The sequence below is a fragment of the Streptomyces sp. NPDC059906 genome, assembly GCF_042730645.1.
GTDB lineage: Bacteria > Actinomycetota > Actinomycetes > Streptomycetales > Streptomycetaceae > Streptomyces > Streptomyces rubrogriseus.
The window spans coordinates 1-54,174 of record NZ_JBHWKU010000039.1; the positions used below are offsets into that span (position 1 = coordinate 1).

56 protein-coding genes and 2 pseudogenes (1 of these 58 only partly in view) are annotated in these 54,174 nt (G+C 73.6%); 24 read left to right on the forward strand and 34 right to left on the reverse strand.

The genetic code is table 11. From position 1 onward, the window contains the following. The coding region (locus ACFV9J_RS35560) for a transposase family protein (RefSeq protein WP_385361574.1) at positions 1 to 364 on the reverse strand (364 nt) is incomplete at its 3' end. Between the two features lie 241 nt (positions 365 to 605). After that, entirely contained in the window at positions 606 to 1,400 is a 795-nt protein-coding gene (locus tag ACFV9J_RS35565) for a hypothetical protein (RefSeq protein WP_385361575.1), read from the reverse strand. A 519-nt stretch (positions 1,401 to 1,919) separates the two neighbouring features. Here ACFV9J_RS35565 and ACFV9J_RS35570 point away from each other — a divergent pair. Next, positions 1,920 to 2,291, forward strand: coding sequence for a hypothetical protein (locus tag ACFV9J_RS35570; protein WP_385361577.1), 372 nt, complete (start codon positions 1,920 to 1,922; stop codon positions 2,289 to 2,291). Positions 2,292 to 2,376: 85 nt separating this feature from the next. On the opposite strand, the gene ACFV9J_RS35575 is transcribed toward ACFV9J_RS35570, so the two are convergent. Continuing rightward, positions 2,377 to 3,003, reverse strand: a complete 627-nt coding sequence (locus ACFV9J_RS35575) for a YigZ family protein (protein WP_385361579.1) — start codon at positions 3,001 to 3,003, stop codon at positions 2,377 to 2,379. A 71-nt stretch (positions 3,004 to 3,074) separates the two neighbouring features. Continuing rightward, the gene (locus ACFV9J_RS35580) at positions 3,075 to 3,812 is read right to left on the reverse strand and encodes a hypothetical protein (protein ID WP_385361581.1); all 738 of its coding nucleotides are present in this window, start codon (positions 3,810 to 3,812) and stop codon (positions 3,075 to 3,077) included. A gap of 150 nt (positions 3,813 to 3,962) precedes the next feature. Between ACFV9J_RS35580 and ACFV9J_RS35585 the strand changes: the two genes are divergently transcribed. After that, on the forward strand, positions 3,963 to 4,370 hold the full coding sequence (locus ACFV9J_RS35585) for a CoA-binding protein (protein ID WP_385361583.1): 408 nt from the start codon (positions 3,963 to 3,965) through the stop codon (positions 4,368 to 4,370). A 12-nt stretch (positions 4,371 to 4,382) separates the two neighbouring features. Here the strand turns inward: ACFV9J_RS35585 and ACFV9J_RS35590 are convergent, their stop codons facing one another. The 3 genes from ACFV9J_RS35590 to ACFV9J_RS35600 all read right to left on the reverse strand — a co-directional run bounded on the left by ACFV9J_RS35590 (position 4,383) and on the right by ACFV9J_RS35600 (position 8,522). Beyond that, on the reverse strand, positions 4,383 to 5,669 hold the full coding sequence (locus ACFV9J_RS35590) for a VWA-like domain-containing protein (RefSeq protein WP_385361687.1): 1,287 nt from the start codon (positions 5,667 to 5,669) through the stop codon (positions 4,383 to 4,385). Between the two features lie 41 nt (positions 5,670 to 5,710). After that, positions 5,711 to 6,955, reverse strand: a complete 1,245-nt coding sequence (locus tag ACFV9J_RS35595; RefSeq protein ID WP_385361585.1) for an AAA family ATPase — start codon at positions 6,953 to 6,955, stop codon at positions 5,711 to 5,713. Positions 6,956 to 7,109: 154 nt separating this feature from the next. Further along, positions 7,110 to 8,522 carry a hypothetical protein gene (locus tag ACFV9J_RS35600; RefSeq protein WP_385361587.1) on the reverse strand — a complete coding sequence of 471 codons (1,413 nt, stop codon included), beginning with the start codon at positions 8,520 to 8,522 and terminating at the stop codon, positions 7,110 to 7,112. A gap of 158 nt (positions 8,523 to 8,680) precedes the next feature. On the opposite strand from ACFV9J_RS35600, the gene ACFV9J_RS35605 reads away from it, so the two are divergent. Then, positions 8,681 to 9,904: a 4-hydroxybenzoate 3-monooxygenase gene (locus tag ACFV9J_RS35605; protein WP_385361589.1), complete on the forward strand. Its 1,224-nt coding sequence runs from the start codon at positions 8,681 to 8,683 to the stop codon at positions 9,902 to 9,904. Positions 9,905 to 9,959: 55 nt separating this feature from the next. Here the strand turns inward: ACFV9J_RS35605 and ACFV9J_RS35610 are convergent, their stop codons facing one another. Then, the gene (locus ACFV9J_RS35610) at positions 9,960 to 10,319 is read right to left on the reverse strand and encodes an ArsR/SmtB family transcription factor (RefSeq protein ID WP_385361590.1); all 360 of its coding nucleotides are present in this window, start codon (positions 10,317 to 10,319) and stop codon (positions 9,960 to 9,962) included. Between the two features lie 105 nt (positions 10,320 to 10,424). Between ACFV9J_RS35610 and ACFV9J_RS35615 the strand changes: the two genes are divergently transcribed. Then, entirely contained in the window at positions 10,425 to 11,507 is a 1,083-nt protein-coding gene (locus ACFV9J_RS35615) for a cation diffusion facilitator family transporter (RefSeq protein WP_385361592.1), read from the forward strand. 4 nt (positions 11,508 to 11,511) lie between these two features. Here the strand turns inward: ACFV9J_RS35615 and ACFV9J_RS35620 are convergent, their stop codons facing one another. Both ACFV9J_RS35620 and ACFV9J_RS35625 read right to left on the reverse strand, forming a co-directional pair. After that, on the reverse strand, positions 11,512 to 12,069 hold the full coding sequence (locus tag ACFV9J_RS35620; RefSeq protein ID WP_385361594.1) for a YbaK/EbsC family protein: 558 nt from the start codon (positions 12,067 to 12,069) through the stop codon (positions 11,512 to 11,514). A 43-nt stretch (positions 12,070 to 12,112) separates the two neighbouring features. Beyond that, the gene (locus ACFV9J_RS35625; protein ID WP_385361596.1) at positions 12,113 to 12,685 is read right to left on the reverse strand and encodes a helix-turn-helix domain-containing protein; all 573 of its coding nucleotides are present in this window, start codon (positions 12,683 to 12,685) and stop codon (positions 12,113 to 12,115) included. 131 nt (positions 12,686 to 12,816) lie between these two features. Here ACFV9J_RS35625 and ACFV9J_RS35630 point away from each other — a divergent pair. Both ACFV9J_RS35630 and ACFV9J_RS35635 read left to right on the forward strand, forming a co-directional pair. Then, positions 12,817 to 13,131 (forward strand): annotated as a pseudogene (locus ACFV9J_RS35630) (hypothetical protein); the annotation flags it as partial. 223 nt (positions 13,132 to 13,354) lie between these two features. After that, positions 13,355 to 13,897: pseudogene (locus ACFV9J_RS35635) on the forward strand (EamA family transporter); the annotation flags it as partial. Between the two features lie 30 nt (positions 13,898 to 13,927). Here the strand turns inward: ACFV9J_RS35635 and ACFV9J_RS35640 are convergent. Next, complete coding sequence (locus ACFV9J_RS35640; protein WP_385361598.1) at positions 13,928 to 14,731, reverse strand: acyltransferase; 804 nt, start codon at positions 14,729 to 14,731, stop codon at positions 13,928 to 13,930. Positions 14,732 to 14,838: 107 nt separating this feature from the next. On the opposite strand from ACFV9J_RS35640, the gene ACFV9J_RS35645 reads away from it, so the two are divergent. Further along, entirely contained in the window at positions 14,839 to 15,375 is a 537-nt protein-coding gene (locus ACFV9J_RS35645) for a gamma carbonic anhydrase family protein (protein ID WP_385361600.1), read from the forward strand. A 63-nt stretch (positions 15,376 to 15,438) separates the two neighbouring features. On the opposite strand, the gene ACFV9J_RS35650 is transcribed toward ACFV9J_RS35645, so the two are convergent. Both ACFV9J_RS35650 and ACFV9J_RS35655 read right to left on the reverse strand, forming a co-directional pair. Further along, positions 15,439 to 16,074, reverse strand: a complete 636-nt coding sequence (locus ACFV9J_RS35650) for a DedA family protein (protein WP_385361602.1) — start codon at positions 16,072 to 16,074, stop codon at positions 15,439 to 15,441. 88 nt (positions 16,075 to 16,162) lie between these two features. Then, on the reverse strand, positions 16,163 to 16,600 hold the full coding sequence (locus ACFV9J_RS35655; RefSeq protein WP_385361689.1) for a DUF4442 domain-containing protein: 438 nt from the start codon (positions 16,598 to 16,600) through the stop codon (positions 16,163 to 16,165). A gap of 84 nt (positions 16,601 to 16,684) precedes the next feature. Here ACFV9J_RS35655 and ACFV9J_RS35660 point away from each other — a divergent pair, with 84 nt between their 5' ends. Beyond that, complete coding sequence (locus tag ACFV9J_RS35660) at positions 16,685 to 17,596, forward strand: hypothetical protein (protein WP_385361603.1); 912 nt, start codon at positions 16,685 to 16,687, stop codon at positions 17,594 to 17,596. Between the two features lie 76 nt (positions 17,597 to 17,672). Further along, positions 17,673 to 18,704, forward strand: a complete 1,032-nt coding sequence (locus tag ACFV9J_RS35665; RefSeq protein WP_385361605.1) for a hypothetical protein — start codon at positions 17,673 to 17,675, stop codon at positions 18,702 to 18,704. 21 nt (positions 18,705 to 18,725) lie between these two features. Here ACFV9J_RS35665 and ACFV9J_RS35670 read toward each other — a convergent pair whose 3' ends face one another. From ACFV9J_RS35670 to ACFV9J_RS35680, 3 genes are all read right to left on the reverse strand, one after another. Then, positions 18,726 to 19,571 (reverse strand): spermidine synthase, encoded by an 846-nt coding sequence (locus ACFV9J_RS35670; protein WP_385361607.1) that lies wholly within the window; start codon positions 19,569 to 19,571, stop codon positions 18,726 to 18,728. Positions 19,572 to 19,672: 101 nt separating this feature from the next. Next, the gene (gene tuf, locus ACFV9J_RS35675; RefSeq protein ID WP_385361609.1) at positions 19,673 to 20,851 is read right to left on the reverse strand and encodes an elongation factor Tu; all 1,179 of its coding nucleotides are present in this window, start codon (positions 20,849 to 20,851) and stop codon (positions 19,673 to 19,675) included. Positions 20,852 to 21,138: 287 nt separating this feature from the next. Continuing rightward, entirely contained in the window at positions 21,139 to 21,861 is a 723-nt protein-coding gene (locus ACFV9J_RS35680; RefSeq protein ID WP_385361611.1) for a DNA alkylation repair protein, read from the reverse strand. A gap of 49 nt (positions 21,862 to 21,910) precedes the next feature. Between ACFV9J_RS35680 and ACFV9J_RS35685 the strand changes: the two genes are divergently transcribed. From ACFV9J_RS35685 to ACFV9J_RS35695, 3 genes are all read left to right on the forward strand, one after another. Next, positions 21,911 to 22,684, forward strand: a complete 774-nt coding sequence (locus ACFV9J_RS35685) for a TVP38/TMEM64 family protein (protein WP_385361613.1) — start codon at positions 21,911 to 21,913, stop codon at positions 22,682 to 22,684. A 313-nt stretch (positions 22,685 to 22,997) separates the two neighbouring features. Beyond that, positions 22,998 to 23,873 (forward strand): undecaprenyl-diphosphate phosphatase, encoded by an 876-nt coding sequence (locus ACFV9J_RS35690; RefSeq protein ID WP_385361615.1) that lies wholly within the window; start codon positions 22,998 to 23,000, stop codon positions 23,871 to 23,873. A gap of 63 nt (positions 23,874 to 23,936) precedes the next feature. Then, entirely contained in the window at positions 23,937 to 24,116 is a 180-nt protein-coding gene (locus ACFV9J_RS35695; RefSeq protein ID WP_385361617.1) for a hypothetical protein, read from the forward strand. 68 nt (positions 24,117 to 24,184) lie between these two features. Here the strand turns inward: ACFV9J_RS35695 and ACFV9J_RS35700 are convergent, their stop codons facing one another. Continuing rightward, entirely contained in the window at positions 24,185 to 24,925 is a 741-nt protein-coding gene (locus ACFV9J_RS35700) for an SDR family NAD(P)-dependent oxidoreductase (protein WP_385361619.1), read from the reverse strand. Between the two features lie 163 nt (positions 24,926 to 25,088). Between ACFV9J_RS35700 and lnt the strand changes: the two genes are divergently transcribed. Beyond that, positions 25,089 to 26,663, forward strand: coding sequence for an apolipoprotein N-acyltransferase (lnt, locus tag ACFV9J_RS35705; protein WP_385361621.1), 1,575 nt, complete (start codon positions 25,089 to 25,091; stop codon positions 26,661 to 26,663). Here the strand turns inward: lnt and ACFV9J_RS35710 are convergent. After that, positions 26,587 to 27,492, reverse strand: a complete 906-nt coding sequence (locus ACFV9J_RS35710) for a Gfo/Idh/MocA family protein (RefSeq protein ID WP_385361623.1) — start codon at positions 27,490 to 27,492, stop codon at positions 26,587 to 26,589. The two genes, lnt and ACFV9J_RS35710, sit on opposite strands and share 77 nt — an antisense overlap. A 260-nt stretch (positions 27,493 to 27,752) precedes the next feature. Between ACFV9J_RS35710 and ACFV9J_RS35715 the strand changes: the two genes are divergently transcribed. Further along, positions 27,753 to 28,265 carry a DinB family protein gene (locus tag ACFV9J_RS35715; RefSeq protein ID WP_385361625.1) on the forward strand — a complete coding sequence of 171 codons (513 nt, stop codon included), beginning with the start codon at positions 27,753 to 27,755 and terminating at the stop codon, positions 28,263 to 28,265. Positions 28,266 to 28,368: 103 nt separating this feature from the next. Further along, on the forward strand, positions 28,369 to 28,872 hold the full coding sequence (locus ACFV9J_RS35720) for a hypothetical protein (RefSeq protein ID WP_385361627.1): 504 nt from the start codon (positions 28,369 to 28,371) through the stop codon (positions 28,870 to 28,872). 58 nt (positions 28,873 to 28,930) lie between these two features. Here the strand turns inward: ACFV9J_RS35720 and ACFV9J_RS35725 are convergent, their stop codons facing one another. The 5 genes from ACFV9J_RS35725 to fabG form a co-directional block, all read right to left on the reverse strand. Next, the gene (locus ACFV9J_RS35725; protein WP_385361629.1) at positions 28,931 to 29,485 is read right to left on the reverse strand and encodes a hypothetical protein; all 555 of its coding nucleotides are present in this window, start codon (positions 29,483 to 29,485) and stop codon (positions 28,931 to 28,933) included. A gap of 143 nt (positions 29,486 to 29,628) precedes the next feature. Further along, positions 29,629 to 30,312 carry a uracil-DNA glycosylase gene (gene ung, locus ACFV9J_RS35730; protein WP_385361630.1) on the reverse strand — a complete coding sequence of 228 codons (684 nt, stop codon included), beginning with the start codon at positions 30,310 to 30,312 and terminating at the stop codon, positions 29,629 to 29,631. 73 nt (positions 30,313 to 30,385) lie between these two features. Further along, a complete protein-coding gene (locus ACFV9J_RS35735) occupies positions 30,386 to 31,972 on the reverse strand; it encodes an ABC transporter substrate-binding protein (protein ID WP_385361632.1) in 1,587 nt (528 codons plus the stop codon). Positions 31,973 to 32,180: 208 nt separating this feature from the next. Beyond that, positions 32,181 to 32,942 (reverse strand): SDR family oxidoreductase, encoded by a 762-nt coding sequence (locus ACFV9J_RS35740; protein WP_385361633.1) that lies wholly within the window; start codon positions 32,940 to 32,942, stop codon positions 32,181 to 32,183. 43 nt (positions 32,943 to 32,985) lie between these two features. After that, a complete protein-coding gene (gene fabG / locus ACFV9J_RS35745; protein ID WP_385361635.1) occupies positions 32,986 to 33,747 on the reverse strand; it encodes a 3-oxoacyl-ACP reductase FabG in 762 nt (253 codons plus the stop codon). A 266-nt stretch (positions 33,748 to 34,013) separates the two neighbouring features. On the opposite strand from fabG, the gene ACFV9J_RS35750 reads away from it, so the two are divergent. Next, complete coding sequence (locus ACFV9J_RS35750; protein WP_385361637.1) at positions 34,014 to 34,811, forward strand: hypothetical protein; 798 nt, start codon at positions 34,014 to 34,016, stop codon at positions 34,809 to 34,811. Positions 34,812 to 34,871: 60 nt separating this feature from the next. Here ACFV9J_RS35750 and ACFV9J_RS35755 read toward each other — a convergent pair whose 3' ends face one another. Both ACFV9J_RS35755 and ACFV9J_RS35760 read right to left on the reverse strand, forming a co-directional pair. Then, a complete protein-coding gene (locus tag ACFV9J_RS35755; RefSeq protein ID WP_385361639.1) occupies positions 34,872 to 35,255 on the reverse strand; it encodes a DUF3037 domain-containing protein in 384 nt (127 codons plus the stop codon). Then, positions 35,252 to 36,007: a HipA family kinase gene (locus ACFV9J_RS35760; RefSeq protein ID WP_385361641.1), complete on the reverse strand. Its 756-nt coding sequence runs from the start codon at positions 36,005 to 36,007 to the stop codon at positions 35,252 to 35,254. The genes ACFV9J_RS35755 and ACFV9J_RS35760 overlap by 4 nt, the downstream gene beginning before the upstream one ends. Positions 36,008 to 36,266: 259 nt before the next feature. On the opposite strand from ACFV9J_RS35760, the gene ACFV9J_RS35765 reads away from it, so the two are divergent. Both ACFV9J_RS35765 and ACFV9J_RS35770 read left to right on the forward strand, forming a co-directional pair. After that, the gene (locus tag ACFV9J_RS35765) at positions 36,267 to 36,848 is read left to right on the forward strand and encodes an ATP-binding protein (RefSeq protein ID WP_385361643.1); all 582 of its coding nucleotides are present in this window, start codon (positions 36,267 to 36,269) and stop codon (positions 36,846 to 36,848) included. A gap of 36 nt (positions 36,849 to 36,884) precedes the next feature. Continuing rightward, positions 36,885 to 39,614 (forward strand): LuxR C-terminal-related transcriptional regulator, encoded by a 2,730-nt coding sequence (locus tag ACFV9J_RS35770; protein ID WP_385361645.1) that lies wholly within the window; start codon positions 36,885 to 36,887, stop codon positions 39,612 to 39,614. A 68-nt stretch (positions 39,615 to 39,682) separates the two neighbouring features. Here ACFV9J_RS35770 and ACFV9J_RS35775 read toward each other — a convergent pair whose 3' ends face one another. Further along, positions 39,683 to 41,095 carry an aminopeptidase P family protein gene (locus ACFV9J_RS35775; RefSeq protein ID WP_385361647.1) on the reverse strand — a complete coding sequence of 471 codons (1,413 nt, stop codon included), beginning with the start codon at positions 41,093 to 41,095 and terminating at the stop codon, positions 39,683 to 39,685. Positions 41,096 to 41,219: 124 nt separating this feature from the next. On the opposite strand from ACFV9J_RS35775, the gene ACFV9J_RS35780 reads away from it, so the two are divergent. After that, positions 41,220 to 42,203: a LuxR family transcriptional regulator gene (locus tag ACFV9J_RS35780; protein ID WP_385361649.1), complete on the forward strand. Its 984-nt coding sequence runs from the start codon at positions 41,220 to 41,222 to the stop codon at positions 42,201 to 42,203. Between the two features lie 85 nt (positions 42,204 to 42,288). Here ACFV9J_RS35780 and ACFV9J_RS35785 read toward each other — a convergent pair whose 3' ends face one another. Both ACFV9J_RS35785 and ACFV9J_RS35790 read right to left on the reverse strand, forming a co-directional pair. Further along, positions 42,289 to 42,852, reverse strand: a complete 564-nt coding sequence (locus tag ACFV9J_RS35785) for a hypothetical protein (RefSeq protein WP_385361651.1) — start codon at positions 42,850 to 42,852, stop codon at positions 42,289 to 42,291. Between the two features lie 100 nt (positions 42,853 to 42,952). Beyond that, positions 42,953 to 44,566: a serine protease gene (locus ACFV9J_RS35790; protein ID WP_385361653.1), complete on the reverse strand. Its 1,614-nt coding sequence runs from the start codon at positions 44,564 to 44,566 to the stop codon at positions 42,953 to 42,955. A gap of 318 nt (positions 44,567 to 44,884) precedes the next feature. Between ACFV9J_RS35790 and ACFV9J_RS35795 the strand changes: the two genes are divergently transcribed. Together ACFV9J_RS35795 and ACFV9J_RS35800 are read left to right on the forward strand one after the other, a co-directional pair. Then, entirely contained in the window at positions 44,885 to 45,382 is a 498-nt protein-coding gene (locus ACFV9J_RS35795) for a Rieske (2Fe-2S) protein (RefSeq protein ID WP_385361655.1), read from the forward strand. Next, positions 45,379 to 45,846 carry a pyridoxamine 5'-phosphate oxidase family protein gene (locus tag ACFV9J_RS35800; RefSeq protein ID WP_385361656.1) on the forward strand — a complete coding sequence of 156 codons (468 nt, stop codon included), beginning with the start codon at positions 45,379 to 45,381 and terminating at the stop codon, positions 45,844 to 45,846. The genes ACFV9J_RS35795 and ACFV9J_RS35800 overlap by 4 nt, the downstream gene beginning before the upstream one ends. A gap of 262 nt (positions 45,847 to 46,108) precedes the next feature. Here the strand turns inward: ACFV9J_RS35800 and ACFV9J_RS35805 are convergent, their stop codons facing one another. After that, on the reverse strand, positions 46,109 to 47,020 hold the full coding sequence (locus ACFV9J_RS35805) for a LysR family transcriptional regulator (RefSeq protein WP_385361658.1): 912 nt from the start codon (positions 47,018 to 47,020) through the stop codon (positions 46,109 to 46,111). Between the two features lie 74 nt (positions 47,021 to 47,094). On the opposite strand from ACFV9J_RS35805, the gene ACFV9J_RS35810 reads away from it, so the two are divergent. Further along, complete coding sequence (locus ACFV9J_RS35810; protein ID WP_385361660.1) at positions 47,095 to 48,099, forward strand: DMT family transporter; 1,005 nt, start codon at positions 47,095 to 47,097, stop codon at positions 48,097 to 48,099. Positions 48,100 to 48,520: 421 nt separating this feature from the next. Here ACFV9J_RS35810 and ACFV9J_RS35815 read toward each other — a convergent pair whose 3' ends face one another. Next, the gene (locus ACFV9J_RS35815) at positions 48,521 to 49,858 is read right to left on the reverse strand and encodes an aminotransferase class I/II-fold pyridoxal phosphate-dependent enzyme (RefSeq protein WP_385361662.1); all 1,338 of its coding nucleotides are present in this window, start codon (positions 49,856 to 49,858) and stop codon (positions 48,521 to 48,523) included. A gap of 35 nt (positions 49,859 to 49,893) precedes the next feature. Between ACFV9J_RS35815 and ACFV9J_RS35820 the strand changes: the two genes are divergently transcribed. Then, positions 49,894 to 50,580: a pyridoxamine 5'-phosphate oxidase family protein gene (locus ACFV9J_RS35820; RefSeq protein ID WP_385361663.1), complete on the forward strand. Its 687-nt coding sequence runs from the start codon at positions 49,894 to 49,896 to the stop codon at positions 50,578 to 50,580. A 46-nt stretch (positions 50,581 to 50,626) separates the two neighbouring features. Here the strand turns inward: ACFV9J_RS35820 and ACFV9J_RS35825 are convergent, their stop codons facing one another. From ACFV9J_RS35825 to ACFV9J_RS35835, 3 genes are all read right to left on the reverse strand, one after another. Then, positions 50,627 to 51,586: a DMT family transporter gene (locus ACFV9J_RS35825; protein ID WP_385361665.1), complete on the reverse strand. Its 960-nt coding sequence runs from the start codon at positions 51,584 to 51,586 to the stop codon at positions 50,627 to 50,629. Between the two features lie 361 nt (positions 51,587 to 51,947). Beyond that, positions 51,948 to 52,952 (reverse strand): DMT family transporter, encoded by a 1,005-nt coding sequence (locus tag ACFV9J_RS35830; RefSeq protein ID WP_385361667.1) that lies wholly within the window; start codon positions 52,950 to 52,952, stop codon positions 51,948 to 51,950. A gap of 108 nt (positions 52,953 to 53,060) precedes the next feature. Further along, positions 53,061 to 53,600, reverse strand: a complete 540-nt coding sequence (locus ACFV9J_RS35835) for a Clp protease N-terminal domain-containing protein (RefSeq protein ID WP_385361669.1) — start codon at positions 53,598 to 53,600, stop codon at positions 53,061 to 53,063. A 207-nt stretch (positions 53,601 to 53,807) separates the two neighbouring features. On the opposite strand from ACFV9J_RS35835, the gene ACFV9J_RS35840 reads away from it, so the two are divergent. Then, positions 53,808 to 53,996 carry a hypothetical protein gene (locus ACFV9J_RS35840; protein ID WP_162467732.1) on the forward strand — a complete coding sequence of 63 codons (189 nt, stop codon included), beginning with the start codon at positions 53,808 to 53,810 and terminating at the stop codon, positions 53,994 to 53,996. A 129-nt stretch (positions 53,997 to 54,125) separates the two neighbouring features. Here ACFV9J_RS35840 and ACFV9J_RS35845 read toward each other — a convergent pair whose 3' ends face one another. Then, on the reverse strand, positions 54,126 to 54,174 hold the 3' portion of the coding sequence (locus ACFV9J_RS35845; protein ID WP_385361671.1) for a PadR family transcriptional regulator. The gene runs 605 nt beyond the window's last position; the window shows 49 of its 654 coding nt (coding positions 606–654); its start codon lies beyond the right edge, outside the window — the gene reads right to left on this strand; it ends in the stop codon at positions 54,126 to 54,128.

A 54,174-nucleotide genomic window follows, 5' to 3' on the forward strand; every position in this document is an offset into this window, starting at 1 on the left:
GCCGTTTGTGCTTGTGGGAGTAGTCGGCCTGACTGTCGCCGACCCGGTCACACTCCGCGAGGGTGCCGTCCAGCAGGACATAGTCGGGGTCAGCTTCGCGCAGGGCACGCAGCAGGCCGGGGGCGCGGCCGGCGAGCAGCTTGATGACGGCGGCGGTGTAGGAGTGGGCGGTGCCCACGGAGATGCCGAAGCCTGCCGCGAGTTGGGCGAGGGTGTCATGGCGGCGCAGGTACACCAGGCCGACCAGCGCACGCTGGTGCGGCGGGAGTTTGCACCGTCGGTCACCCTCGCGAGTGACGATGAGCATGGTTACCCACTCGACCAGAGCGTGCGGCAGGTCGAGTGCGGCAGAATACGGAACCAACGCGGCTCCTGTGCCTGTGGGTTGAGACTTCGAACACCTCCCCCAACGGCACGGGAGCCTCGTGCGTTGCGCATCCTGTCGGCGTCACCCGATCAGTGGCCCTGCTGAAAACGCTCAGTGACTCCCACGGCGATCGCCGCCTTGTGCTCAGAGGACAGCAATGCTCGCATTCCACGTGACAGGTCATCGGGTCCATGTCGACCCCCTCTAAGAGTGTCAATTTCGGTACCCGCGACACCTTTTACCCGCCCACCACGGCATGGCTGAGCGCCCCCGCAGATCCCTCCAGATGATCGCGGACAGCCGTGGTGAACGCGTCACGCTCCTCATAGAACCCAGTGCGCGGCTGCAGCCACCCGTCCTCGGCGATCAGCAACTCCCAGCACACAGGAGAACGGGCGACAGAGAGCAGCCGCTTGAGGTCGGGGTCGTTCAGCGCACCGGCCTCCCTGATCAGATACTCCAGAAAATCGAGTTCGTCAGGACGCTGATCCTCTTCGCGATCCCCCCAGCCTTCGAGCAATTCGTAGGCCACCCACGCAGAGGAATGAGCATCCGACTGACAACATTCCGCATCCCCCGGACACCACCCTTCCTGTAACGCCAACAGTGCTGAACGCACCACAGCCCGCTTGACGGCATACCGCTCCATGCGCGAGCACCGCTCACGCATCGCCTCGGCATACCGAACGACACGGTCCGGTCCCAACATCCTCAGCCCCGAGCACGCTTGCGCCAGCGCCTCACTTTTCGCACGAAGCACTTCCACACGAAACTCAGGGGCGATATCCCCCAACCTCCACACCCCGTCAACGAACGCATCTGCGGTGCGCAAAAACACCGTCCACGCCTCGCCCCTCTGCACCTCCAGCCGCAGCTCCCGCTCCACTGCCGCCTGCGCGTACGTCGCCTCCAAAGCGACCCGACGTGCGAACGTGGTCTGCCATCGCGCCACCATCACCGCAGCAACTGCAGCCACCCCCGACAACACCGCCCCCAACGCCGAGAAGGCAGCACCAATGTTCTGTGCATCCACACGCACAGAATGCCGCCCCATCCACCGGCAACGGGGGCACACGACCAGAACAGCACGAACCCCGTCGCTAAATGTCAATGTGGTGAGGCAGACGACTCTCCGCCCCACCACATTCACCACGTCGGCGACTTGAAATGGCGGCCGCCAGAGTTCACTCCGCCACCCAGGCGAAGCTCACGAGAGCCAGCACACACCCAGCACGGGACAGGTCGCCAGGGATGACGAGGGGTGCCCACAGGTCAGCACCAAACCAGCACCGGCATCACCAACGAGCTTCTCTCGGGCGAACCTGCAACGCTCTGACCTGCACATTTGTCAAACTCTACGTAGTCGTGGTAAGCAGCGCCCCGAAAATGTGTGCAGCAATTTCATGAAGGGGCCCTGACCGACATATTCCTCTTGATAACACCGGAAACCGGCACAAGCCGACCCGGGGGCCCCGGACCGGCCCCCACCACGCTAGCGCCTGCCGGCCCCTGCTTCACCACTGGCCCTTGTGGTCGTCGGCGGTCAGGAGCGGTGGGCCCACGGGATGGAATCGAAACCACCCTGCGCGCGGGCAAGCCCCTCGCCCTGGTCTGCCACGCCCCCGGCACCCTGCGCCACGCCACCAACCCCGACGGCACCCCCCTCGTCCGCGGCCGGAAGGTCACCGGCTTCACCAACGGCGAGGAAGCCGCCGTCGGGCTCACCGACATCGTTCCCTTCCTCGTCGAGGACGAACTCGTGCGACTCGGCGCCGACTACACCAAGACCGATGACTGGCAGCCCTACGTCGTCGTCGACGGCCTCCTCGTCACCGGCCAGAGCCCCGCCTCCTCCGGCCCCGCCGCCGACGCCCTCCTCACCCTTCTCACCCTCGTCGACCAGGTCGACGACGCCCGCGCATAGCGAGCGTGCCCCGCCGAACTCGCCCACCCCCGCGGATCCGCCGACGGACCCCCGAATGACCAGCCGGGCTGCTCGCTCCGTCTCGTCAGGCGTCGCCGTACGCCTCTCCGCCCAGTTCGAACCCGGCCGATCCGGCGGTGGCGTCGGCGAGCCAGGAGCGGAAGGTGTCCACGTCGGCCTCCGGCAGACCGACCTCGATGGTGACGGCCTCGGCGTACCGCACGTCGCGCACCGCGCGGCCCGCGGTGCGCAGGTCGTTCTGGAGCTTGCCGGCCCGCTGGTGGTCGACGGTCACGGTGGCCAGGCGGAACCGGCGCCGGGTGAGGGTGCCGAGGTCGTCCAGGGCTTCGCCGACCGCGCCGCCGTAGGCGCGGATGAGGCCGCCCGCGCCGAGCTTGACGCCGCCGTAGTAGCGGGTGACGACGGCGACGACGTACCGCATGTCGCGGCGCAGCAGCATCTGGAGCATCGGGACGCCCGCGGTGCCGCCCGGCTCGCCGTCGTCGCTCGCCTTCTGGACCCCGGCGTCGGCGCCGATGACGTACGCCCAGCAGTTGTGGCTGGCGTCCGCGTGCTCCTTGCGCACGCCCGCGACGAACGCCTGGGCGTCCTGTTCGGTGGCGGCCGGGGCGAGGGCGCACAGGAAGCGCGAGCGGTTGATCTCGGTTTCGTGCACACCCGCGCGGGCGACCGTGCGGTACTCGTCCTGCATCCGGCCAGCCTATGCGCTCACCGTGCCGCGCTCCCCGGGGGCGTCGGCGGGGCGCGGGGCGGCGCCTCCGGTCAGGGCGGGGACCCGACGTCCCGGGTGAGGTGGAGGCCGAGGAACCGGTCGGCGTACGCGCAGATCTCGAACCGGGCTCCGTCCGGAAGATCCGGGTCGCTCTCCACCCGCCGCAGGACGCGCAGCACGCCGGGGGCGTCCAGGTCGTCCTCCCAGGCCGCCCGCAGTTGGTCGCGCAGCTCTCCCGGGACCGGCCGCGAGGGCTGCCTCGCCCAGTCGGCGACCGCCCGGCGCAGCCCCGCGAGGGTGGCGCGGGCCTCGTCCAGCGCGGTCGCGTCGAGCTCCACGCGCGCGTGGTGGTGCCGTTCCAGCAGGGCGAGGCGCACCGCGTCGGGATCGGCGAGGTCGGGGACGGCCGGGTGCACGCCGGCGACGGCGACCGTGGCCACGCCCTGTGCGTCCCCGCCCTCGCCCTCGCCCGCGTCCTCCCCTTCGCTCACGACGCGGACGCCCTGCCCGGTGCCCGGTCCGGGTCCGGCCGTACCGTCCTCGAAGGGCCGGATGCCGAGGGCGGCGGCGTCCTTGCGCGGTCCGTCCCGCTCGGCCGCGCCGGTCAGCACGGCCCACGCGGGCGTGCTGTCGAGTTCCAGGGCGCGCACCAGGAGGTCCGCGACCAGCAGCACGCGCAGGGCGGTGGCGTCACGCCCCGGCACGTGCGCCTCGACACGGGTCGGCGCCCGTCGGACGGGGGCGGCGGGGGCGGGTTCTCCGGTCCGGGCGTCGATGATGCGCAGCACGAGGCGAGCGTAGGCGCGGTGACGCGGTGGCGCACAGGGGCGCGCTCGCCGCACCCCTGCGGCCGCGGGGGAATCCCGGCACGTCGCCGTCCGTTGTCCCGAACGGGTGGCCCGACCCGCGGGCCGCCCGTGAGCACGAGGAGGCCGCCGGTGTACGGCGACGAGGCAACCGTCCGCAAGATCCTCACCGAGCTGGGCGACACCTGGGCCGTGGTGGGCCTGTCGAACAACCGGCAGCGCGCGGCGTACGGCGTCGCCGAGGTGCTGCAGCGCTTCGGCAAGCGCGTCGTCCCCGTACACCCCAAGGCGGAGTCGGTGCACGGGGAGCAGGGGTACGCGTCGCTCGCGGAGATCCCGTTCGACGTGGACGTCGTCGACGTCTTCGTCAACAGCGACCTGGCCGGATCGGTCGCCGACGAGGCGGTCGCCAAGGGCGCCCGGGCGGTCTGGTTCCAGCTCGGCGTGGTCGACGAGGCGGCGTACGGGCGGACCCGGGACGCGGGCCTGGCCATGGTGATGGACCGGTGCCCGGCGATCGAGATCCCGCGGCTGGGCTGAGCGCGCCGGGGCTCACCGGCCGGCTCCCGGACCCGACTGGATGACCACCACGCGGGCCCAGTCGGGCGGTGCGTCGGGGACGTACTCGGGGTCGTCCTCGTTCCAGGAGCCGCCGGTCCGCTCCCGGGGGAACAGCCCCACCACCGTCCGGCACGCCGGCCGCGTGTCCGGCCAGGGCGTCTGCCCGTCGGTCAGCACCACGACGGCGTCCGGCGCGGGGCGCGCCCCGAGCGCCTTGGCGAAGCCGGTGCGCAGGTCCGTGCCGCCGCCGCCCACCAGCTCGATCCCCTCGTCCCGGCAGAGCGAGTGCGCGAGGCGGGCCGCCGCGTCGCAGGGCACCACGCTGACCAGGTCGCGTCGGCCGCCGACGGCACGGGCGATCGCGGCGACCTCCAGGAGGGCGCTGCCCAGTTCGGCGTCGCTGACCGATCCGGAGGTGTCGATGACCACGGCGACCCGAGGCGGTCTGCGCCGCAGGCTGGGCAGCACCACACCAGGTGTTCCCGCCGAGCGGCGCGACGGCCGGCCGTACGTGTAGTCCTCACCCGCGCCGCCCGAGGAGGTCGCCGAACGGACCGCCGCCCCCAGCAACTCGCGCCAGGGCTGCGGCGGGTGGAACACCTTCTCCGCCCATCGCCGCCAGCCCTTCGGGGCGTTCCCCGGGGCGGCGCTGATGCCGCGGGCCACCCGGAAGCGCACCGCGTCCCGTTCCTGCTCGCTGAGGCCGTCCGCACCGTCCGGGCCGAGGTCCCACTCCCTGTCGAGGCCGTCCGCACCGCTGCCGCAGTCCAGCCAGGCCAGGCTCTCGGTGAGCCGTCCGAGCCGGAACCGGCTCAGGTAGTCCTCCATGAGCTGTCCCTCGGGCAGTTGCAGGAACGCCGGATCGACCGCGCCCTCCGGACGGACCAGTCCGTCGCCGAACACGTCGTCGTTGATCTCGCAGTCCGCGGCGATGTTCATCCGCAGCCGTTCCGACGGGCCGGTCAGCCCGCGCTCGCGGGCCACCCGGTCGCTGCGCCCATGGTGGTCGCGCAGGAGGTGCGAGACCTCGTGCACCCAGACCCCGGCCAGTTCCTCCACCGGCGTGCGGTCCACGAAGACCGGCGAGACGTAGCACCGCCAGTACCGGTCGACGGCCATCGTCGGCACCCTGCGCGACGGGACGACGTGCAGGGCGAACAGTGCCGTCGCCAGATAGGGCCGGGCCCGGGCGGCCTGCAGCCGGGCGGCGAAGAGCCTGTCGAGGTCGACCCGCACCCGGTCGGGCCCGACGGCCACCGGGCTCGGCGTCGGCTTCATCGGCTTCGTCGGGTCTATCGACTTCATCGGCTTCATCCGCTTCACCGGCCCGCCTTCGCGGTACCCGCGAGCCGTGCCGCCGCGCGGTCGGCCGCGCGGTCCGCGCGCCGTGAGAGGGACATGGCTCCGGCGAGCCGGTCGATCGAGGCGGGGATGTCCCAGTCCTGCTGCCGCAGCGTGGCGAGGGTCGTCGCCGGGACGACCACGACGTCCGGGGCGCCGGTCTCCATCGCCCGGGCCAGCAGCGCCCACGCCGAGTCCCACCGGGACTTCTCCGGCCGTTTGCGTACGGCGGCCACCACTGCGTCCAGCACGGCCTGGCGGAGGTCTCCCCGTTCGGGCAGTACGGCACCGGCCGGGTCGGCGAGCAGGGTCTCCGGGTCCGGAAGGTCCATCCGGTCCAGGCTCGCCATCAGTTCAAGGCCGGGGCCGTCCCCCACGGTCCCCCGCACCAGCAGGGAGAGCACTTCCCTGGACGAGCCGGCCGCGGTCGCGAAGGCGATCAGGCACAGGGTCATCTCCCAGCTCCGGGGCGACGGCCAGGCGCCGCCCCGGCGTGTCTCGCCGCTGGGCAGCCGGTGCACGAGTCCGGGGCGGGCGGTGAGGAACTCGCACACCGCGCGGCGCGCGTAACGCACCGCCTCGCCCAGCCCGCCCGGGTCGAGGCTCGGCAGGGCCGCCCGGGGCCAGGTCCCGCCGAGGCCCCGTACGACGACGTCCTGGTCGTGGGTCCACTGGAGATGGACGAACCGGTTGGCCAGGGGCGGGCTCAGCTCCCAGCCGTCGGCCGCCGAGGACCGCGGGTTGGCGGCGGCCACGATCCTGACGCCGGGCGGCAGCCGGAGCGCGCCGATCCGGCGTTCCAGGACGAGCCGGAGCAGGGCCGCCTGTACGGCGGGCGGCGCGGTGGACAACTCGTCGAGGAACAGCAGTCCCCGGCCGGCCCGCACCAGGCGCACCGCCCAGTCCGGCGGGGCCATCGGAACGCCCTGTTCCGCGGGGTCGTCGCCGACGACGGGCAGCCCGGAGAAGTCGGACGGCTCGTGCACGCTGGCGATCACGGTGGTGAGCGGGAGATCCAGGGCGGTGGCGAGCTGGGTGAGGGCCGCGGTCTTGCCGATCCCCGGCTCTCCCCACAGCAGCACGGGGAGGTCGGCGGCCACGGCCAGGGTGAGTGCCTCCAGTTGGATGTCGGGCCTGGGTTCGGTGGTCGTGTCGCGCAGCAGCGTCAGCAGGTCACCGGCGACGTCGAGCTGGGCGGGAACGGCGGGAGCACATGTCATCATTTGTCATCACCTGGGGGTCGGTAGCTGGGGCTGTCGGTCGTGGGAGGGGTTCGGCGCCGAGGGATCGGTGCGAAGAGGTCGGCGCGGAGGGATCGGTGCGGAGGGATCGGCGCGGAGAGGTCGGCGCGGGCGGGACGTCCGCGGTCCCCGGGGGTCAGTCGAACGTCGCGTGGCGCGGGCGGGAACGGCCTTCGCGGGGCCGGTGCGGGTCCGGGGCGACACGTCCCGGAGCGGGCTCGTCGAGGCCCGCGCGGAACAGCCCGTGGGCGACCCGCCGCAGCGCGGCGGCCTCCAGGTCGTCCCGCAGGTCGCCGTCGCGCAGGCGTGCGGCGGGTCCGAGCAGGGCCTCGACGGCGGCGAGGGCACCGGCGGTGTCCCCGTGGTTGAGGCGTTCGCGAATGTCGGGGAGGCACTCCGGGCGGCGGTGTGCCTCGTCGATGACCTGGAAGCAGGGCAGCGGCGTGCCGGTCAGCGCGGCGAGCAGTTCCTCCCGCCGGATCTCGGACGGCTCGTGGTCCAGCGCCGCCAGCACCCCGTCGACGAGGCCGATCCGGTGCCTGGCTCCCCGGCAGTCCACCACCCGCGGCTCCGCGACCGGGTCCGGTGTCCGGTGCCGGGCGCCCGGCACCTGGCCAGGTACCAGTGCGGAGGCGACCAGCGGGTGCAGCCGATCGGCCTCGATCGCACCGGCGCGCACCAGTTCCAGGTCGGGCAGGACCCAGGTGGCCGCGTCGGGGAGCACCGGCAGCGCGGACGCGGCACCGCCGGTGGGCACCGGCACCGCGACGATTCGCGGCGCCGCGGCCGAGAGGGTTTCGTCCGCGTCCAGTTCCAGGGCGAGCCGCCGTCCGGACCCGACCCGTACGACGACCGTCGCGCAGCCGGTGCCCTCGGCCCGGAGCAGGATCCGCGCCTCGGCCTCCCACCGGCCCACGGCACAGCGCCGCCCCGGCGGCACCGCTCCCCACGGGCCCGCGGTGTCGGGCGGGCCGCCGGCGGACGGCGGCAGGTCGGCGCCCGAGCGCACGCGCAGCTCACCGGTGCTGCGCGCGTCCCACAGGTGACGGTGCAGATCGAGCCGGAAGCGCCTGCTCGGCCGGGGATGCGGGTGCCGTGCGGGACCGGCGTCCGTGCCCGAACCGTCCCACAGGGCAAGGCTGATGCGCTGACCGCCGTCCGCCCAGGCGGGTGGGGTGCGGGCGACGAGGTGCACCGGCCGTACGCCGTCGCGGCCCTCGGTGGCATACCGGGCCAGGGTGAGCGTGAGGCCCGGGCGCAGCAGCCCGTCCGGGGCGATTCTCGGCATGTGCCAGCGCAGCAGGTCGGGAGCGAGGTGCCGCAGGTCGGTGCGGAGCCGGGAGGCGAGGGAGCGGCCGTGGGCGCGGGCCACGGAGCGCAGGTCCAGGTCGACGTCGACGGCCGCGGCGGCGCACGCGCCCGCCCAGTCCCCGGCACGGCGGCGCGCGGTCGCGGTCTCGATCATGGAGGGCGGCACGGCGAACTCGCGCACGCGCTGCCAGAAGGAAAGGCGGGAGTCGGTGTCCCCGTTCACGAAGTGAGTGGCCATCAGCACTCACCTTGCGCGGACGGGTCCCCCAATCTGCCAGGAGGAGTAGTCATCGCGGGGAGCATAGCCGCGCCGGTCGGGGCCCGCCAGGTGTTTTCCCGCGGCGAGGGCCGTCGCGACCGTTCCCGTGGCCCGTGCGCCGCCGACATAATGTCCGCGTGACCGCCCCCTCCCGCCATCCCAACTCCGCAGCATCACAAGCCTTTTCAGTCGTCGTGGTGGGCGCGGGTCCGGCCGGGCTGACCGTCGGCAACATCCTGCGCGCCGCGGGTGTCGACTGTCTGGTGCTGGAGACCGGGACCCGCGAAGTCGTCGAACACCGGCCCCGGGCGGGTGTCATCGAGGAGTGGGCCGTGCGCGGGCTGGCACGGCGCGGGCTGGCACGGACCCTGTTGGAGCGGGCGCAGGCCCACACCGAGTGCGAGTTCCGGTTCGCCGGGGAGCGGTACCGCTTCGGGTACACAGGACTGACGGGGCGTCACCACTTCGTCTACCCGCAGCAATTCCTGGTGACGGACCTGGTCCGGGAGTACGCGGACGTGCGCGGCGGGGAGATCCGGTTCGGCGTCCGGGACGTGCGCCTGCACGGCGCCGGGTCCGCCCGGCCGGCCGTGTCGTACGTCTGCCCCGAATCCGGTGAACGCCGGGTCGTGGAGGCGGACTTCGTCGCGGGGTGCGACGGTGCCCGCGGGGTGACGCGCGCGTCGCTGCCCGCCGGGCGGGCCCGCCTCGCCCGTCACGACTACGGCGTCGGCTGGCTGGCGCTGCTGGCCGAGGCACCGCCGTCCGCGGACTGCGTGGTGTTCGGCATGCATCCGCGCGGCTTCGCCGGGCACATGGCGCGCAGCCCCGAGGTGACCCGCTACTACCTTCAGTGTCCGCCGGGCGACGACCCGGAGAACTGGTCGCACGAGCGGGTCTGGGCCGAGCTGCGGGTACGGCTCGGCGCGGCGGGCGCACCGCCGCTCGAAGAGGGGCGGCTGATCGAGAAGCGCGTGCTGGACATGCACAGCTACGTGGTCGAGCCGATGGCCTTCGGGCGGCTCTTCCTGGCCGGGGACGCGGCCCACCTGACCGCGCCCATCGCCGCCAAGGGGCTGAACCTCGCCCTGCACGACGCCTTCCTGCTCGGCGACGGGCTGGTCGCGTCGCTGACGAAGGGCGACGACTCCGCACTGGCCGGCTACTCGGACGCGTGTCTCGCCCGGGTGTGGGACTACCAGGAGTTCTCCTGGTGGCTCGCGGAGATGTACCACGGCACGGCGTCGGGGGATCCGTACCGCGCGGGTGCCGCGCAGGCCCGGCTGCGGCGCCTGTTCTCCTCACCGGCCGCGGCGGCGGAGTTCGCCGAGCGGTACCTCGGCGTGCGGACCACCGGCTGAGCGTCCGGGCAGCCGGGACGGCAGGTCGCTCAGCCGTGTCGCTCAGTCGTGTCGCTCAGTCGTGGAGCGGCCGGTCGCCGAGCCGGTGGTCGGCCACGTTCAGCGCCTCGCCGACCAGGCGGCGCAGATGTCCGTCCCGCAGTGAGTACACGACCCGGCGCCCCTCCTTGCGGGTGCCGACCAGCCCCGCGATGCGCAGCCGGGCCAGGTGCTGGCTGACCGCCGGGCGGGCCGCCCCGCAGGCCTCGGTGAGGGTGGTGACGTCCGCCTCGCCGCCGGTCAGGGCGTGCAGCAGGGTCAGGCGGGTGCGGTCGCCGAGCAGCGCGAGGATCTCGGCGGCGAGGGCGAACTGCTCCTCGCCCGGTGTACGCGGGTGCGCATCGTCCGCAGGTGACAGGTGCATGCGTGCGCTCATACGCACATAATGGCGGGACGGACGGCGCGCGTCCACCCGCCGCACCGAAACACCGGACCCCGGACACCGCAAGGCGCCCGGCACCGAACACCGGAAGGGGCACCCATGAGCGACCCGCACCGGCACGATCACGATCACCACCACCAGGATCACTCCCAGGACGAACACGCTCACCACCACCGCTCCCCCGCCGCCCGGTGGCGCCGGTTCGCGCACGTCCTCGCCCACCGGCTCACACCCCACTCCCACGAGAGCGCCGACAAGCTGGACCCGGCCCTGGAGGCCTCGGCCCGCGGGCTGCGCGCGCTGTGGGTGTCGCTGGCGGTGCTCGGCGCCACGTCGCTGGCACAGGCGGCCGTGGTCGTGGCCTCCGGATCGGTGGCGCTGCTCGGGGACACGGTGCACAACACCGCGGACGCGCTGACCGCCGTCCCCCTGGCCATCGCCTTCGTCCTCGGCCGGCGCGCGGCGACCCGGCGCTTCACCTACGGCTACGGTCGGGCGGAGGACCTGGCGGGCATCGTGATCGTGCTGACGATCGCCGCGTCCGCCGTCTTCGCGGCGTGGACGGCGGTCGACCGGCTGCTCGATCCGCGCCCGGTCGCCCACGTCCCGGCGGTGGCCGTGGCCGCCGTGGTCGGTTTCGCCGGCAACGAGTGGGTGGCCCGCCACCGGATCCGCGTGGGCCGGGAGATCGGCTCCGCCGCGCTGGTGGCCGACGGTCTGCACGCCCGCACGGACGGGTACACGTCCCTGGCCGTACTGCTGGGCGCCGGCGGCGCGGCACTGGGGTGGCGGCTCGCCGACCCGGTCGTGGGGCTGGCGATCACGGCCGCGATCGTGCTCGTCCTGCGGGACGCGGCGCGCGAGGTGTTCCGGCGGCTGATGGACGCCGTCGACCCGGCGCTGGTGGACCGGGCCGAGCGCGTACTGGGCGAGGTGCCCGGCGTGCGCGGGGTGGGCGAGCTGCGGCTGCGCTGGATCGGGCACCGGCTGCGCGCCGAGGTGGCCCTGGTGGTGGACGGCGAGGCGACGGTCCGCGAGGCCCACCGCGTCGCCGTGGCGGCCGAACACGCCCTGCTGCACGCGGTGCCGCGGCTTTCCGCCGCCCTGGTCCACGCCGACCCGGCGCCGTCCCCGGGCGAGGCGGATCCGCATCTGGCGCTCGCCCACCACGCCCCCGCGTGACGGGTCAGGCGACGCCCAGCCCTTCCAGCACCTCGGCGCCGGGCAGCTCCGCGAAGGCCTTGCCCGGCACGAGCAGCTTGCCGCGCCTGCGTCCGCTGCCGACGAGGACGTACGGCAGGTCGACGACGGCCGAGTCCACCAGCACGGGCCAGTCGCCGGGCAGGCCCACCGGCGTGATGCCGCCGTACTCCATGCCGGTCTCGCCGGTCGCGGTGTCCATCGGCGCGAAGGAGGCCTTGCGTGCCCCGAGGTGACGGCGTACGACGCCGTTGACGTCGACCCGGGCGGTGGAGAGGACCACGCAGGCGGCCAGCGTCGTGCCGCCGCCGCGCTTGCCGGTGACCACCACGCAGTTGGCGGACTGTTCGAGCAGCTCACGGCCGTAGTGCTCGACGAAGGTGGCGGTGTCGGCCCACTCCGGTTCGGTGTCGACGTAGAGGATCTGGTCGGCGGGTACGGTGCCGCTCCAGTGGCGTACGGCGTCGGCGACCGGGCGGGTCAGTGCGTCGAGGCGGTCCGGGGCGGGCGTGGCGCTGTCGAAGTTCCCGATGGGTGCGTGCATGGCGGCACGCTAACAACCGCCGGAGCCCCGGTGAGCGGCCGTCTCAGCGGACGGGCGGCACCGAGACCGCCATGATCATCTCCATCGGCGCGTCGCCCTCGTTGCCGTACGTGTGCGGGGTGTCGGACTCGAAGGAGGCGCTCGCACCCGTGGGCACGCGGTGGGTCACCCCGTCGACGGTGAGGGCGAGTTCGCCGGAGGTGACGTGCACCAGCTCGACGGTGCCGGTGGGGTGCGGGTCGGAGAGGCTGCGCTCGCCCGGCATCAGCCGCCATTCCCACATCTCCAGCGGGCCGGGCGCCTCCACCCCGGCGAGCAGCCGGCTGAAGCTGCCGGCGTCGGTGTGCCAGAGGCGGACGGCCTCGTCGGCGGGGACGACGCGGACCGCGGGCCCCTGTTCCCAGTCGAGCAGGGTGGTGATGCTGACGCCGAGGGCGTCGCCGATCTTCACGACGGTACCGAGGCTGGGGTTGGTGCGGGCCTGCTCGATCTGGATGAGCATGCCGCGGCTGACCCCGGCGCGCGCCGCCAGCGCCTCCAAGGTGAAGCCGCGTTCGCCGCGCCAGCGCTTGACGTTCCGCGCCAGGGACTGGGTCAGGAGGTCGAGGTCCGCCACGTTCCGTCCAGGGACTCGTACAGGTGCGTACATGCGTGCGTACATTATTTTGAATGACAGGGTGCAGCGGATTGAACTATGGTCTGCTGCACCCGAAGGTCCACCGAACTGTACTGCGAGGCGACCGGATCATGACAGCGCTGTTCGCCCTGGCCACCAGCGTCCTGTGGGGCCTGGCCGACTTCGGCGGCGGGGTCCTGACCCGGCGCACCCCGGCGCTCACGGTGGTCGTCGTCTCACAGTCGATCGCGGTCGCGGTCCTCGGTGTGATAGTGGCCGCGACCGGCGCCTGGAGCGAGGCGTCGCCGCACCTGTGGTTCGCGGTGGCGGCGGGGCTGGTCGGGCCGGTGGCGATGCTCGCGTTCTACAAGGCATTGGCCATGGGCCCGATGGGTGTCGTCTCGCCGCTCGGTTCGCTCGGCGTGGCCGTCCCGGTGACCGTGGGCCTAGGGTCTGTCCGGCGGATCATGCCGCAGACGCGGGGTCTGGCACGCCCATCTGCTGCGTTGTCGTCACTCGCCGACTCCCCCACGCTCGACTGCGCTCGCGCGGGGGGACCCCCATCGCGTCGACTCCCTCCTCCGCCTTGCAGCTGCACGCACCAGACCCCGCTCACCAGCGCCGACGAGGTACCGCTTCTTTCCTGCGACCTGATCCGCCGGACAGACCCTAGTCCTGGGCGAGCGGCCCGGACTGCCGCAGCTCGCGGGCGTCCTGGTCGCCGTGGCCGGGGTCGTGCTCGCCGGGGGTCCGCAGCTGAGGGGCGCGCCCGTGCAGCGGCGGGCCGTCGTCCTCACGCTCGTCGCCGCGATCGGCTTCGGCGCGGTGATGGCCCTCATCGCCGAGGCGTCGACCACTCTCACCGGTCTCTTCCTGGCCCTGTTCGTGCAGCGCGTCGCCAACGTCGCCGCGGGCGGAATGGCCCTGTGGGTGTCCGTCCGGCGCGGCGCCCCCGCCCTGCCCGGGCAGGGTCTCCCGCTCACCGCGCTGCCCGCCCTGGCCTTCGTCGGCCTCGCCGACGTCGCGGCCAACGGCACGTACTCGATCGCCGCCCAGCACGGCCCGGTCACGGTCGCGGCCGTCCTGGCCTCCCTCCACCCGGTGGTGACCGCGCTGGCCGCGCGGGGCCTCCTGAGCGAACGGCTGCGTGCCGTGCAGGCGGCCGGCGCGGGCCTCGCGCTGGTGGGCACGCTGCTGCTGGCGACGGGCTGAGGCCGGCACCCGCTCGGCACTCGCGCCCGTTCAGCCCTCAGCGGCCGGTTCGGCGAGCCTGCCCGTCGCCCGCTCCGGGTCGTCCAGTTCGGCGAGCCGGGCCACCGCCTCGTCGTCCAGCTTCGACAGCTCCCGCAGCTGCCCCGGCGTGATCCCGTCGGGAATCGGCACCGGAGCCGGAGTCCGCAGCGGCGGCTGCCAGCCCTCGGCCGGTGTCCAGCGCCGTACGACGCGGGCGGGGGCGCCCGCCACCACGGCGTGGTCGGGGACCGTGCCCCGGACCACGGCACCGGCGGCCACGACCACGTTCCGCCCGATCCGCGCGCCGGGCAGGATCACCGCACCGGTGCCGATCCAGCAGCCGGGGCCGATCTCCACCGGGTCCATCCGCGGCCACTGCTTGCCGATGGGCTGCCGCGGGTCGTCGTAGGAGTGGTTGGTGGAGGTGACGTAGACGTACGGGCCGAAGTAGCAGTCGCTGCCGATGGTGACCGTGGTGTCCGCGATGACGTGGCTGCCGCGGCCGAGGACGACCCCGTCGCCGATGCGCAGGATCGGTTCCGGTCCGAGGTCGAGGTCGGGCATGAGCCCGGCGGTCAGCGTGACCTGCTCGCCGATGATGCAGTGCGCGCCGACCTGGATCCAGGGCTCGCCGAAGACCGTGCCGAGCGGGAAGGCGAGCCGCGTGCCCGTGCCCAGCGCGCCGAACCGGAACCGCCCGGGGCGCGCGGCGGTGACGGAACCGGTGCGCTGCACCCAGGCCCAGCCCGCGTGGACGGCCTGCTGCGCGAGGCGGCTCCGCCAGGACGAGAACGTGTTCTTGCGGTGGGGCACCCGCTCACGGTAGACCGCACGCGCCGCGGCCAGGACCGCACCGTGCTGTGATCTTCACCCCAACGGGTGGCGTACGGTGCCCTACGACACCCGAGCAGGAGGCGAAGATGACGCAGAAGGCGCTGATCACGGGCATCGGCGGCAAGGAACCGAAGGTGGACGCGGAGGCCTTCGTGGCGCCGACCGCCTCGGTCGTCGGGGACGTGACGCTGCACGCCGGGGCGAGCGTCTGGTACGGCGCGGTGCTGCGCGGCGACGTCGAGCGGATCTCCGTCGGGGCGAGCAGCAACGTCCAGGACAACTGCACGCTCCACGCCGACCCCGGCTTCCCCGTCACCGTCGGCGAGCGCGTCTCCATCGGGCACAACGCCGTGGTGCACGGCGCCACCGTCGAGGACGACTGTCTGATCGGGATGGGTGCGACGGTGCTCAACGGCGCGGTGATCGGCGCCGGTTCGCTGGTCGCCGCCCAGGCGCTGGTCCCGCAGGGGATGCGGGTGCCGCCGGGGTCGCTGGTCGCGGGGGTGCCGGCGAAGGTGAAGCGGGAGCTGACGGAGGAGGAGCGTCAGGGGGTCACGCTGAACGGCACGATGTACGCGGCGCTGGCTGGAGCGCATCGGGATGCGGTGGGGGAGGATCTGTGATCGGCCGTCCGCGGCTTGGTTGTGGTTGCTCGCGCAGTTCCCCGCGCCCCTATGGGGCGCGCCTCACTCCCCGGCGACGGCCGGCTCGGCCTCCGGCTGGGTCCTGCCCGCCCTGCGCTTGACGATCAGCATCGAGGCGACGCCGATCAGGACGGCCACCACCAGGCCCAGCCAGGAGAAGCGCTTGAGCCAGTCCTCGGCGACGACGCCGACGTAGTAGATGACGGCGGTGGTGCCGCCCGCCCAGACGATGCCGCCGAGGACGTTGGCGATCAGGAACTTCCAGTACGGCATCCGCAGCACACCGGCCAGCGGGCCCGCGAAGATCCGCAGCAGGGCGACGAAGCGGCCGAAGAACACGGCCCACATGCCCCACTTCTGGAAGGACCGCTCGGCGGTGGCGACATGCCCCTCGCTGAAGTGCTTGGGGAACTTCCCGCCCAGCCAGGCCAGCAGGGGCCGGCCGCCCTTGCGGCCGATGGCGTACCCGATGGAGTCGCCGATCACCGCGCCCGCGCTGGCGCACGCGCCGAGGACCAGCGGGTCGATCCCGCCGTGCTGCGACGACAGCAGGGCCGCCGACACCAGGATGATCTCGCCGGGCAACGGAATGCCCAGGCTCTCCAGACCGATGACGAGTCCGACGACGGCGTAGACGGCCGCCGCGGGCACCGTGTCGAGCCATTCCTGGACGTGCAACGCCCCACCCTCCGCTTCGCGAACCTGATCCCTGTTCCCGGTGCGCCTCGATCGAGGCGCACCGGGAAGCGTACCGGGTCGGCGGGGGTCAGCTGTTGGGGCGCAGGGTCCATATGACGGTCATCTCACCGGTGACGGCTCCGTCCTCGCGCTGGATGGCGACGCTCACGGGGAACTCGGGCCGGCTGCCCGCGTCCAGTTCAGCGACGACCTCCGCGGCGGGGCGGCCGAGGGTCGCGGTGGCGGTGACCGGACCGAGGGCTATCTTCTTGAAGGCGATCTCCGCGGTGACCGGCAGCGGCACCGCCCGGGAGAGCTGGTCGCCGAAGGCGGCCAGCACGATCGCGCCGCTGGCCGACTCGCCCAGCGTGAACATGGCTCCGGCGTGCGGTCCGCCGACGTGGTTGCGGTACTCGCTCTGGTCCGGGAGGGCCAGGACAGCCTTCTCCGGAGTGGTCTCCAGGTACTGGAGGTTCAGGGTCCGGACCATCGGCACCGTGGCGGCGAGCAACTCGCCGATCGACATCTGATCTGCGCTCATGGAGGCAGGTTACCCGTGAGTAGCTTCCAGGGCCAGGCACCCGTGAAGATCGCCGTAAGCTGTGCGCCCATGTGGCCAGGAGAACAGTCATCCACCGGCGGACCGGACCCGCGGCAGCCCGCGCCATGGAACGCCCCCACCGTCGCGTCCGGCGCACCGGGCGGCGGGCCGCCCGGCCGGGGGCCCGGCAACGGCCGTACGAAGGTGGTGGCGATCGTCGCCGCCGCGGTCGTGGTGGTCGCCGCCGCGGTGACCGGGACGGTGCTCCTGGGCGGCGGCGAGGACGACGGGGCACGGCCCGGCCCCACCGTCTCCGCTGCGTCCGCCTCCGCACCGTCCGCGTCCCCCGCCGACGACCCGCGCGGCGGGGACGGCACCCCGAAGGCCTCCGTCGAGGGCTGGACCGTCGTGGCCAACCCCGGCCACGGCATCGCCTTCGACGTGCCTGCCTCCTGGGTGCCGCAGTCCCGCGACTGGGTGACCTACGTCGCCGAGGACGACGACCCCGACGAGAAGCCCCTGGTCGCCATGAAGGCCCCCGCCGTCCTGAAGGAGAAGTGGTGCGGGTCGGACGGCGACCGGGACGGCTCGGTCGAGTACACGCCCCTGGCCAGTGCGGGCACCCGCGGCAACAACGGCGCCCGGAGCACCGAGGAGATCGTCAGGACCGACTCCGCGACCTGGGTCTACGGGGCCTTCGCCCAGCCGGACCGGGACAAGGTCTCGACGGGGCCGGTGACTCCCTTCACCACCGACTCCGGCATCGAGGGCAGCCTGGCCACCTCCCGGTCGGCCGGGGTGGCGAAGAAGGGAAAGTGCGACGTGAACGGCAAGGCGACCACCTTCGCCTTCAAGTCCGCCGACGGCGACTTCGTGTCGTGGTCGTTCTTCGGCGCCGCGGACGTCGCCGACGAGGTGACCGACGCCACCGTGCGCAGCATCCTGGCCACCGTCAGGGAGTACACGCCGTCGGACGCCTAGGCTTCCGGGTTTCGGTACGTCCCTGACAAGGGTCGGTGACCGAATCGTTTCCCTGGCGGCATTAGGGTGACTGCTCATGTGGCCAGGACAGCAGCCGCCCGGGGGCGAGCAGAACCCGCAGAATCAGAACAATCCCTACCAGCAGCCGGGGTACCAGCAGCCGAATCCGTATCAGCAGCCGGGCTACCAGCAGCAGCCCGGCGCGTACGGGCAGCAGCAGTGGAGCACGCCGCAGCCGGTCACCGCTCCGCAGCCGGCCACGGGCGGGGGTGGCGGCGGTGGCGGCAACCGGACGAAGCTGGTCGCGATCATCGCGTCCCTCGCCGTGGTCGTGGCCGCGGGCGTCACCGGCTTCCTGGTGCTCGGCGGTGACAAGGACGACCAGGCGGACGACGGCAAGGACAAGAAGACGTCCGCGAGCCCGACCGTGGAGAAGTCCGAGTCCCCCACCGCCGACCCGAGCGCGTCGGGCTCCGACGAGAACCCGCGCGGGGGCGAGGGCGCGAAGGCCACCGTCGACGGCTGGAAGGTCGTCGCCAACCCGCGCTTCGGCACCATGTTCGACGTGCCGGCGGACTGGGAGATCGACAGCACCGACACCAGCGTCGGCTTCGAGTGGGAGGAGGACGGGAAGACCGACCGCACCACGGTCACCGCTCCGGCCTACCTGAAGTCCGAGTGGTGCACGACCGACGAGAACAAGGACGGCCGCAAGGAGACCACCGCCCTCGCCACCACGGGCACCCGCGGCGAGAGCGGCGCCAAGACCACCGACCAGGCGGCCGAGACCCGGGTGCCGTGGTGGATCTACGGCGGTTACACCGAGCCGGACAAGAAGAGCGTGAAGTACGGCAAGCCGAAGCCGTACACCACCGCTTCGGGCATCAAGGGGAGTGTCATCACGGCGCACTCGGAGGGCGCTCCCAAGAAGGGCAAGTGCGACACCGAGGGCAAGGCGATCACCTTCGCGTTCAAGAACGGCGCGGGCGACTTCGTCACCTGGAACCTCTACGGCCCCAAGGGCGTCAAGGAGGAGCTCCCGGAGGCGACGATCCAGAAGATCCTCGCCACCGTGCGCCTCACCGAGGAACCGCCGACCGAGTCCTAGGCCCCGGGCCGGTGGCGCCGCTCAGCCGATGCCGAACGCCCCGGCCGGCGGCTCGGGCGACGGTACGGCGTCCTCGTCCCGCACCGGACGGGCGTCGCCGGCGAAGTCCCGCAGGGCGGGCCCGTGCTCGACCCTGGCCGGGAAGGCGTCGGCGGCGGTGCGCCGGGCCAGCGCGGCGGTGTCCAGCGGCCGGTGCGCGGCGACGAGCACCGCGTTGCCGAAGCGGCGTCCGCGCAGCACCCCCGGTTCGGCGATCAGCGCCAGCTCCTCGAAGAACGCGGCGAATCCGGCCAGTTGGCCGCGCAGGAAGCCGAACGGCGCCCCGTCGGCCAGGTTGGCCACGTAGACGCCGTCGGCGCGCAGGACCCGGGCCGCCTCGCGCACGTAGCCGAGGGACGTCAGGTGCGCGGGCACGCGTGAGCCCCCGAAGACGTCGGCGACCAGTACGTCGGCCGAGTCCGCGGGGGCGGCCGCCAGCCAGGCGCGGGCATCGGCACCGTGGGTGGTGATGCCCGCGTCCGGCGGCAGCGGCAGGTGCTCGGCGACCAGGTCGAGCAGCCCCCGGTCGGCCTCCACGACGTCCTGCCGTGAGCCGGGCCGGGTCGCGGCCACGTACCGGGGCAGGGTGAACGCGCCGCCGCCCAGGTGCAGGACGTCCAGCGCGCGCCCCGGCTCGGCGACCGTGTCCAGGACGTGGCCGAGCCGGCGCGTGTACTCGAACTCCAGGTGCGCCGGCTCGTCCAGGTCGACGTACGACTGCGGCGCCCCGTCCACGGTGAGCAGCCAGGCCCGTGCCCGGTCGACGTCGGGCATGAGCTTGGCGGTGCCGTGGTCGGTGACCCGGCTGACGGGTATGGCTTCGTTCACCCGCCCATTGTGCCGGTGCCCGGCGGGACGCCCGCTCCACCGCACTCACGCCACCGCGCTCACCCCACCGCACTCACGCCACCGGGGTCGCCCCATCGCGGTCACTCCACCGCGGTCACGGTCCCCGCCCCCACGGTGCGGCCGCCCTCGCGGATCGCGAAGCCGAGCCCCGTCTCCAGCGGCACGTCCCGCCCCAGCTCGACCGTCATGGTGACGGTGTCCCCGGGCCGGGCGACGGCCACCTCGCCGAGGTCCACGTCGCCGACCACGTCCGCGGTGCGGATGTAGAACTGCGGCCGGTAGCCGGTGGTGAGCGGCGTGGAGCGGCCGCCCTCGCGCGTCGAGAGCACGTACACCCGGGCCCGGAAACGCCGCGCCGGGACGACGCTGCCGGGCGCGGCGACCACGTGGCCGCGGCGCACCGTGTCGCGGGCGACCCCGCGCAGCAGCAGCGCCACGTTGTCCCCGGCCTGCGCCTCCTCCATCGGCTTGCCGAAGGTCTCCAGGCCTGTGACGACCGACTCGACGGACGCCCCGAGCACCTCGACCCGGTCGCCGACGCGCACGGTGCCGCGCTCGACGGCGCCGGTGACGACGGTGCCGCGGCCGGTGATGGTGAGCACGTTCTCCACCGGCAGCAGGAACGGCGCGTCCAGGTACCGCTCGGGCATGGGCACGTAGGTGTCCACGGCGTCGAGCAGCGCCTCGACGGAGGCCGTCCACCTCGGGTCGCCCTCCAGGGCCTTCAGCCCCGAGACCCGCACGACGGGCACGGCGTCGCCGCCGTAGCCGTGCGCGGTGAGCAGTTCGCGTACCTCCAGCTCGACCAGGTCGGTCAGCTCCTCGTCACCCGCGTCGGCCTTGTTGAGCGCGACCACGATGTGGTCGACGCCCACCTGCCGGGCGAGCAGCACGTGTTCGGCGGTCTGCGGCATGATCCCGTCCAGCGCGGAGACGACGAGGATCGCCCCGTCGAGCTGGGCGGCGCCCGTGACCATGTTCTTGACGTAGTCGGCGTGGCCGGGCATGTCGACGTGGGCGTAGTGCCGGGTGTCGGTCTCGTACTCGACGTGCGCGATGTTGATCGTGATGCCGCGCGCCGCCTCCTCGGGGGCGCGGTCGATGCGGTCGAAGGAGACGTACTGGGTGGTGCCGTCGGACCCGCGCTCGGCGAGGACCTTGGTGATGGCGGCGGTCAGGGTGGTCTTGCCGTGGTCGACATGGCCCATCGTGCCGATGTTCAGATGCGGTTTGGTGCGGACGTACGCCGTCTTGGACATGGCGGTACCTCGAAGCCTCGTGGCGGTGGTGGGGACCCCTGGGGCCGGCCGACCCTCCCCCTGCGGGGTCCGCCGGACGATCCGGGGAGGGTCAGCTTCGGGCGCCGTCGACTGCGGCGGTGAAGTGGGCGACGGCAGCCTTCGGGGCATCCGCGACCGCGGATGCTGCGAGGTGGAAGGCGTACCGGAACATGAGGCAGATCATTGCCGACGCTTCGTCGCACGTCGAATGGTTTTTGATGGAACGGCAGGTCGAGACCGGTCCCGGTCCCGGTCCCGGTCCGGCGCTACGGGCCGATGGTCCGCAGCGCCTCCCGCGCGGACAGCGGCGCGAGGCGCGCGCGGTGCTCGGCGACGAAGGCGCGCACGGCGTCCGGGTCGGTCTTGGCGTACTCGCGCAGGCACCAGCCGACGGCCTTGCGGACGAAGAAGTCGCCGTGGCCGGACTGGCGCAGGCAGTAGCCGAAGAGGCGATCGGTGTCGGTGCGTTCCTTGTACCGCAGCTGGTGGAGGAGGGCCGCGCGGACCAGCCAGCGGTCCTCGTCCCCGATCCAGGCGTCCATGTCGGCCGTGAGGCCGCGGTCGGCGGTGACCAGGCCCCCGACGACGTGTGCGGCGAGCAGGTCGACGGTGTCCCACCAAGGGACCGCGGTGAGCAGGTACCGCACCACGGGCAGGAATCCGGACGAGCAGTGCGTCACATACCGGCGCAGGTAGTCGACGGCGAAGTAGTGGTACTCGCGCTCGGGCAGCCGCCAGCAGCGCAGCGCGACCGCGGTGCAGTCCGACTCGTCCGGGCGGGGCACCCCTGCCAGCACGGTGCGGGACAGGGAGCGGCGAACGGGCGAGGTCATGCCCAGGAACGGCGCCACGTCCTTCATGTACGCCCGGAGCCCGACGGCCCGCTCGGGGTCGGCCGCGGCGGGGTATTCGACGGTGAGCCGCTCCAGTACCGTGTCGGCGAGGACGCTGTGCGGCGCGTCCGGAATCGGCCGGGCTGTGACGCTCATGAGACGCACCATACGGCGATCACACACATTTGTCGGTTAGTGTCACCGGATGCTCGATGCCACCACCCGCTCTGGGGGCACCGCCACGGTCTCTCCCCGGGCCGCCGCCGAACTCGCCGTCGTCGCCGCAGGACCGGTCGCGCCGACCGGCTTCGCCGCGCGTGTGACGAGAGTGCTGCTGTCGCCGTGGTCCCGGCTCTCCCTGCTCGTCGCCCTGCTGGCCTCGGCCGCGACGACGGTGGTGCTGTTCCAGCCGCAGCAGTTGCTGACGAACGGCTGGCCGCCTCAGCTCGGGGGCGCCGCGGCGGCCGTCGCGTACGCGGTGGCGTACGGGCTGTGCACGGTCGCCTTCGTACCGCGTCCGCTGCTCAACCTGGCGGCCGGCGCCCTGTTCGGCTCGCAGCTGGGGCTGGCCTCCGCGCTCGCGGGGACGGTGCTCGGCGCCGGGGTCGCCTTCTGCCTCGGCCGGGTCCTCGGCCAGGAGGCGCTGCGCCCGCTGCTGCGGGGCAAGTGGCTGAAGGGCGCGGACGGGCAGCTGAGCCGGCACGGTTTCCGGACGATGCTGGCGATGCGGCTGTTCCCGGGGGTGCCCTTCGCGGCGTCCAACTACTGCGCGGCCGTGTCCCGCATGGGTCTGCTCCCCTTCCTGCTCGCGACGGGGCTCGGTTCGATCCCCAACACCGCCGCCTACGTCGTCGCGGGCGCCCGTGCCTCGACGCCGACCTCCCCCGCCTTCCTGATCGCCCTGGCCTGCATCGCCCTGCCGGGGCTCGCGGGCGCGGTGGTGGCCTGGCGCAAGCGGCACCGGCTGCGCGGGCGCTGAGCGGGCACTGAGCGCCCGCCAAGCCGATGCTGACGAGGCGTTACACCGCTTCCAGGATCATGGCGTTGGCGAGACCGCCCGCCTCGCACATGGTCTGCAGGCCGTAGCGGGCGCCGCGTTCGTGCGGGGCGTGGACGAGGGTGACGGGCCCGGCGGGGGCGTAGACCCGCTCACCCCCGTCGTCCGGGGTTCATTTCGGGGCGCTACGCTGCCCCACGGCACGCCAGGTCCCGATCACCGCACGCGACGGTTCGGCGTGTCCGCCGACCGTTCCTCGCCGTTCTCCGATCGCCACTTGGACTGACGCAACTCCATGTCTTGGTTTGAATCCCTCGTCCTCGGACTCGTCCAGGGACTGACCGAGTTCCTCCCCGTGTCCTCCAGCGCGCACCTGCGGCTGACCGCGGCGTTCTCCGGCTGGCACGACCCGGGCGCCGCCTTCACGGCGATCACGCAGATCGGCACCGAGGCCGCGGTGCTCATCTACTTCCGCAAGGACATCGGGCGGATCATCGCGGCGTGGACGCGCTCCCTCACCGACAAGTCGATGCGCCACGACCCCGACGCGCGCATGGGCTGGCTGGTGATCGTCGGCTCGATCCCGATCGGCGTGCTCGGCCTGACGCTGAAGGACCAGATCGAGGGCCCCTTCCGTGACCTGCGCATCACCGCGACGATGCTGATCGTCGTCGGCGTGATCATCGGCATCGCCGACCGGATGGCCGCCCGGGACGAGAAGGGCGGCCGGCACCGCACGCCCAAGCAGCGCAAGGAGCTGGAGAACCTGAACGTGCGGGACGGCCTGATCTACGGCCTGTGCCAGGCGGCGGCCCTCGTCCCCGGCGTCTCCCGCTCCGGCGCGACCATCAGCGGCGGCCTCTTCATGGGCTACCGGCGCGAGGCCGCCGCCCGGTACTCGTTCCTGCTCGCGGTCCCGGCGGTGCTCGCGTCCGGCGCGTTCGAGCTGAAGGACGCGATGGAGAGCGACCACGTCTCCTGGGGACCGACGCTCTTCGCGACGGTCATCGCCTTCGCCGTTGGATACGTGGTCATCGCCTGGTTCATGAAGTTCATCTCCACCAAGAGCTTCATGCCGTTCGTCTGGTACCGCATCGCGCTCGGCATCGTCATCATCGCCCTGGTCGCGACGGGTGCCCTCAGCCCGCACGCCGCGGAGTCCGCCGGCTGACCGGAACCGCTTGTGTAGCCGTCCGGTAGCGCAGTGTCAGTGCTTGCCCCTAGGCTTGTCCGCATGTCCCCCGATTACGTGACGCCTGGTTCCGTGCGGTCCGCCGCGGAGCTGAACGATCAGATCCGCGCGCTGTGGCGGCGCGCGGGCGGGACCCTGTCGGCGCAGGAGCGTGTGGAGTACGAGTTGCTGGTGGTCGAGTGGGCAAACGCGATCCGCGGAAAGGTCATCGAGGCGGCCTGAGCCGCGGGGCCGCCCCGGTGCGCGGCCCGGCCCGTCCCCGGACGCCCCCGGACGCCCCCGGACCCCGGTCAGCGTCCGCCCGCCACCCGGAGCACCGTCCCCGTCGTGTACGACGCGTCGGGCGACAGCAGCCAGGAGATCGCCGCGGCGATCTCCTCCGCCCGGCCCGCACGTCCCATCGGCACCGCCGCCCCCATCCGGGCCGCCCGGCCGGCGTCCCCCGCCGCCGCGTGCATCTCGGTGTCGATCACCCCGGGCGCGACGGCGTTGACCCGGATACCGTCCGGGCCGAGTTCCTTGGCCAGGCCCAGGGTCACCGCGTCGACCCCGGCCTTGCTCGCCGCGTAGTGGACGTACTCCCCCGGGCTGCCGAGGGTCGCGGCGCCCGACGACACGTTCACGATCGCACCGCTCCCCCGCGGCGTCATCAGCCGCGCCGCCCGCCGGGCGCACAGCAGCACGCCCAGCAGGTTGACGTCGAGGACCCGGCGCAGGTCCGCGGTGTCACTGTCGGCGAGCCGTCCCAGCGGGCCGGTCACGGCCGCGTTGTTCACCAGCCCCGTCACCGGGCCCAGCCGCGCCTCGGCCACGTCGAAGAGCCGCTCGACGTCGGCCTCGACGGACGTGTCCGCGCGCACCGCGACTCCACGGCCGCCCGCGTCGCGCACCCCTGCCACGACCGCCTCGGCGGCCGTCGAGTCGCGCGCGTAGCCCACGACGACGTCGTGGCCGTCCGCCGCGAGGCGCAGACAGGTCGCCGCTCCGATCCCCCGGCTGCCGCCGGTGACCACCGTGATGGGCCGTGTCATGAGGTACCTCCACGTTTTGATCGATCGTTTTGATCGATCATCGATCATCCTAGGCGAGGCCTCACGCGCCGGACAGGCTTCGGTGTGATCAACTGAATTCGCCCTCGTCGCGAGCGCACACTGTACGGATCACCGGGTAGGGATCAGCTGTAGGGAGGAGTCCATGAAGACGCTCGACCGCTGGCTCGCCTCCCGCTGGCGACGCTCGGGCCTCGCCGTGCTCGCCGGCGCCCTGCCCGTGCTGGCCTTCCCGGGCCCGGCCCTGTGGTGGTGGGCCTGGTTCGCGCTGGTCCCCTGGATCCTGCTGGCCCGTACCGCGCCGGGCGGGAAGCGGGCGGCGTACGACGGGTGGTGCGGCGGGTTCGGGTTCGTGCTGGCCATGCACCACTGGCTGCTGCCGAACCTGCACGTGTTCACGTTCGTCATCGCCGCGCTGCTCGGCGCGCTGTGGGTCCCGTGGGGCTGGCTGGTGCACCGGACCCTGGGCGGGACGCCCTCCTCCGGCCGGGTCGCGGCGGCGCTCGTCGTACTGCCGTCGGGCTGGCTGCTGGCGGAGCTGGTCCGCTCCTGGCAGGGACTGGGCGGCCCCTGGGGGATGCTCGGCGCCAGTCAGTGGCAGGTCGCCCCCGCGCTGCGGCTCGCCTCGGTGGGCGGCGTGTGGCTGCTCAGCTTCCTGGTGGTCGCCGTCAACACGGCCCTCGCCGTCCTCGTCGCCGTGCGCCGGGCGAGGGTACCGGCCCTGGCCGGGCTCGTCGCCACGGCCGCGGCCACCTCGGCGGCCTGGGTCTGGTCACCGCGCCCCGACACCGACGAGCGGGCCGCGATCGCCGTGGTGCAGCCGGGCATCGTCGCCGGGGCGGACAGCGCCGACCGGCGGTTCGACCGCGAGGAGGAGCTGACCCGGCGGCTGGCGGGCCGGAACCTCGACCTGATCGTCTGGGGCGAGAGCAGCGTCGGCTTCGACCTGGACGACCGGCCGGACCTCGCCCGGCGGCTGGCCGCGCTGTCCCGGGAGACCGGCGCGGACATCCTGGTCAACGTGGACGCGCGGCGCTCCGACAAACCCGGCATCTACAAGAGCTCGGTGCTCGTCGGCCCCGAGGGTCCGACCGGCGACCGGTACGACAAGATGCGGCTCGTCCCCTTCGGCGAGTACGTGCCGTTCCGTTCGGTGCTCGGCTGGGCCACCTCCGTGGGCAAGGCGGCCGGCGAGGACCGCAGGCAGGGCACCGAGCAGGTGGTGATGGACGTCGGCGACGGCCTGCGGATCGGGCCGATGGTCTGCTTCGAGAGCGCGTTCCCCGACATGAGCCGCAGTCTCGTCGCCGACGGCGCGGAGGTGCTGGTCGCCCAGTCCTCGACCTCGACCTTCCAGCACACCTGGGCACCCGAGCAGCACGCCTCGCTCGCCGCGCTGCGCGCCGCCGAGACCGGCCGGCCGATGGTGCACGCGACACTGACCGGGGTCTCCGCCGTCTACGACGCGAACGGCGCCCGGATCGGCTCCTGGCTCGGCACCGACGCGAGCGCCTCACGGGTGTACGAGGTCCCCGTCGCCCACGGCACCACGCCGTACGTCCGCTACGGCGACTGGACGGTGTACGGGGCGCTGGCGACCCTCGCGGCCTGGGGCGCCGCCGAGGGCGTACGGACGGTGCGGCTCAGGCGGAACCGTCCAGCACGGCCCGGACCACCCGCTCGCACAGCTCATGGGTCGCCAGCGCGTCCCGGGCACTGAGCACCTCGCCCGAGCGCACCGCGTCCAGGAAGGCGAGCACCGCCTGCTCGATGCCGCGCTGCCGGGCCACGGGGACCCAGTCGCCGCGCCGCCGCACCGTGGGCTGGCCCTTGTGGTCGATCACCTCGGCGAGGTTGACCACCTGACGCTTGGTGTCCTGGCCCGAGACCTCCAGGATCTCCTCGGCCGAGCCGCTGAGCCGGTTCATCACGCCGAGCGCGGTGAAGCCGTCCCCGGCGAGCTGGAGCACGACGTGGTGGAGCAGGCCGTCCTCGGCACGGGCGCGCACGGTCACGTCGTCGACCGGTCCGGGCACCAGGAACCTCAGCGTGTCGACGACGTGGATGAAGTCGTCGAGGATCATCGCGCGCGGGTCCTCGGGCAGTCCGGTGCGGTTCTTCTGCATGAGGATCAGCTCGCGCGGGTGCTCGGCGCACTGCGCGTACCCGGGCGCGTGGCGCCGGTTGAAGCCGACGGCGAGACTGGTGCCGCGCTCCTCGGCGAGGGTCACCAGGCGCTCGGAGTCGGCCAGTTCGTAGGCGAGGGGCTTGTCCACGTAGGTGGGTACGCCCGCCTCCAGCAGCCGGGTCACGATCTCGGGGTGGGCGGCCGTCGGCGCGTGCACGAAGGCGGCGTCCAGGCCCCGGGCGAGGAGCGCGTCGAGGTCGGCGTGGCACTGCGCCGGCGGGATGCGCAGCTTGTCCGCGACCCGGGTGAGGGTGGCGGGGGTGCGGGTCTGCAGGTGCAGTTCGATCCCGGGGAGGGCGGCGAGCACCGGCAGGTAGGCCTTCTGCGCGATGTCGCCGAGTCCGATGCAGCCGACCTTCACGGGATGTGCTCCTCTGACGCTCGTTGTGCTCGCCGACCTGGGTCCGCCGGGAAGCATACGGGGGCTGCGGGGGCCGCATGTCGGCGATGCCGTCGAAGCCGCGCGGGAACAGGGCCGGACCGGCCTTGGACAGGGCGAGGTGCCGGGCCCCAAGGAGGTGCGGCCGGGGCTGCGGGAGCTCCTCGCGGGCATGCTGGGCGGGCGGCCGGACGGCTGAAAACTCCTGGTGGGACCCCGCCGTTCTGAGCGAGGATGCCGCCATGACGACCGAACGCCACGAACCCCCCGTCGACGCCGACGAACGCACCATGCTGGAGGGCTGGCTCGAATACCACCGGCGGACCCTCGCCTGGAAGTGCGAGGGACTCACCGACGAGCAGTTGCGGACGGCCGCCGTCGCACCGTCGACGCTGTCCCTGATGGGACTCGTCCGGCACATGGCCGAGGTGGAGCGCAGCTGGTACCGCAGGGTGCTGGCGGCGGAGGACGCGGGCCCGATCTACTACTCCGACGACGATCCGGAGGGCGAGTTCCGGCTCACCGAGGCGGACACCTTCGCCGAGGCCCGCGCCACCTGGCAGGCCGAGATCGAGGCGGCCCGCCGCAACGCGACCGGCGCCCCCCTGGACGAACCGACCCGGGGCAAGCACCTGCGCACCGGCGAGCGCTACACCCTGCGCTGGATCCACACCCACATGATCGAGGAGTACGCCCGTCACAACGGGCACGCGGACCTGATCCGCGAACGCCTGGACGGCGCCACGGGCGACTGACGTCACCCCGGGTCACCCACCGGACTCCGTACGGGGCCGGAGATCACCCGTGCGGGGCAACCCGCGCTTGTCCGGCGCCGGTCGTGACGCCCGAACCAGCAGAGTGGCGCGGGTGCATCGAACGACGACCACCGCAACGCTTCTCGTGACCGTGGCTGTCTCGGCCCTGACCGGCTGTACGACGGTCCGGGGCCCGGCCGCGGCCGACCCGTCCGCGGCCGGCGCCCGCTCGTCCGCGCCACGCCCGGACGGCCCGGCCGAGCCGCGAGTGGTGCAGGCCCCGGCCCGGGAGGCGCTGGAGATGATCGGCCCCTCCCCGACCCCGGAGCGCGCCACCGCGGAACCCCGCCGCACGAAGGCCCCGGCGCCCCCGGCCGCGCGGCACCGGCTCCCGGCCGGTGCCACCGAACAGCGGCCCGCCGCTCCGGCGGCTCCTGAGCACACCCGTGCGCCCGCGACCCACCGGCCCCGGGTGCCCGAACCGCCCGGCGGGTCCGGCGAGGGCACCGGCGGGAAGGCGGACGTGTGCTCCCTCGGCAAGCAGTACGGCGGCTGGCGGCCGGGCAGCCCCGAGGCCCGCATCTGCGAGCACGCGTACGGCCGCTGAACCCGGCCGCGCCAGGGTGACCGGCCGGGCCAGGGTGACCGGCCGGACCGGGCCGGACCTAGGGCCGCTGCCGCGGCGGTCGGCCCCGTCCCTGGGGACCGTCGGGGCGGCCGGGCCCGTCGGCGCCCCTGCCGGTACCGTCCAGGCGCAGCTCCAGCCGGTCGATCGAGGCGCGTACGCCCTCTCCGTAGCGCCCGGGGGCGAGGGTCTCGGCGGCGGCACGGGCGTGCCCCAGGTGCAGCCGGGCCGCCTCGCGGTGACCGAGCCGGTCGTAGTCGGCGGCCAGGTTCAGGTGGAGCGAGGGGTAGAGGGCGCGGGCGGCGGGCGTGCCCTCGCGCCGGTCGGCGGGCAGGTCCCCCGTCAGTTCCTCGGCGGCCGACAACGCCCGCAGGTCCCAGGCCAGTTCCTCCTGCGGGTCGTCCTGGGTGTCGGCCAGGTAGTGGGCCAGCGTGCAGCGGTGCAGGGCGTCGCCGTGCTCGCCGATCTCCGCCCACAGGGCGAGGAAGCGGTGCCGGGCTTCCTCGCGGTCGCCCGCGTGATGCAGCATGGCGACCTGACCGATCCGCGTCAGCACGGCATCCGGCGCCGCCGCCTGCTCCTGTCCCTTCGCCACCGCGTCCTCCGTGCCCTCGTCGGATGTCGCCCTCGTCGGATGTCCCGACGACGCTAACCGCACGCGCCCGGTTTCCCGGTCAGGCGGCACCGGGGTGTGCGCGGGCCGGCCGGTGGCGGACCGGCCCGAGCGTCGGGCCCGGCTCAGCCCAGGTTCGGAATGGCCCAGTCGATCGGCTCGTGGCCCTGCCCGGCGAGGGCCTCGTCGATCTGCGTGAAGGGGCGGGAGCCGAAGAACTTCTTCGCGGACAGCGGCGAGGGGTGCGCCCCCTTGACCACGACGTGCCGCGCCTCGTCGATCAGCGGCAGCTTCTTCTGCGCGTAGTTGCCCCACAGCACGAACACCGCGGGGTCGGTCCGGGCGGCCACCGCGCGGATCACCGCGTCGGTGAACAGCTCCCAGCCGCGGGACTTGTGCGAGTTCGCCTCGCCGGCCCGGACCGTGAGCACCGCGTTGAGCAGCAGGACGCCCTGCTTCGCCCACGGCATCAGACAGCCGTTGTCCGGGATCGGGGTGTCCAGCTCCGCGTGCATCTCCTTGTAGATGTTCCGCAGGGACGGCGGGACCTTCACCCCCGGCCGGACCGAGAAGCACAGCCCGTGCCCCTGGCCCTCGCCGTGGTACGGGTCCTGGCCGAGGACCAGCACCTTCACCCGGTCGAACGGTGTGGCGTCCAGCGCGGCGAAGACCTCCTCGCGCGGCGGGTAGACGGGGCCGTTCGCCCGCTCCTCTTCGACGAACTCCATCAGCTCCTTGAAGTAGGGCTGCTGCAGCTCGCCGCCCAGCACCTCGCGCCAGGATTCGGGCAGCATGGCGATGTCGGTCACGTCAACTTCCTTACGCTGTGCGGTGGCTTCCACTGCCCAAGAACCTACCGCCGACCACTGACAACGGGCGCGGCTACCAGCTCGTCTTCCGCTGGAGCTGCCACATCATCATGATCGTCGACGGGTCCAGGGCCTGCTCCGCGCCCGAGATGTCCGTGCTGGCGGCCACGTACTGCTTGCCCTGCCACAGCGGCAGCAGCCGCGCGTCGTTCACCATGATCTGCTGCGCCTGCTCGAACTCCCGCTCCACGTTGGCGCGGTCGCTCTCCCGGCGGGAGCGCGGCAGCAGGTCGCCGGTGATCTTCGGGGCGAGGTACGGCGTGCCGAGCGCGTTCTGCTCCCCGACGAAGGGCGCGATGAAGTTCTCCGCGTCCGGGAAGTCCGGGGACCAGCCACGTCCGAACACCGGGTACTCGCCCTTCTGGTATCCGGTGACGTACGTCTTCCAGGGACGGCTCTTGAGGGTGACGTCGAACAGCCCGGAGGCGTCGAGCTGCCGCTTGATCTCCTCGAACTCCTTGGCCGTCTCGGAGCCGTAGCGGTCGGTGGTGTACCAGAGGGTGAGCGGGACCGGCTCGGTGATGTCGGCGTCCCGGAGGATCTCGCGGGCCTTGGGGACGCTGGGGTCGCCGTAGTCGTCGAAGAAGCCCGTGGTGTGGCCGGTGAGGCCCTTGGGGACCATCGAGTACAGCGGATCCACGGTGTCCTGGTAGATCTTGTGGGCGATCATCGTCCGGTCGATCACCTGCGCGACGGCCTGGCGCACTTCCTTGCGCCCCGCCCACGGGTCCTCGGGGTTGAAGACGAGGTAGCTGATCTCCGTACCGGTGCCCTCGACCAGTTGGAGGCCCTCCTCCTTGCCCTCCTTGCCCTGGAGTGTGATGACGTCGTCGGCCGCGAGGCCTCGGTAGGTCACCTGGATGTCTCCGTCGCGCAGCGCCTTCACCATGCCGGCGGAGTCCTTGAAGTAGCGGATGGTCACGGCCTTGTTCTGCCGTTCGGCGAAGCCCTTGTAGCGGTCGTTGCGCACCAGTTCGGCCCGCTCGCCGTCCTCGTAGGACTTGAGCGTGTACGGGCCCGAGCCCACGACGCCGCTGCCTTCCCGCAGGGCGTCCGCGGGGTAGTCGCCGGGGGCGACGATCGACATGGCGGGCGTGGCGAGCACGAACGGGAAGGTGGCGTCGGGCTTGTTGAGGTGGAAGACGACCTCGCGTTCGCTGGGCGCCTGGACCCGTTCGAGGCTGCCGAGCAGGCCGGCCGGTCCACCGTTGACGTCGATGTCCTTGATCCGGTCGATCGAGTGCTTGACGGCCTGGGCGTCGAGGGGGTCGCCGTTGGAGAAGGTCAGGCCCTCGCGCAGCTCGCAGCGGTACACCCGGTTCGTGGTGTCGGTGAACGCGCACTGCTCGGCGGCGTCGGGCTGCGGCGCGGTGGCACCGCTCGGGTAACTGAGCAGCGTCTGGTAGATGTTCCGGAACAGCTCCCACGAGCCGTCCCAGGAAGCTGCCGGATCGAGGGTGCTGGGGGCGCTGGTCGTCCCGACGACGATCGGCTCCTCGTCCTCCGGACCGTCGGATGACAGGATGCCGCATCCGGTGACCAGTGACGATATGGACACGATGGCCGCGACCCGCCGCAGGCCCCGCTTCCGGTTGAACACGCGCACGCTCCTCGATCCGCCGTACCAAGGTCGGCAGACCATACCGCAGCGCCACGCCCCCTGAACCCCCTTCTGAACAGGGCTTTTGATCATTTGACGATGACTACGTTGTCATCGTGCGCCGGGTTCCGATACGCGGACACGGGCGCCGTTTTCGTCAACGGCGCCCGTGTCCGGGAGCGATCTTGAGGGGTCCTCGTGGGCGAGATCAGGCCACGCCGGCGTTCAGGAAGATGCCGCCGTCGACGACGAGCGTCTGACCCGTGACCCAGGCGGACTGCTCCGAGGTGAGGAACTCGGCGGCGCCCCCGATGTCGGAGGGCACGCCGAGCCGGCCCAGCGGGTAGCCCGAGGCGGCCTCCTCCTCACGCCCCTCGTACAGGGCGGCGGCGAACTTGGTCTTCACGACCGCCGGGGCGATCGCGTTGACCCGCACCCCGGGTGCGAACTCGTGCGCCAGCTGCGCCGTGAGGTTGATCAGCGCGGCCTTGCTCACGCCGTACGCGGCGATGAAGGGCGAGGGCGAAAGACCGGCGACGGAGGCGATGTTGACGATCGCGCCGCCGTTGTCCTTCTGCCAGGCGTGCCAGGTGCGCTGGGCGAAGCCGAGGGCCGAGATCACGTTGGTCTCGAAGACCTTGCGCGCCACGTTCAGGTCGAGGTCGGCGATCGGGCCGAACACCGGGTTGGTACCGGCGTTGTTGACCAGGAAGTCGACGCGGCCGAAGGCCTCCATCACGCGCTCGACGGCGACGGCCTGGTGGGCCTCGTCGTGCGCCTTGCCGGCGACGCCGATGACCCGGTCGGGGCCGAGCCGGTCGACGGCCTCCTTCAGCGCGTCCTCGTTGCGGCCGGTGATGCAGACCCGGTCGCCGCGCGCGACGAGCGCCTCGGCGACGCCGTAGCCGATGCCGCGGCTCGCGCCGGTGACGAGCGCGACCTTGCCGGAGGGCTCGGGCAGTTCAGTCATGTCAGTGTTCCCAACCGTTCCTGGTCTCCGTGTTCCGTCTTCCCTAGTCGAGCGGTCCGCCGGCCACGTACAGGACCTGGCCGGAGACGAAGCCGGCCCCCTCGCCGGTGAAGAAGGCGATGGCGTTGGCGATGTCGTCGGGCTCGCCCACGCGCGCGACCGGGATCTGGGTGGCGGCGGCGGCCTTGAAGTCGTCGAAGCCCATGCCGACGCGGTCGGCGGTGGCCTTCGTCATCTCGGTGGCGATGAAGCCGGGGGCGACGGCGTTGGCGGTGACGCCGAACTTGCCCAGCTCCTTGGCGAGGGTCTTGGTGAAGCCCTGGAGACCGGCCTTGGCGGCGGAGTAGTTGACCTGGCCGCGGTTGCCGAGGGCGGAGGAGGAGGACAGGTTGACGACCCGGCCGAACTTGGCGTCCACCATGTGCTTCTGGCAGGCCTTCGTCATCAGGAAGGCGCCGCGCAGGTGCACGTTCATGACGGTGTCCCAGTCGGAGACGCTCATCTTGAACAGGAGGTTGTCGCGCAGTACGCCCGCGTTGTTGACGAGGATCGTCGGCGCGCCCAGCTCCTCGGCGATGCGCGCGACGGCCGCCTCGACCTGCGCCTCGTCGGAGACGTCGCAGCCGACCGCGATCGCCTTGCCGCCGGCCGCGGTGATCTTCTCCACGGTGTCCTTGCAGGCGGCCTCGTCGAGGTCGATGACGGCGACGGCGCGGCCCTCGGCGGCCAGTCGTATGGCGGTGGCGGCGCCGATGCCGCGCGCGGCTCCGGTGACTACGGCGACCCGCTGCTCGGTGGTGGACATTCGCTGCTTCTCCTCGTCCTGGGGATGCGGCCCGTGCGGAGCGTGCGCCCTGCGGTGAGCGACCGCTTAGTACCTTCCGCAGACGTGACGCTAGAAGCCCTGGCACCCGGTGTCAACGGGACACCGGGCCGGTGTGATCCATTACCTGGTCCCCGCCCCGCGCCGTTCCCCCTCGGTCGCCCGATCGGCCCAGCGCTGCGGGCCGCCCGGCCGCCCGGCCCCTAGCGTCGAAGCGCGAGCCACCCGTGGCCGGAAAGGAGGCGTCCATGCGCCGTCGAACCGGTGCAGCAGGCATAGCAGTCGCGATCGCCGCGATCGTGCCGCTGGCCGACCCCGCACCCGCCCAGGACCTCACCGCGAGCCTGGAGCCGGACTGCCGGAGCTTCACCTACCAGGAAGCGGTACCGATCGGGCTGGAGGAGGACCCGGGCAGCCCGGACCCGCTGTGCCCGGACTCGGAGTACGAAGACCCGTCCGCCGAGGCCCCACTGGACGAGGGCCGGACCGACGACGGCCGGCTCGATTCGGGCGGAGCCGACGACGGGCGCCTCGACGGAGGTCTGCCCGACGGTGGTCTGCCCGACGGAAGCGGACCGGGTCAGGTCCGACCGGACGACAACGGCTCCGACGGGGGCGGGGCGGGCCAGAGCCGGCCGGACGAGGGCCGCCTCGACGAGGGCCGCCCCGACCAGGACCGGCCCGACCAGGACCGGCCCGGGCAGGCGCACTCCGCCGGCCAGGGTCCGTTCGACCAGGGCGGGATCCGTGAGGTCCGGGAGCCGGACGACGGCGCGGGCGGCGCGGCCCGTCCGGGCCGGGACCAGTTCCCGACCATCTCCGCCACCTCCATGCCGCGCCCGGCCACCACGGCCCCGGCCCCGGTCGTCACCACACCGGCGCCCGTGGCCTCCCCCGCCGTGACGCCGACGCTCGGCACACAGGGCGGCCTCGGCGGCGCCTCGGGCACCGGTCCCAGCGACTGGGACATCGGCATCGGCCTGAGCTTCGTCACCGCCGCCGCGCTCGCGACGGGCTATGTGATCAGGCGCCGCCGACGCGTCTGACGCACGGCCCGGGCAGCGAGCGCCGGGCAGCGCGCGCCGATCGTCCGGGCGGGCCCCGCCCTACCGCACCAGCAGTTCGAGAAGCCGTTCCGTCTCGGCCGCCGGGTCGGCCGTGAGGCCGGTGTGGACGGGGCCCGGCTGGACGATGGTCGAACGGGGCGCGATCAGCCAGCGGAACCGGCGGCCGGGATCGTCCCCGGCCGCCTGGCCGGCCGCGTCCCCTCCGGCGCACACGCCCTCCACGGCACGCAGCGCCGCGCGCACCCCGGGCAGGTCCACCCGCGGATCCAGGGCCAGCAGCCGGTCCTCGTCGAGGTGGGTGCGGGCACCGACGTAGGACTTGGCACGGCAGTAGACGAGTACGCCGGCGTTGACGCACTCCCCGCGCTCGACGCGCGGCACGACGCGCAGCAGCGCGTACTCGAAGACGTGGCGGTCGCTCACCGCACCCCCTTGACGCGTTCGTGGATCGTGGCGGCCCGGGCGAGCAGCGGCCCGGCGTAGGCGCGGCGCAGGTCGTCGGGCGTGGCGAAGCCGGGTTCGCCCCGCAGCCAGACGTCCGGGATCTCGGCGGTGACCTCGGCGAGGAGTTCCTCGGTGACCAGCGGTGCGAGCGCGGCGGCGGCCGAGCGGACGTCCGGCGCGAAGCGCGCGAGGGCGTGGTCGGCGGCGTCGTAGGGGCGGGCGGCGGATGCCTCGGCGCCGGGCCAGTTGTGGTGCCAGATCATGGTGGCGCCGTGGTCGATGAGCCAGGTCTCGCCGCGCAGGCGCAGCAGGTTGGGGTTGCGCCAGGAGCGGTCGACGTTGTTGACCAGCGCGTCGAACCAGACGATCCGTCCGGCCTCCGCCGCGCTCACCTCGAAGGCGAGCGGGTCGAAGCCGAGCGCGCCGGAGAGGAAGCCCATGCCCAGGTTGGTGCCGCCGCTGGACTTGAGCAGCTCCTGCACCTGCTGGTCGGGCTCGCCGAGCCCGAGCACCGGGTCGACGTCGACGGTCACCAGGGCGGGCACCCGGAAGCCCAGCCTGCGGGCGAGTTCGCCGCAGACCACCTCGGCGACGAGCGTCTTGCGGCCCTGCCCCGCGCCGGTGAACTTCAGGACGTACGTGCCGAGGTCGTCGGCCTCGACCAGTCCCGGCAGCGAGCCGCCCTCACGCAACGGCGCGATGTAGCGGGTCGCGAGGACTTCTCTCAACACTTGTGCCGGCCACCCGTCTCTTCAGCCCTGCCCGTCCCCGCGGGGAGACTTCCCCCGGACCTGCAGTGAGCATAGTGACCGCGGGTGACCGTCGGCGAGACCGGCCCGGGCCCACGTCCTGCGGAAGGCTTTTCTTACGTATCCGTAGCGCCCGGGCCCGTATGTACGCGCGGTGGCCGCGGTCCCTAGGTTGCCGTCATCGGCCGGCCGCGCCTCGGCGCGTGCCCTTTCCCGCCGCTCTTCGCACCAGGAGCCTGCCTTGGCCATCTCGGTCTTCGATCCGTGTACCGCGGCGTCGCGGACGGCGTCCTTCCTCCTTCCCGCCGTGCCCGCGGCCGTCCCCGAGGGCCGCCGCCGTGTCCGTACGACGCTGCTCGGCTGGGGCCTCGGCCTGGACGAGGACTCCGCCTGGTCGCTCACCGTGGTCTGCGGCGAGCTGCTCGTCCGCGCGGTACGGCGGGCCGCCGGGGGGCCGGCCGGGCGGCTCGCGGTGGGCGTCGACGTGGAGGGCGACCAGCTCATCGTCGACGTGCTCGAACTGCTCGACGGCGCCCCGCCCTCGGCCCGCGTGCGGGCCGAGCCTCCCGACCCCCACGGCGAGGACGGCTGGGCCCTCGCGCTCGTCGGCGCCCACTGCGCGGCGCACGGCACCGAGCACACCCCGGCGGGCCCCCGCTGCTGGGCCGTCGTCACGCTGCCCGCCGGGGCGTTCCCGGGCCGTCCGTCGGACGTGGAAGGCCTGGGGAGCACGCGCTGGGTCGTGGAGCCTGCGGGGGCCGCCCTTGCCCGGGCGGGAAGCCACGTGCTGAGGATGGGGCAGGAGAACGTCCCGTTCGCCTAGGGCCGTACGGGCCGAAGGAAAGCGATGGTCGACGACATGGCCGCTGTGCAACGGTCCCCCTGGCTGGCCCCCCTGCGTCTGGCGCTCGGGGGAAGCGGCTCGGTCCTCGTCCTCGTGGAGGGCCCGGCGGGTCTGGGCAAGAGTCGTGCGCTGCACCGGCTGAGCGGCCTGCCGGAGGCGGCCGGGGTCCGTCGGGACCTGTGGCGGTGCGGTACGGCGCAGGAGCGGCCGGAGACGGGCGGGGGCCCCGCCCTTCTGCTGGTGGACGACGTGCACCGGGCGGCACCGGAGGAGCGGGAGTGGCTGCGCGTGGTCCTGGAGCGGCCGTGGGAGGGGCTGGCGGCCGTGCTCGCCTACCGTCCCGAGGAGTTGGGCACCCGCGGTCTGCCGCTGGGCGCCCCGGCCGTTTCCTATCCTCCGGCTCTCGCGGTCTTCCGGCACCGGCTGTGCGCCTGGAGCGTGGACCGGGTGCGCCGGGCCGCCTCGGAGGCCTTGGGCGAACGGGCGACGCCCGAGGCGGTCGCCCGGCTGCACACGTGCTCCGGCGGGGTGCCGCAGGTGGTGGCCGACCTGCTCGGCGCGCTGCGCGCGGGCCCGGGCTCCCGGTGCACGGCCGCCGACGTGGACGCGGCCGGCGTTCCGGTGCGGCTGGCCGAACTGGTACTGAGCCGTACGGACGCGCTGGCCCCCGCGGACCGGCCCGTCGTGTGGGCGGCCGCGGTGCTGGGCGAACCGGCCGCCCGGGACGAACTGCTGTCCGTGGCCGGGACGGACCCGGCGGGCGGCCGTGCGGCGCTGCTCGCGGCCCTGGCCCGCGCGGCGCTGTCGGAGGTGTCGCCGGGACGCTACGGCTTCCGCGTGCCGCTCGCCGCGACCGCCGTGCGCGAGCGGGTGCCAGGGCCGGTGCGCGAGGAGTTGCACGGGCGGGCGGCGCGGGTGCTCGCCCGCCGCCGGCCGGTGCCGTGGGCGGAGGTGGCCCGGCACCGCGGGGCCGCCGGCCGGCGCAAGGGCTGGCTCAAGGCGGTGGAGAAGGCCGCGCTGGCCGCGGTGGCGGGGGGTCACCACGAGGAGGCGATCGGGCTCCTGGAGCGGACACTGGCGGTGCCGGAGGTCCCGGCGCGGTTCCGGGCCCGGCTGGCGCCGCTGCTGGCCCGCAGCGCGGTGGTCGGGCTGCGCTCGGACCAGACGGTGGAGGTGCTCACCCAGGCCGTCCGCGACCCCGGTCTGCCGGTGGACGTCCGGGGGCAACTGCGGCTGGACCTCGGCCTGATGCTGGCGAACCAGGTCGGGGACCTGGCCGCCGGGATGCGCGAGCTGGAGTCGGCGGTCGAGGAGCTGGGCGAGGTGCGTCCGGCGCTCACCTCCCGGGCGATGGTGGCGCTGGCCATGCCGGAGTGGCCGACGGGGACGCTGGCGGGGCACCGGGAGTGGCTGCGCCGGGCCGCCGGGCTCGCCCACGCCGGTGACGACGAGGTCGCGCGGGCCGCCGTCGCCGCCAACCACGCCTCGTTGGCCGTGGCCTGCGGTGATCCGCGGGCCCTGGAGCTGGTGGCGGCGCTGCCCGTCGACGGCGCGCCGGCCGGCTGCCGGGAGCACGCGGCGCGCGGCCTGTGCAACGCCGCGGACGCCGCGCTGTGGCGGGGGTCGTACCAGTGGGGCGAGGAACTGCTGTCGGCGGGGCTCGACCTCTCGGCCCGTATCGGAGCCTCGTACACCGAGCAGACGGCGCGGGGCACCCGCCTGCTGCTGGACTGGTGGTCCGGGCGGTGGGCGGGGCTGGATGAGCGGTGCGAGCGGTTCGTCGCCGACACCGCCGACATGCCCGTGGTGGCGGCGGACGCCCACCTGGTGCGGGGCATGCTGGCCTTCGCCCAGGGGGACTGGACCGAGGCCGTGCACTGGCTGACCGCCCTCGGGGCGCCCGCGCCGGAGTGCACGCGGATGCCGCTGGCCGCGGCCACGGCGGGGGCGCTGATCCGGCTCTCCCTGCTCCGCGGCGACCCGTCGGCCGCGGCGGACCAGGCCGGGGCGGCCTGGACGGCCGTGTCGGACAAGGGCATCTGGGCGTGGGCCGCGGAGCTGGCCCCCTGGGCGGTGGAGGCCGTGGCCCGGGCGGGGGACGTGGCGGCCGCCCGCCGGATGGCCGCGGAGTTCGTCCAGGGACTGGAGGGGCAGGACGCGCCGTCCGCCCGGGCCGCCGTCGTGTGGAGCCGGGCCGCGCTGGAGGAGTGCGAGGGCCGCCACCGGGAGGCGGCCGGGTCGTACCGGAAAGCCGCGGCGGCCTACCGGGAGCTGCCCCGTCCCTATGCCTGGGCCCTGACGACGGAGGGGGCGGCACGCTGCTCACTCACCGGCGGCGCGGAAGCCGCCGGTGCGGGCGGCGGGGCGGCCGGGGACCGTTCGGAAGCTGCCGCCGGTGCGGACGGCGGGCGGGCCCAGGCCGTCGCGTCGTTGCGGCGCTGTGTCGAGGAGTACACGGAACTCGGCGCGGTCTACGACGCCGCCCGGGCCCGTACCCTGCTGCGCTCCCACCAGCCCCCAACGGCCCGCCGCCCGGGCCGTCCCGCGTTCGACGACCGGCTCTCCCCCAGGGAGCGGGAGGTGGCGGAGCTGGCGGCCCGCGGACTGATGAACCGTGAGATCGCGGTGGTGCTGCACCTCTCGCCGCGGACGGTGGAACAGCATGTCGCCCGTGCCATACGGAAGACGGGCGCCCTCTCCCGCCGCGACCTCCTGCGCGCGGAGAAGGACGCCGGTCCTCCTTGAGGTCCTTGAGGTCCTTGAGGTCCCTGAGGTCCTTGAGGTCCCTGAGGTCTGAAGGTCCGTCCGCGGGCTCAGCCCGCGAAGCGGGCCATCCAGGCCTCGACCTCGTCGGCGCTGCGGGGCAGGCCCGCGGACAGATTCTCGTGGCCGTCCTCGGTGACGACGAGGTCGTCCTCGATCCGGACGCCGATGCCCCGCCACTCCTCGGGCACGGTCAGATCGTCGGCCTGGAAGTACAGGCCCGGTTCGACGGTCAGGCACATGCCCGGCTCCAGCACGCCCTCGACGTACTCCTCCGTGCGGGCCCGCGCGCAGTCGTGGACGTCCAGGCCCAGCATGTGACCGGTGCCGGCCATGGTGAAGCGGCGCTGCAGACCCAGTTCGTACGCCCGCTCGGCGGGGCCCTCGATGAAGCCCCACTCCACCAGCCGCGCCGCCAGGTGGCGCTGGGCGGCCTCGTGGAAGTCGCGGTACGCGGCGCCCGGCTTGACCGTGGCGATCCCGGCCTCCTGGGCCTCGTACACCGCGTCGTACACCTCGCGCTGGAGCGGCGTGAAGGTGCCGCTGATCGGCAGGGTGCGGGTGACGTCGGCGGTGTAGAGGGAGCGCGTCTCCACACCGGCGTCCAGGAGCAGCAGGTCTCCCGGGCGGACCGGGCCGTCGTTGTCCGTCCAGTGCATGATGGTGGCGTGCTCGCCGGCGGCACAGATCGTGCCGTAGCCCACCGCGTTGCCCTCCAGGCGTGCCCGGCGGAAGAAGGTGCCCTCCAGCCACCGCTCCGACGAGGCGACGGCCCGGGACAACTCGCCCACGACGTCGGTGAAGCCGCGCACCGTGGAGTCCACCGCCTTGCGCAGCTCCCCGAGCTCCCAGGCGTCCTTGACCAGGCGCAGGTCGCTCAGCGCGTCCTCCAGCTCGGCGTCGCGCTCCTCGTCGGTGGTGACGGCCGCCTCCAGGGCGGGGTCGACCCCGCGCACGATGCGGGTCCGCACCTCGCCGGCGGCGGCCAGGTCGGCGGCCGCCGTGCGCACGTCGCGGCACGGCAGGCCGAGCACCCGCTCCGACTCGGCCAGCGAGCGGCGCCTGCCGGTCCACAGTTCGGCGTGGGCGCCGGTCCAGAACTCGTCGTCGTCACGGCTGTCCCGGGGCAGTTGGTAGCAGTAGGCGTCGTGGCCGCCGTCCCCGCGGGGTTCGAGCACCAGGGCTCCGTCCCGGGCCTGGTCTCCGGTCATGTGCACGTAACCGGAGTACGGCCGGAAGGGGTACGTGTCGTCGTTCGAGCGGACCTTGAGGTTGCCCGAGGGGACCACCAGCCGTTCACCGGGGAACCGCGCGGAGAGCGCGGCACGGCGGAGGGCCGCGTACGGGGCCTGCTCGGCGGGCGCGAGGTCGTGCCGCTCCGTGTCCGCCCAGCCCGTGCGCATCAGGGCGGACAGCTCCGCCGAGAGCGTGGGGTACAGGCTGTTCTTCCGACGGTTCGACACGTCGTGCACCTTCTTTCGCTGGTCCTTCCGCCGGACGGTACCGAGTCCCGGCGGGCCGCGGGGCACAGGAGTGCCAGTGGCACCGATCGGCCACCACGGGACCGGTCGGGCCGATAATCGCCTCATGGCGAACGAGAAGCTCGGCGAGTCCCTCCGCGTACTGGGGCTCGACCCCACGGCCTGCCGGGTCTACCTGGCCCTGCTGGAGCTGTCCCCCGCCCCGCTGGAGGCGATCGGCGCGGCAACGGGGCTGGGCGGCGACCGGCTCACCGCGGCGTACGCCACGCTGGCGGACACCGGTCTGGCCAGTGCGGCGGCCGGGGACGCGGACGTCGTGGCGCCGGTGCCGCCCGCGGCGGGCCTGGAGGTGCTCGCACGGCACCGGGCGGCCGAGCTGGAGGAGTCGCGCATCGCCGTCGGGGGTGCGTTCGAGTCGTTCCGCCGTCGGCGCCTGGCCGCCTACAACGACGGCCTCGTCGAGGTCGTCACCGGGGAGGACGTCGGTCCGCGGATGCGCCACGCGTGGGCCAGTGCCCGGCAGCAGATCCGGCAGTTCGAGTCCCCGCCCTACGTCCACCTGGCGGGCGCGACGGACGACGCGCTCGCGACGCTGGCCCGCGGGGTGACCCAGCGCGTCGTCTACGCGCGCGAGTCGCTGGAGCGGCCCGGACAGCTCGAGAACGTCATCGAACCGTGTATCGAGGCGGGTGAGCAGGCCAGGGTGCTGCCGTCGGTGCCGGTCAAGCTGCTGATCATCGACGAGGCGTTCGCACTGGTGTCGTTGTCGATCAAGGACGCGGACGTGCACAACACCATGCTGGTGGTGCAGCCCTGCGGTCTGCTCTCCGCGCTGGCGGCGCTGTTCGAGCAGACCTGGCGCGACGCCGTCCCGCTGCACGGTCCCGCCGCCCGCCCCGCCGGGCTCCCGCAGGCCGACCGCCGGCTGCTGCGGCTTCTGGCCGGCGGTGCGACCGACGAGGTCGCCGCCCGCGAGCTGGGCATCAGCCGGCGCACGCTGTTCCGGCGTCTCCAGATCCTCATGGCCCGCCTCGGCGCGGCGAACCGCTTCCAGTTGGCCCTGCAGGCCCAGCGCGCGGGCTGGCTGTGAATTCGCCCCGGACCGGCCGTGGCCGCCCGCGCGTTCCCGCGGGCGGTCACGGTGGTGACGTCGGTCCGGTCGCGGACACCGGTCGTCAGCACATCTGCGTCTTCATGACGTCGTAGGGGCTGTTCCAGCTCGCGCAGCCCACGGCGCTGTGGTCGTACCAGTTGTGTCCGAACTCGTGCGCGGAGAGCAGGGCGAAGTCGCGCACCATGGTGGACAGGGCGATACGACCGCCGTAGTTCCAGTTGCAGCCGACGGCGTTGGATATGCCGCAGCCCGCCACGTAGCCGTTGGTGCAGGAGACGGGGGTGCCGCTGGAGGCGGTGCGGACGCCGCCTCCCCAGTAGTCGGCGCCCGCGACGATCGCGTTCTCGTAGCCCCGGCACGAGGAGGTGATGTGGTAGTACCAGCTCGCCTGTGCGACGCCCGCGGAGTGCTTCGCCGGGGTCCGCTCCGCCGGCCGCGCCGTCGCCGGAGACCCGGCCCGGTCGCCGGTGAGCGAGAAGCCCTCGGTCGCGGCGTTGGCCTCGGCGGTCGCGGCGGGCGGGCCGGGGACGGGGGCCGTCGTCTCGGCCGCCTCGGCGGTGAAGGGCAGGGCCGCCAGCAGGAGGGAGGCCAGGAGCGCTCCGGCTCCCCGCTTGAGCACGGACATGTCGTGTCCTTTCGTGGGGGAAAAACAGGGGGGTGGGGCAAGGGGGGTGGGGGTGAGGAGGGCGGGGGTGAGGACGGCGGGGGTGAGGACGGCGGGCGGCTCAGAACTGGAGCGACCAGGCGTCGATCCGGCCGGTGTCGTTGACCCAGTTGTCGCTCACCCGGAGCTTCCAGGTGCCGTTCGCGGGCTTGCCGGAGGCGTCGACCGCGAACGTGCCCCGGACGTCGTCGGTGCCGTCGTAGGCCGCGTAGTCCTTCAGCAGGAAGACGTCGCCGTCGGGGGCGACCAGCTCGGCCCTGAGGTCGCCGCGGTAGGTGTGGCGGATGTCCACGGCGACGGAGAGGTCGGCGGGCGCGTTGCCGCTGACGCCGGTGACCGTGAGGGGGGACTCGACGGTGGCCCCGTCCCGGATCGGGTAGTCGTCGGTGTTCTCGAACCGCTCGCCGTCGGAGGGCGGCTGGGTGTCGTCACCGGTACCGGTGAACAGCAGGCGGTTGGGGGACCCGTTGCGGGGGTCGGTGACCTTGCCGGACGTGGCGTCGGCGACGAGTCGGTCGCGGACCTGGGCGGGGGACCAGTCCGGGTGGGCCGACAGCAGCAGGGCGGCCGCACCGGCGACGTGCGGCGAGGCCATCGAGGTGCCGCTGTCCGTCCGGGAGGCGGAGTCGCCCGCGTTGGAGGCGGAGACGATGTCGTCGCCGGGAGCGAAGATGTCCAGGCAGGAGCCGTAGTTGGAGCCCTGTCCGTTCGACCAGCCGCTGGCCCGGGCGTCGCGGCTGTCGGTGGCGCCGACGGTGACGGCGGCGGCGGTGGAGGAGGGCGAGTACGAGCAGGCGTCGGCGTTGTTGTTGCCGGCCGCGACCACCCAGGTGACGCCGGCGGCGACGGAGGCGTCGACGGCGTCGTTGACGGACTGGGTCCGGCCGCCGCCGATGCTCATGTTGGCCACCGAGGGACCGTCGGCGTTCCTGGTGACCCAGTCGATGCCCGCGAGGACCGGCGCCCAGGTGTTGCCCGAGGTGCCCTGGCAGTTGAGCACCCGGACGCTGACCAGCCGGACGTCCTTCGCGACGCCGTGCGAGGCGCCGCCGACGGTGCCGGCCACATGGGTGCCGTGGCCCTGGCAGTCGGAGGCGTTGGAGTCGTCGTCGATGAAGTCGTAGCCGCTGACCGCGCGGCCGCCGAAGTCGTTGTGGCTGAGGCGGACTCCGGTGTCGACGACGTAGGCGGTGACGTCGGGGGCACCGCCGGGGTAGGTGTAGGAGCGGTCGACCGGCAGGTCTCGCTGGTCGATGCGGTCCAGGCCCCAGGAGGGCGGATTGGGCTGGGTGCCGACCGCGTAGGCCACGGCGTCGGCCTCGACGCGGGCCACCGACGGGTCGGCTGCGAGTTCCTCGGCCCGCCGCTCCGTCATCTTCACCGCGAAGCCGCGCAGGGCGGTGGTGTAGGTGTAGCGCAGGCTGCCTCCGTGGCGTTCGGCCAGCGCCTTGGCCGAGGCGGGTATGTCGGCTCTGGCGACGTTGTCCTTGAGGGTGACGATGTAGGAGCCCTCGACGGCTCCGGCACGGTCGGCCCCGACGATGTGGCCCCGGTCGTCGGGCGGTACGGGGGCCGCCGCTCCGTTGGCGGCCGCGGCGCCTACGAGCAGGGCGGACGTGGCACCGGCGGCGAGCAGCCCCCGTATGGCACGGGCGTCGAACTTCCTGAGTTTCATGGGCATCTCCGTGGGGTGTCGTGCGCATGACAAGCCAACGCAAGCCGCCTTTCGCGTCGTTCACGCCTCCCGGGGCGCGAACCGGTGCGACGGTGTCTCGCGAAAGGGAACCTAGGCACCGGCCCGGCGCGCGCCTATCCGGGTGTCACGGGCACGGACACGCAAGTAATTGCGGTGCCCGGCACGACTCGGGGAGTTCCACGCGGAGTTGCCCGGCGGCCGGTGGGCGAGGGACGGCCGCCGGCCTTGAACAACAAGCGCCGCGGGGCCGTACCTCTCGGCAGATCATCACGCATCCACCCCGGAAGGGACCCCAGCATGACCAGCGCATCGTTTCATCCCGCAGCGGGACCGGCCCGTCGTACCGTCGTGGCGGCGGCCGGGGCGGCGGGGCTCACCGCCGTGCTGGCCGCCTGCTCAGGCTCGGACGACGACGCGTCCGGCGACAGCGGCACCGGTGCCTCCGGCAGTCCCTCCCAGGAGGCGGGCGGCAGCGGTTCGGGCGGCGGCGAGAACGCGGGGGCCGGGGCCGCCCTCGCGGCGACGGCCGACATCCCCGAGGGCGGCGGGAAGGTCTTCCCCGACCAGAAGGTGGTGGTGACCCAGCCCGCGGCGGGCGACTTCAAGGCGTTCTCCGCCACCTGCACCCACCAGGGCTGCGCCGTGAAGAGCGTGGCCGACGGGCTCATCAACTGCCCCTGCCACAACAGCAGCTTCTCGATCACCGACGGCAGCGTGCAGGGCGGTCCCGCGCCCAAGCCGCTGCCCGCCGTGCAGATCACGGTCAGCGGGGACTCGATCCGGCTGGCCGGATGACCGTGACGCAGCGCCGGGGGCGCCGGATCATGATGACGCCGGGCGAGCTGGAGGCCTTCCTCACCACCCAGCGCACCTGCCGGGTCGCCACCGTCTCGGCGGACGGCGCCCCGCACGTGAGCACGCTCTGGTTCGTCTGGGACGGCGCCTCGATGTGGCTGTACTCGGTCGTGCGCAGCCGCCGCTGGACGGACCTGCGGCGCGATCCGCGGGTGGCGGTCGTCGTCGACACCGGCGAGGAGTACGACGAGTTGCGGGGCGTGGAGCTGTCCGGCCGGGTGGCGTTCGTGGGCGAGGCGCCGCGCACCGGGGAGCTGTGCGCCGAACTCGACTTCCCGGAGACGCTGTTCGCCCGCAAGAACTTCGGCCTCCAGGAGATGCCCCACGACGGCCGGCACGCGTGGCTGCGGCTGACGCCGGAGAAGGTCGTCTCCTGGGACTTCCGCAAGCTGGCGCCGGTGTAGCCCGGCGCACGACCCAGTGGCGTCCGTGTAACCCGGCGCCCGTCCGAGAGGCGTCCGTGCATCCCGGGCCCGTCCGAGAGGCGCCAGTGCAGTCCGGCGCACGCCCGAGAAGCGTCCGCATAACCCGGCGCCCGCCCGAGAGACGTCCGTATAGCCCGACGCCCGCCCGAGAGACGTCCGTATAGCCCGACGCACGCCCGAGAGACGTCCGTATAGCCCGGCGCCCGCCCAAGTGTCGCCCCCGGCGCGTGCCCGCCCGGTCTCACCCCGCCTCGCCCACCTCCCGCGCCGTGGCACGCAGCGCGTCCACCGCCGCCCGGATCGACGGGCGGCGGTCGGCGTCCGCGCGCCAGACGACGTACACGTGCCGCCGCACCCGCTGCTTCAGCGGCACGGTGACGACCGCGGCGGGCATCGGATGGCGGCCGAGCAGGGGGGCGATGCACACGCCGAGCCCGGCGGCGACCAGCCCGAGCTGGGTGTGGGTCTCGGCGGCGCGATGGCCGACGATCGGCTCGATGCCCTTGGAGCGCAGCGTGAACATCAGCCACTCATGGCAGAACTCCCCCTCGCCCCATGTGATCCACTCGTCCTCGGCGAACTCCGCGAGGTCCACCTCGTCCCGGCCGGCCAGCCGGTGGCCGACGGGCAGGGCGACATCGGCGGGGTCGTCCAGGAGCGGCGCCTTGACGAGTCCGTCGGGCAGCGGCATCGGCTTGTTGTACCAGTCGAGCACGACGGCCAGGTCCAGGTCGCCGCGCACCACGCCGTTGATGCCGCGCTCCGGCTCCAGCTCCGAGGAGCGGATGCGCAGGGCGGGGTGCTCGGCACGCAGGGCGGCCAGCGCGGCGGGGAAGAGTCCGCGGGCGGCCGTGGGGAACGCCGACAGCCGCAGCTCGCCCGCCACCTGTCCGCGCTGCGCCTCCAGGTCGGCCTGGGCCAGCTCGACCTGGGAGAGGATGCGGGCCGCGTGCTCGGCGAGCAGCCGGCCTGCGTCCGTGAGGCGTACGCCCCGCCCGTTCTTGGCGAGGAGCCGCTGCCCGGCCTCGCGCTCCAGCTTGGCCATCTGCTGGGAGACCGCCGAGGTGGTGATGTGCAGGCCGGCCGCGGCGCCGCTGACCGATCCGTGCCGGGCGAGGGCGTCGAGGGTCCGCAGGCGCTCCAGGTTCAACATGTAAGCGATACTACGAGATATTCCGTGCGAATTCTCGATTGTGCTACGATGATGACTGCCTCATCGTTGCCTGCATGAGCAGCGTCCCGTCCCCCTCCGCCCCTTCCCCGGCCCGCCGCGTCCTCGACTGGCGGCTGCGCTTCGGACTCCTCTCCCTCGTCTGGGGTTTCAGCTTCCTCTTCATGAAGGTGGGCACCGAGAGTTTCGCCCCGTTCCAGGTCACGCTCGGGCGGCTGGCGTTCGGCACGGCGGTGGTCGCCGCGGCGATGGCGGTGAAGCGGGAGCGGCTTCCGCGGGGGGCGTGGACGTGGGCGCACCTGACGGTCGCCGGGTTCCTCCTCAACGCGCTGCCGTTCTCGCTGTTCGCCTTCTCCGAGCTGACCATCCCGTCGTCCCTCGCGGGCATCTGCAACGCGACCTCGCCGCTGTGGGGCATGGCCCTGTCGCTGGTCGCCCTGCCCGAGGACCGGCCGACGCGCCGCCGGGTGGCCGGGCTCGGCATCGGCTTCCTCGGCGTCCTGACCGTGCTGGGCGTCTGGCAGGGGTTCCACGGCCTCGACGTCACGGGCACGGCGCTGGCCCTGCTGGCCTCGCTCAGCTATCCGGTCGGCTGGATCTACGTCCGCCGCACGCTGGCCGGCTCCAGCCACTCCCACCTGTCGCTGACCGGTGCCCAGCTGGGCCTGGCCACGCTGCAACTGGCGGTCGTGACACCGCTGTTCACCTCGGTGCCCACCAGCTTCCCGGTACTCCCGCTGCTGGCGGTCGCGGCGCTGGGCGTCCTCGGCACCGGGCTCGCCTTCCTGATCCAGTACGACCTGGTCGCCGAGGTCGGCCCGACGACGGCCCAGATGGTCACCTACTTCACCCCGGTCATCGCGACGGCGGCGGGCGTCGCCCTGCTCGGCGAGTCGCTGTCCTGGTCGACCCCGGTCGGCGCGGCCGTCGTCCTCGCCGGCGCGGCCCTGACCCAGTCCCGGCCCAGGACGGACCGGGGCGGGACCGCACCCGCGCCCGCGCCCGCGCCCGCGTCGGAGACTCGGGGGACGACGAGGGCAAGACAGGGCTCGCGGGTCTGACAGGGGCGGGACCCCGGGCGTGCGCCGCCTCACGCACCGGGGGGGCAGCTCGCCGGATCGCCCACCGCCCGTGCCGGGAGCCACTCGCCTCCGGGTTCGCCGGGGCGGTTCGACGCGGCCCGGGAGGCCCTGGGACAGCGCGCCCGGCCGCAAGCGCGCGTCCCACGCCGTCCGGCCGAGCGGAGTGCGGCGCGGTACGGCACCGGATACCCCGCCGCCGGGGACCCCGTCACCCGCACCCGCACCCGCACCCGCACCCGGGGAGCGCCTACCGGCACGCCCCGCGACGAGACCCGGGACACCCCCACGATGCACCGCTGCGACCGCCGAACACGCACCGCTCCGACCGCCGGGCAGGCACGGCACCCGGCGCGGGGTCCACGGGCGCCGACCGGCACCCGGGCCCCTCGCGAACCCCGCCTCAGACGTAGCTCCGTGGCGGCCCCGACCCCGGCCCCGTCGCCGCGGCGACCGCCTCCGCCAATGGTCCGAGGTCGTCCTCCCCCAGCGTCGAGACGGTGATCCGGATGCCGGGCGGCGCGCCCAGGCGGAAGCGGGCGCCGGGGGCGACCGCCCAGCCTGCGTGCAGGAGCCGGGCGACGGCACCCGTCTCGTCCGGCACCGGGATCCACACGTTCATGCCGCTACGGCCGTACCCGGCGACCCCGTGTTCCGCGAGGGCGCCGAGGAGCCCGTCCCTGCGTCGCCCGTACACCCCCGCCACCGCGCGGGCGTCCACCGCGCCGTCGGCCCACAGCCGGGCCACGGCCCGCTGGGTGATGCGGCTGACCCAGCCGGGGCCCAGCCGCTGCCGCCCGTGCACCCGGTCGAGCGTGACGGGGTCCCCGGTGAGCACGGCGAGCCGCAGGTCGGGACCGCAGGCCTTGGCGGCGGAACGGACGAGGGCCCAGTGACGGGTCGTACCGGCGAGGGGGTGCAGCGGCAGGTCGACGATGCCGTGGCCGTGGTCGTCCTCGATGAGCAGCGTCCCCGGGTGCTCGCGCAGGACGGACCGCAGCGCACGCGCGCGTGCCGCGCCCACCGCGGCGCCGGTCGGGTTCTGCGCGCGGTCCGTGACCACCAGGGCGCGGGCACCGGCCGCCAGGACCCGGCGCACGTCCTCGGGCAGCGGTCCTTGGTCGTCGACGCCGACGGGGACCGTGCGCAGGCCGAGCGCGGGCACCAGGTCCAGGAGGCTGCCCCAGCCCGGGTCCTCGACGGCGACGGCGTCACCGGGCCTGAGATGGGCCGCGAGGACCCGCTCCATGGCGTCCAGGGAGCCGGACGTCACCATCACGGGCCCGTCCGGCACACCGTCGGCGTCCAGTCCGGCCCGCGCGACGCGGGCCAGCTCCGGATCCACGGGCGCGTGCCCGTACAGCACCGGTTCGCGGTCGCCCTGTGCGGCCGCCGCGGCGAACACGGGGCCCAGCGCGGGCAGCAACGCCGGGTCCGGATTGCCGTCGGACACGTCGTGCACCCCCGCGGGCACGTCGACGCGGATGAACTCCCGCCCGGTGGTCGCCGGTTTCGCGCGTACCCGGCTGCCCCTCCGCCCGGCCGTCTCGATGACCCCGCGTTCCCGCAGGGTGCGGTAGGCGGCGGCGACGGTGTTCGGGTTCACCCCGAGCCGCTGAGCCAACTCCCGCATCGGCGGCAGCGGTTGCCCCGGTTCCAGCTCTCCCGAGCCCACCGCACGCTCGACGCTCGCGGAAATCTCCGCTGCGCCCCGCCCTGTGATCCGATACTCTCCTAGCACAAACCAGATTATGCACTAGTGCAATGGAGAACGCCATGCAGGGGACCACGGGGACGCCGTCGCAGCCCACCGGCACCTACCCGCCCACCGACCGCACCGTCCCCACCCGCTCCCCCGAGCGGGCCGGGTACGACAAGGAGCTGGTGCACGCGATACTCGACGAGGGGTACGTCTGCCACCTCGGTTTCGTCCGCGACGGCGCCCCGGTGGTCCTGCCGACGCTGTACGGCCGGGTGGGCGAGCGGCTCTACGTGCACGGCTCCACGGGCTCGCGGCCGCTGCGGATGACGGGGGCGGCCGACCCGGGCCTGCCGGTGTGCCTGACCGTGACGCACGTGGACGCGCTGGTGCTGGCCCGTTCGGCCTTCCACCACTCGATCAACTACCGGTCGGTGGTGGTGCACGGCACGGCGTACGAGGTGACGGATCCCGAGGAGCGGCGCACGGCCCTGGACGCCCTGGTCGAGCACGTCGTCCCGGGCCGCTCCCGCGACTCGCGGCCGGCCAACAAGAAGGAGCTGGCCGCCACCGCCGTGATCCGCCTCGACCTGAACGAGGTCTCCGCCAAGCTCCGCACGGGCGGGGTGAACGACGAACCGGAGGACCTCTCCCTCCCCCACTGGGCCGGTCTCGTCCCGTTGCGCAAGGGGTACGACGCTCCGGTCGCCGACCCGGCCCTGGCGCCCGGCACGGTGCTGCCGGACTACCTCTCGGCCGGGTGACACCGGCCCGCGCGAGCGGCGCGGGCCCCCAGAAGGGCTGCCGCCGTCACGCGGGCGCCGGCCGCGTGACGGCCTCCCGCGCCTCCCGCGCCGCCCGTGTCTCGGCCACCGCGAGCCCCGCGACCGAGCCGAGCATCAGCAGCGTGCCGGCCAGGGTCGCGGCCGTCAGGTGCTCGCCGAGCAGCAGGACGGCGAGCGCGGCCGCGCTGACCGGCTCCAGGAGCATGATCACGGAGACGGTCGCGGACCGGACGACGGCCGCGCCGGCGAAGTAGAGCCCGTAGGCGAGCGCGGTCGGGACGGCCGCGACGTAGGCGAGGAGCCACAGGAGCCGTACCGGTTCTGCGGTGTGCGGTACCAGTCCCTCGGCCAGGGCGAACGGCAGCAGGCACAGGCTCGTGACGGCGAACGCCCCCACGGACGTACCGGCCGCGTCCGCCCCGCCGCCCCGTCCCCACCATCGGGTGAGCAGCGTCATCACCGAGTACCCGGCGGCGGACAGCAGCGCGAGGAGCACACCCGGCAGGCGGACGGTCGCGCTTCCGCCGCCGAGGACGAGCACCAGCAGCCCGGCGAGGGCGCCGGCCACGGCCGCGGCACCTCCCGCTCCCAGCTGTTCACCGAGGGCGAGGCGCGCGCCGAGGGCGATCAGTACGGGCCCCGCACCGAGGGTGACCACCGTGGCCACGGCGAGTCCGGTGGACTGCACGGCGGCGAAGTAGGCGGTCTGGAACACCGCGAGCCCGATACCGGTGACGACGGCCCGCAGCGTCTTGCGGGCGAACGGTTCGCGGACCGCCGGGCGCACCCGCGGGCGCAGCGGGCGGACGGCGAGCAGCAGCACGAGCCCCACCGCGCAGCGCCAGAACGACAGGGCGACGGGCCCCGTGTCGCTGGCGCGGTAGACCAGCGAGGCGGCGGCACCGGCGGTGCCCCAGGCGACACCGGCGACGATCAGATAGAGGAGGCCACGCCCTACGGGCAGGCCGGAGACGGCATTCGACACGAGTTCTCTCCGCAGACGCGCACGAGGCGCGGAAGTTCGGGGCGGCCCGGAACGACCGGGGCGCGAGGACTTTCGTCTGCGGGCAGCACCGTCCGGCCCGGCGACGGCGCGCCGGGCTCGCTACAGGGCCCGCCTCAGGCGGCCGGAGGCGGGAGGACGAGTGCGTCGGAATGCATGATCCGCACCCTAGGGCCTGTCTGACAATTCCCGTCTGCCGCGCGACGCCATGCACGCCCTCTCGCCGCACCGGCCCCAGACCCGAGTACGGCCAGTACGCGGGTCTGGGGCCGGCACACCGAGAGCACGCACCTGACGCCGCGCGGCCGCCCTTCGGGCGGCGACGCGAATTGTCAGACAGGCCCTAGGCCGACGTTCCCCGGCTGGACAACTCCCTTTCGGGACCGCCCCTGGCCACCGGGTCCGCGGAGCCCTTCGCCGGGGTCGAGGACTGGGCGATGAAGGCGCCGGCCAGCACCACGACGCCGCCGACGACCTGCGGGGCGGAGAGGTGCTCGCCGAGCAGCACCCACGCCAGGACGGTCGCGATGACCGCTTCCAGGCACGCCACGACTCCGGCGACCTGCGGCGACAGCCGGCGTACGGCCACGATTCCGGTGACGTAGGCGAGCACCGTGGCGATGAGCACGATCCAGGCGAGCAGCAGGGCGGCGGCGACGGGCGTGCCGTCCATGGGTGCCGGGCCGGCGAGGACGGACCAGTCCATCGACCAGGGCCGGGCGACGACGGTGAGCACGGCGGCGCCGACGAGCAGGCCGTAGGCGATGACGCCGAGCGGGTCGGGCGCCTCCTCGCCGGCGTCGCTGCCCTGGTCGGACAGGACGAAGTAGCCGACCTGGCAGCAGGCGGCGCCGAGGGCGAGCAGCAGCCCGAGGGCGTCGAAACCCAGCCCCGACCAGACCTCGACCACGCAGGCGAGCCCGCCGACCGCCAGGACCACGCCGAGCGCGGCGGCCCGCGTGACCGGCCGCCGCTGCACGAACCGCACCCAGCCGAGGACCAGGGCGGGCGCCAGGTACTCGACCAGCAGCGCGACGCCGACGGGGATGCGTGAGATGGCGGCGAAGTAGCACGCCTGCACACCGGCCACGGCGAACAGTCCGTACCCGGCGACCAGGGCGGGACGGCGGCGCGGCAGGGCGCGGTGGCGCACGGCGAGCGGCAGCATCACCAGGGCCGCGCCGGCGACGCGCAGCCAGACCACGTGGAGCGGATCGAGTCCGGCCTCGATCAGCGGTTTGGCCGCGACTCCGGAACCTCCGAAGGCGACCGCGGAGGCCAGTGCCAGGCCGAGCCCGGTGCCCTTGCCGCGGCTGCCGCGGGCGCTGTCAGACGTATGCACCGGCACATGATGACAGGGGTCGACATGACCGTCACCCCCGATGACACCTGTCTCACCGACTGGACGGCGCGGTGGCGCACGCGCGGGCGGGACGTGGGAGGGACGCGGGCGGGCTCAGGGCGTCGGCTCGAAGTGGCTCTCCACTCGGGCGAGCACGGTGTGCGGCTCGACGGCGGCGCGGGCCAGCACCTCGGCGGCGCGCGTGCGCGGGTCCGCGACCAGGGCGGCGAGCAGGTCCGGGCCACCGGCCCGGGCCGCCCCGCGCCGGGCCGCCCGTGCGCACGCGTCCTCCATGGCCGCCGCCGCGGGCGGCGAGAAACCGGCGGCTCCGGTCACGACGGGTACCGCGCCGGAGTCCTCGACGGAGCTCTGCCAGCGCAGGCCGTAGCCGATGCTGCGCTGCACGAGGTAGCCGAGGACGCGGACGACCCGCGGACCGTCCCCGAGCAGCTCACGGGAGTCCGCGTCGCACTCGAGCAGCGAGTGCAGCAGATGGGCCGTGTCGATCTGCCGGTCCCCGTCCCGCACCGCCCGGCGGCGGGCGCCGGAGACCGCCGAGGCCAGTTCCACGCCGAACCGGTCCTCGAGGTCGGTGCCGTCCGGCCACCGGCCGCCTTGCTCGCCGGCCGACTGCCGGGGGATACGGGGTTGCACATCCCCAGCTCATCAGTCCCACGGAGCCCGGTCATCCCCGAAGGGAAGCATTTCGCCGTCCCACGCGGAGTGGACCCGCCCGGACAGATCTCCTCCTTGCGGATGAGATCAGGCCGTTTCGGCCCGGCGGGCGCGCGCCGCCTTGCCACCCGCCCCTGGGGCAACCGAAACGTGCCCCCGCGGGTCGAACAGGGGCATGAGGAGCACATGAGGAGCAGGTGCTGGCTGGTGGCACTGCCCGCCGTCGACGGCAGGCAGTACGTATACCGGGTGGACGCCCCCGCGGAGGCGCTGCTCGCCGACCTGTTCTGGGAGGCGTGGCACTGCCACGACGAGAGCGCATTCCCGCGCGCGTGGGACGTCTTCGACGCGGCGGTGATACGGCGGGTCGACTGAACCCCCCGGGAACACCCCGGGCCCCCCGGGAACACCCCGCGGGCCGCGAACGTCCCCGCACGCGAAGGTGCCCCGCGGACTCACTCCGCGGGGCACCCTCATTCCCGGCCGCACCGGCGCTCGCCTGTGTCAGTCCTCGTCGGCGAGGATCAGGTACAGCTTCTTGCGGGCGTCGCCG

Excerpts from the sequence above, each read along its gene's own strand:
- ACFV9J_RS35575 (WP_385361579.1), bottom strand. The coding sequence starts at position 3,003 with ATGCAGGACGAGTACCGCACGGTCGCCCGCGCGGGTGTGCACGAAACC.
- ACFV9J_RS35590 (WP_385361687.1), bottom strand. The coding sequence starts at position 5,669 with ATGAAGCCGACGCCGAGCCCGGTGGCCGTCGGGCCCGACCGGGTGCGG.
- ACFV9J_RS35595 (WP_385361585.1), bottom strand. The coding sequence starts at position 6,955 with ATGATGACATGTGCTCCCGCCGTTCCCGCCCAGCTCGACGTCGCCGGT.
- ACFV9J_RS35600 (WP_385361587.1), bottom strand. The coding sequence starts at position 8,522 with ATGGCCACTCACTTCGTGAACGGGGACACCGACTCCCGCCTTTCCTTC.
- ACFV9J_RS35610 (WP_385361590.1), bottom strand. The coding sequence starts at position 10,319 with ATGAGCGCACGCATGCACCTGTCACCTGCGGACGATGCGCACCCGCGT.
- ACFV9J_RS35615 (WP_385361592.1), top strand. The coding sequence starts at position 10,425 with ATGAGCGACCCGCACCGGCACGATCACGATCACCACCACCAGGATCAC.
- ACFV9J_RS35620 (WP_385361594.1), bottom strand. The coding sequence starts at position 12,069 with ATGCACGCACCCATCGGGAACTTCGACAGCGCCACGCCCGCCCCGGAC.
- ACFV9J_RS35645 (WP_385361600.1), top strand. The coding sequence starts at position 14,839 with ATGACGCAGAAGGCGCTGATCACGGGCATCGGCGGCAAGGAACCGAAG.
- ACFV9J_RS35655 (WP_385361689.1), bottom strand. The coding sequence starts at position 16,600 with ATGTCGATCGGCGAGTTGCTCGCCGCCACGGTGCCGATGGTCCGGACC.
- ACFV9J_RS35660 (WP_385361603.1), top strand. The coding sequence starts at position 16,685 with ATGTGGCCAGGAGAACAGTCATCCACCGGCGGACCGGACCCGCGGCAG.
- ACFV9J_RS35665 (WP_385361605.1), top strand. The coding sequence starts at position 17,673 with ATGTGGCCAGGACAGCAGCCGCCCGGGGGCGAGCAGAACCCGCAGAAT.
- tuf (WP_385361609.1), bottom strand. The coding sequence starts at position 20,851 with ATGTCCAAGACGGCGTACGTCCGCACCAAACCGCATCTGAACATCGGC.
- ACFV9J_RS35680 (WP_385361611.1), bottom strand. The coding sequence starts at position 21,861 with ATGAGCGTCACAGCCCGGCCGATTCCGGACGCGCCGCACAGCGTCCTC.
- ACFV9J_RS35685 (WP_385361613.1), top strand. The coding sequence starts at position 21,911 with ATGCTCGATGCCACCACCCGCTCTGGGGGCACCGCCACGGTCTCTCCC.
- ACFV9J_RS35690 (WP_385361615.1), top strand. The coding sequence starts at position 22,998 with ATGTCTTGGTTTGAATCCCTCGTCCTCGGACTCGTCCAGGGACTGACC.
- ACFV9J_RS35695 (WP_385361617.1), top strand. The coding sequence starts at position 23,937 with ATGTCCCCCGATTACGTGACGCCTGGTTCCGTGCGGTCCGCCGCGGAG.
- ACFV9J_RS35700 (WP_385361619.1), bottom strand. The coding sequence starts at position 24,925 with ATGACACGGCCCATCACGGTGGTCACCGGCGGCAGCCGGGGGATCGGA.
- lnt (WP_385361621.1), top strand. The coding sequence starts at position 25,089 with ATGAAGACGCTCGACCGCTGGCTCGCCTCCCGCTGGCGACGCTCGGGC.
- ACFV9J_RS35715 (WP_385361625.1), top strand. The coding sequence starts at position 27,753 with ATGACGACCGAACGCCACGAACCCCCCGTCGACGCCGACGAACGCACC.
- ACFV9J_RS35740 (WP_385361633.1), bottom strand. The coding sequence starts at position 32,942 with ATGACTGAACTGCCCGAGCCCTCCGGCAAGGTCGCGCTCGTCACCGGC.
- fabG (WP_385361635.1), bottom strand. The coding sequence starts at position 33,747 with ATGTCCACCACCGAGCAGCGGGTCGCCGTAGTCACCGGAGCCGCGCGC.
- ACFV9J_RS35750 (WP_385361637.1), top strand. The coding sequence starts at position 34,014 with ATGCGCCGTCGAACCGGTGCAGCAGGCATAGCAGTCGCGATCGCCGCG.
- ACFV9J_RS35770 (WP_385361645.1), top strand. The coding sequence starts at position 36,885 with ATGGCCGCTGTGCAACGGTCCCCCTGGCTGGCCCCCCTGCGTCTGGCG.
- ACFV9J_RS35780 (WP_385361649.1), top strand. The coding sequence starts at position 41,220 with ATGGCGAACGAGAAGCTCGGCGAGTCCCTCCGCGTACTGGGGCTCGAC.
- ACFV9J_RS35785 (WP_385361651.1), bottom strand. The coding sequence starts at position 42,852 with ATGTCCGTGCTCAAGCGGGGAGCCGGAGCGCTCCTGGCCTCCCTCCTG.
- ACFV9J_RS35790 (WP_385361653.1), bottom strand. The coding sequence starts at position 44,566 with ATGAAACTCAGGAAGTTCGACGCCCGTGCCATACGGGGGCTGCTCGCC.
- ACFV9J_RS35795 (WP_385361655.1), top strand. The coding sequence starts at position 44,885 with ATGACCAGCGCATCGTTTCATCCCGCAGCGGGACCGGCCCGTCGTACC.
- ACFV9J_RS35800 (WP_385361656.1), top strand. The coding sequence starts at position 45,379 with ATGACCGTGACGCAGCGCCGGGGGCGCCGGATCATGATGACGCCGGGC.
- ACFV9J_RS35805 (WP_385361658.1), bottom strand. The coding sequence starts at position 47,020 with ATGTTGAACCTGGAGCGCCTGCGGACCCTCGACGCCCTCGCCCGGCAC.
- ACFV9J_RS35810 (WP_385361660.1), top strand. The coding sequence starts at position 47,095 with ATGAGCAGCGTCCCGTCCCCCTCCGCCCCTTCCCCGGCCCGCCGCGTC.
- ACFV9J_RS35820 (WP_385361663.1), top strand. The coding sequence starts at position 49,894 with ATGCAGGGGACCACGGGGACGCCGTCGCAGCCCACCGGCACCTACCCG.
- ACFV9J_RS35840 (WP_162467732.1), top strand. The coding sequence starts at position 53,808 with ATGAGGAGCAGGTGCTGGCTGGTGGCACTGCCCGCCGTCGACGGCAGG.